Raw genomic sequence first — 56,673 nt, forward strand, 5'->3', positions numbered from 1 at the left:
GACGGGCATCCATGCCCGTCACCTCCCTTCGCAAGCCCTGCGCTCGGCCTCCTGAAGTCGCAATCTGCGTCGCCTGAACTACCGCGCGCTTAAAAGCAAAAGCAAAAACAACGGCAACGGCAACGGCAACGGCAACGGCAACGGCAACGGCACGAACCGAGTCTGATCAGCGATTCTTGAACTGCGCCTCGCGCTTGGCGATGAATGCGGCCATGCCTTCTTTCTGGTCTTCGGTAGAGAACGCCGCATGGAACACCCGCCGCTCAAAGCGCACGCCCTCGCTAAGGGTAACTTCGAACGCGCGATTGACGCTCTCCTTGACCATCATGCTCACCGGAATCGACTTGCTGGCAATGGTCGCCGCTACTTTCAGCGCCTCTTCCACCAACTCTGCCTGCGGCACGATGCGCGCCACCAGGCCAGCACGCTCGGCCTCTTCGGCCCCCATCAGGCGACCGGTCAGGCACAGTTCCATGGCCTTGGCCTTGCCCACCGCACGGGTGAGCCGCTGGGTGCCGCCCATGCCCGGCAGCACGCCAAGGTTGATTTCAGGTTGACCGAACTTGGCGTTGTCCGCAGCAAGGATAAAGTCACACATCATCGCCAGCTCGCAGCCGCCGCCCAAGGCGAAGCCGGATACCGCAGCAATGATCGGCTTGCGCCGGTTGGCAATGCGGTCAGCATCGCTGAACAGGTCATCGACGTAGATCTGCGGGTATTGCAGGTCGGCCATTTCCTTGATGTCGGCGCCAGCGGCAAAGGCCTTGGCCGAACCCGTAAGCACCACGCAGCCGATGTTCGGGTCACGCTCGAGCTGGTCCAGAGCCTGGTTGATCTCGCCAACAATCTGCGCGTTCAGCGCATTCAGTGCCTGCGGGCGGTTGAGGGTAATCAGCCCGACCTTGCCGTGAATGTCCAACAGGATGGTTTCGAATGCCATGCAGTCTGCTCCTTCAAAGATTGCGCGCAATGACCATGCGCTGAATGTCGCTGGTGCCTTCGTAGATCTGGCAAACCCGAACGTCGCGGTAGATCCGCTCCAGCGGGAAGTCACTCAGATAGCCATAACCGCCCAGGGTCTGCAAGGCATCCGAACAGACCTTTTCGGCCATTTCCGAGGCAAACAGCTTGGCCATGGACGCTTCCACCAGCGCCGGGCGCCCGGCGTCACGTAGTGCGGCGGCGTGCAGCACCATCTGCCGGGCCACGGCAATTTTCGTCGCCATGTCGGCCAGGCGGAAGGCCACGGCCTGGTGTTCGATCAGCGCCTTGCCAAAGCTTTGCCGCTCATTGGCATAGTCCCGCGCCACTTCGAACGCCGCACGGGCCATGCCCACAGCCTGCGAGGCGATGCCGATGCGCCCGCCTTCAAGGTTGGCCAGGGCAATCTTGTAGCCCTCGCCTTCTGCGCCCAGGCGGTTGGCCACCGGCACACGCACATTGTCGAAGACGATCTGGCAGGTGTCCGACGCGTGCTGGCCGAGCTTGTCCTCCACCCGCGCTACCTGGTAGCCCGGCGAATCAGTGGGCACGATAAAGGCGCTGATCCCGCGCTTGCCGGCCTCGGGATCAGTCACGGCAAACACGATCACTACCCCGGCGTTCTGCCCGGAGGTGATGAACTGCTTGCTGCCATTGAGCACATAGTGGTCACCGTCCAGGCGCGCTCGGGCCTTCAGGCTGCTGGCATCGGAGCCAGCCTGCGGTTCGGTGAGTGCAAAGGCACCCAGCATCGCGCCATTTGCCAGGGGGGTAAGGAACTGCGCCTTCTGCTGCTCGGTCCCAAAACGCAGGATGGGTACACAGCCTACCGAGTTGTGCACGCTCATGATGGTCGAGCAGGCACCATCGCCAGCGGCGATTTCTTCCAGGGCCATGGCGTAAGCCACGTAACCGGTGTCGCTGCCGCCCCACTGTTCCGGGACCAGCATGCCGAACAGTCCCAGCCCCGCCATCTCCTCGATGGCCTCCTTGGGGAAGCGGTGTTCCTTGTCCCACTGCTCGGCAAATGGTTTCAGGCGTTCCTGGGCAAAGGCGCGTACCGCATCGGCTATCTGTTGTTGCTCGTCAGTTACCAGCATGGTTCACCTCAGTACAGGCATTCGACGGCCATGGCCGTGGCCTCGCCGCCGCCAATGCAGATGGCCGCCACGCCGCGGCGCAGGTTGTTCTGGCGAAGGGCCGAGAGCAGGGTCACCAGGATGCGTGCGCCCGAAGCGCCGATCGGGTGGCCAAGGGCGCAGGCGCCGCCGTGGATGTTGACCTTGTCGTGGGGCAGGTCAAGGTGTTTCATGGCCGCCAGGGTGACCACGGCAAAGGCCTCGTTGATCTCGAACAGGTCGACGTCGGCCAGGCTCCAGCCGGTGCGTTTCATCAGCTTGTCGATGGCGCCGATCGGCGCGGTCGGGAACAGCGCCGGGGTGTCGGCGAAGGCCGCGTGACCGTGGATGACTGCCAGTGCATCAAGGCCCCGCTTGTCGGCTTCGGAGCGACGCATCAGTACCAGCGCCGCAGCGCCGTCGGAAATCGAGCTGGAGTTGGCTGCGGTCACCGTGCCACCTTCACGGAAGGCGGGCTTGAGCTGCGGAATCTTGTCCAGGCGCGCCTTGGGCGGCTGCTCGTCATCTTTGATAACGCGCTTTTCCTTGCCCTCGGTGACTTCCACCGGCACGATCTCGGCGGCAAAACGGCCGCTGCTGATCGCGTCCTGGGCACGGGTAAGCGAGGTGATAGCGAACTGGTCCTGCGCTTCGCGGCTGAAAGCATTGGCCTGGGCGCAGTCTTCGGCAAAGGTGCCCATCAGGCGGCCTTTGTCATAGGCGTCTTCCAGGCCGTCCATGAACATGTGGTCGATGATCTTGCCGTGGCCCATGCGGTAGCCGCCACGGGCCTTGTCCAGCAAGTACGGGGCGTTGGTCATGCTTTCCATGCCCCCCGCCACCACCACGTCTGCGGTGCCGGCCAGCAGCAGGTCATGGGCCATGATCGCGGCCTGCATGCCCGAGCCACACATCTTGTTCAGGGTGGTGCAGGTGGTGTGCTTGTCCAGCCCAGCCCCCAGTGCCGCCTGGCGTGCCGGCGCCTGGCCCAGGCCAGCCGGCAGCACGCAGCCGAACAGCACTTGCTCGACACTGGCAGCATCGATGCCGGCACGTTCCACCGCACCACGAATGGCCGCACTGCCCAGTTGTGGCGCGGTCAGGCTTTTCAGGTCGCCCTGCAGGCCGCCCATGGGCGTGCGCACGGCGCTGACGATAACAATCGGATCATTGGCGAGGGTCATGTTCGCTCTCCTTACTTGGCAGCCATGCGCAGTGCACCGTCGAGGCGGATCACCTCGCCGTTGAGCATGCTGTTCTCGATGATGTGACGGGCCAGCGCAGCGTATTCCTGCGGGCGCCCCAGGCGTGGCGGGAACGGCACGCCGGCAGCCAGCGAAGCACGCACTTCCTCGGTCATGCCAGCCATCATCGGCGTTTCGAAGATGCCCGGGGCGATGGTCATCACGCGGATGCCGAAGCGTGCCAGTTCGCGCGCGGCCGGCAAGGTAAGGCTGGCAATCGCGCCCTTGGAGGCAGCGTAGGCAGCCTGGCCGATCTGGCCGTCATAGGCAGCGATGGAGGCGGTGTTGATGATCACGCCACGCTCGCCGGCCTCATCGGCAGCCCCTTCAGCCATGGCTGCAGCGGCCAGGCGCAGCAAATTGAAGCTGCCGACCAGGTTGACGTTGATAACCTTGGCGAAGCTGGCCAGGCCATGCGGACCTTGCTTGCCCAGCACTTTCTCGGCACCCACGATGCCGGCGCAATTGACCAGCCCTTGCAAGCTGCCAAAGGCGCTGACGGCTGCATCAACGGCCGCCTGGGCGGCCAGCTCGTCGCTGATGTCAGCCACGGCGAAGCGGGCGTTGTCACCCAGCTCACGGGCCTTGGCCTCGACGGCCTGGGCATTGAGGTCGACCAGCATTACCTTGGCGCCGGCCTCGACCAGCATCTGCGCAGTGGCAGCACCCAACCCGGAGGCGGCGCCGCTGACGATGAAGTGTTTATTGGCTATGTGCATGATCGGTTTCCTTTCAGACGCTGGCAGGGGTGGCCTGTTGCGCTTGTTGTTTGGCGACTTCCTGGTTGCGCAGGATGAAGCGTTGCAGCTTGCCGCTCGGGGTCTTGGGCAGCTCGCTGACGAATTCGATTTCCCTGGGGTAGGCGTGCGCGTAGAGGCGCTGGCGCACGTGCTGGCGCAAGGTTTCTTCCAGCTCGACGCTGCCCACATGGCCGTTGGCCAAAACCACGAAGGCCTTGATCAGCTCAGTACGCTCGGGGTCCGGTTTGCCAACCACCGCTGCCTCGATCACCGCCGGGTGCTCGATCAATGCACTTTCCACATCGAACGGGCCGACTCGGTAACCGGAGGTAGTGATAACGTCGTCGCTGCGGCCAACGAAACTGATGCTGCCGTCCTGGTTCAGCTCCACCGTGTCGCCGCTTAGGTAATACTTACCGACGAAGGCCTTGGTCGCCTGGCCGTGGTAGCCGGCAAACCAGCACAAGGGCGACTGCTCGCGGTCAACCGCGAGGATGCCTGGCTGGCCAGCTGGCAGTTCGTTACCTTGGGCATCCAGCACCACGATGCGATGGCCGGGGATGGCGAAGCCTGCCGAGCCCAGGTGCACCGGATGCAACAGGCCATGATGATTGCACAGCACCATGCCCAACTCGGTCTGGCCGTAGTGGTCGTGAATGGTCACGTCCAGTTCCTCGGCGAACCAGCGGATCACCTCCGGGTTGAGCGGTTCTCCGGCACTGCTGACCACGCGCAGGCGACCTTTGATCGGTGCCGAAAACGCTTTGCCCGCGGCAATCAACAAGCGATACGCCGTGGGCGAGCCAGCCAGGTTCGTGATACCCAGCTTGTCGATTACCTGGGCACAGCTTTCAACGCTGAACGGGCCATCGTAGAAGGTGGTGGCATGGCCCAGCGACAATGGGCCGGTGACGGCGTAATACAGGCCGTAGGCCCAGCCCGGGTCGGCCAGGTTCCAAAAGTTGTCCTCGGGGCGCAGGTCGATGGCATCACGCATGTAACCCTGGAACGCGACAATGGCACGCAATGGCACTTCCAGGGGTTTCGCCGGGCCGGTGGTGCCGGAGGTGAACATCAGCAGAAACGGGTCGTTGCCCGAGCGCATGACCGGTTCACATACCGGTGAGGCAGCATCCAGGCATTGCTGAAAATCCAGCTCGCCACTGCGGGCCTTGACCGTGATGATCGATGGGCAGGCCTGCACCTCGTCCAGCTTGGCACGGTTGTGGCTGTCGGTGACGATAACGCGGGCGTGGGACTGTTCAAGGCGGTGTTCGATGGCCTTGGGGCCGAACGCGGTGAACAGCGGCTGGTACACCGCACCGAGACGCCAGGTGGCGAGAATGGTGACCAGCAACTCGGGAGTACGCGGCATCAGGCCCGCCACCCGGTCCCCTGCACCCACGCCCTGCGCCTTGAGCACATTGGCAAAGCGGGCCGCCTGTGCCTTGAGCTGATCAAAACTGTAGCGTGCGCTGTTGCCATCGCGGTCTTCGTGGATCAGCGCCAGCTTGCCGTCACCGGCATGGCGGTCACAGCATTCGACACAGGCATTGAGGGCTTCGAGGTGGCCATGCAGCGCCGCGCTAGCGGCCTGGGCAGGGTCGAACGCTCGAGCGGCCTCGGCGTAATCACGCATCGTCGGACTCCTGGTTTATTGTTTTTGGAGTTGAACCATAAGTCCGATGATGTTCGCGCCGCTCAACCGCGGCGGCAATGGCCAAAGTTGTCAATCTGGATGACCGGTTTGGCCGCTGTCGGCCTCAGGCCTGGCCGCGCTCCTTGCTATATAACAGTTGGTGAGTCAGGCGCACCAACAGGGCTCGCTCGTCCTGGTCGCGTTCGATGACCAGGTCGTCAAGGCGCTGGGTGACTTCAGCGGGAGTAAGTTCAGCACGTTGCTGCTCTAAAAGCTGTACGCGGTCCCAATAGACACGCTCCAGGTTGGTGAAGTACTCGCTGCTCCGTTCGCGCAGGTAACGCTGCCAGAACTCCCGCTGTGCAAGACTACGCGAGACGTTGAGCAATGTTTCAGCATCCTTGACTTGACGCAACGCCTGCGCAATCGCTGCATCGCTAACCCCCGCCGTTTCGCTGGCATCCATGGTCTGCGGCTGGAAGGGCAACTGCAGTACCTCGTGCAGCTTGACTCGGAAATACAGGTTGATCGTGTCGATGGTATCGTCGTCAACAAACTGCCCCTGGGCTGCGCGTCGGGCTGTTTCGGCAGTGGCACGTCGTTCGACTTGCTCCAGGCGGAACAACCCCCGCCCAAGATTGAGCAATTGATTACCGCGATCAGGTGAGGTGTTGTTTTCAGCCTGGGCAATCGCTGCCTGCTTTAGCAAATCGCTGAAGCGGCGAACGACGCGGTTGATCGAGCCGAACGGGGGGCGCAACTCGGCGAACACTTCCAAACGCAAAGCCGTATTGCTGCACAAGGCATCCAACAGCGTCCACAGGTTGCCCCGCAAGTTCTCGCTGGCGTTGACATAGTCGGTAGTGCGTTCCAACTGCTCAACCAGCGCAAACAAACCGACGCTGTCAGGCATGCCTGCCAATTCATCCCACTGCCGCCCTCGCGCCTCCAAAGTGCTGGCCTCGCTACCACCCACCCAAAGCGAACGTGCCCGTTGCAGCCCTTTCAACGACGGCGAAGGCATTACACCCTCTTCCAGAATGACATCGAAGGCATACAGGCGCTGCACGTCATACGTGCTCAGGGGGTTGCCCATCACCACGAATATGTGCCGAAAGTACTGCGGCATCCTCAGGACAACTTCCGGTATTACCTTCAGGTGATTACCACTCAGGTTCACTTTTTCAAGCGAGCTGCAGTGTTCGAGGCCACTCGGCCAGACGCCCAGCCGGCAATGCTGCAAATCCAGCTCACGCAAATGAGACAGCTGGTTGTAGGGCACAGGATATTGCCCCAATGGGTTGTAACTCAGGTCTACCGCTTCCAGCCGTGGGAGGCGGTTGATGGCGCTGATGGAGCTGATGTTCAAATGAATGTTGTTACGCGCCAGGCGTAAGGTGCGCAGTTCGATAAGGTAGGCGATACCTATCGGTACTGCAGATAGCTGGTTACCGACGAGGTTCACCTCGGTCAGGGCCGTAAGGCCGTGGAGGAAGTCCACCGGTACAACGGTGACCGCGGTGTCGTTGATGACTAATGAAACGAGGCGTGGGAAGTCCACCGACAACGGCAATGACGGGAGTGTCGTGATGCTTGGCCCCTCCAGCCTGAGGCGCTGCCCAATGGTGTTTCCTTCGCTGTCGTAAACCTGTTCGCCCTGGAAACGCCAAGCCCTGCGAATGCTGTCAGCGACAACCTTTCGGCACGTTTGGCGGGCCTCGTTCAATTCGCTGCCATACCATTGGTTGAGTGCCCGATCCAATCGGTTGTAGCTATCCTCCAGATCAAGCAGGTGCTGGAATGCCTGATCACCGAAGCCTTGCAGCCGTACAGCCTCTTGCTCGAGCTCGACGTCACCGAGCCCTCGGTACAGTACCCCCAGGCGGGCGCGCAACAGCTGCAGCAGGCCGGTACCGGCTTCGCCGCGGCCGCTCAGCAGATAGCCGACCCTGCCATTGGTCAAACGCTGGCCCGGGTTGAACCACGGGGCTTGCTCACGCCATCCGAGCAGGTGCAGGCGGGCGGTGCGCGTGTCGGGCACCAAGGCCTGGAGCTTGGCACGCAATAGCGCGGCAGGCTGCTCAGCGGGCAACCCCATTCGGCCAAGCTGTTCGGGCGTCAACAGAGCGGCAAGGGCCTGAAAGATCGTGCCTGGTTCGGCGACTTCCGCGGAATGTTCGTAGCCCTGCCCATCGAACAAGCGAAAACGCCCGTGGACATGGACCATTGACACGGTTTCACCTTCGGTCGACATGGCCGACAACCGGGTCAGCAAACGACCGTAGGGCGAGCCGTCGCGTAACTCCACTCCGAGCTGCGAAGGCCAGTTGGGCAGCCTCGACAGCAGGTTGATCACCAGTTCCCCGGCCTCGTCTGTGTAAGCACTGCTTAGAAACACGCCCTGCACTGCCCGGTCCAGCCGCGCCACCTGCGACAAGAAGCGCGCCTTGGTCGCCATCTTCACAGACAGCCTGCCGAGCCTGGAAAGCTTGGCCTGGGCGTTATCGGCTTCGGCCACGACCTCTGCGACATAGGCGTCAGGCAAGTGGGGGAAGTCACGCTTGACCAACCTGGCTACGGGGTCATCCGGCAGCCTGACCCGGGTCAGATGCTGCAGCAGAGGCCCCTCCAGCTGGGGTTGCTGCTGCAGTAAAGCGGCTTTGAGGGCGGCCGGATCCAAGCCCGTCATTCCAGGCCGGGCCAGGCACCACGCCTGGATCTCGGCATCCCCCCCCACCACCGATGCATCGCCAAGCGATGTGAAGAACGCCTCGATACGGGTGTTGGCATCGAAACGCCGCAAGGTCTCGCGCAGGGTAACCGGCAGCGGGCGGTTCTCAATTATCAGGCCGCGGAGTATGTCCTTGTTCATGCCCGCCATGTGTACGATCTGCTGTGCATGTTCGGTGCTCAGCAGTGCCTGGAACGGCCACAACGTATCGAGCATGCGGGCGCTGTCATCCCAAGTCTGCGGGCGCGCCGACCGTACATGCCAACTGCGCTCTCCATTGAACTCCACGACCGGTCCAAAGGTTTCATCACCGCGTGGATGACGCAGCCGCCACGGCCCCTCCGCCTGCGGGCGATGAACCTCATGGTAGCGATCACCACTGCGCATCCAGCGGCGTGTACCGCTGCTATACAAGCCATCATCTGCCAGGGTGCGTTCATCGGGCGTCGACTCGTAGACCGTGAGGTCGCTGGACCATAACCTTTGCTGGCCGTTGTCCAGCCTCACCGGCTCAAGGCCATCGACAAAGCGGCTGCGTACGAAATGGCCGGTGGCGCCGATCACCGCACCCGTCACCGCAACCTGGGCCAAGGTCTCAGCCACACCAAGCAGGTGCTCCAGCGCTTCATGCTGGTGGCCGTACGCCCAGTCCGTCACACCCTCGTAGACCTCGGAAACGGTTTGTACCAGCATTCGCCCCAGCAACAACTCACCCACCACAGGGACAAACATGCCGGCCAGATTGGCCACGTCCCAGCCCAGCGACTTCCAGCTTGCCTGGCGCTGTTTGGCCGCCCGCGCATCAGCTTGTGCCAGCGGCACCAATAGCAAGCTGGCGTCGCTTTTTATCCGTTTTACTTGCTGCTCGACCAGCCGTACGAACACGTCACCCTGGCCAGTCGTGCCATCCATCTGCAGGTCAGGCTCTGGGTCTTTGAGACGTGTCTGAAGCAGCTGGACGAAGTCCTGACGGTCCTCAAGCGCAATCAACTGGATAAAGTAACTCTGGTATTCAGGTGCATTCAGCCGCTTGACCATGGCCTGATGCATCTGACCCAGCGTGAGGAAGTGATGCAGGGCCTGCGACGGGTCGCTGGGAAGATAGAGGACCCAGCCACTTGCCTCGCCAGCGGCGTCACGCAACGGGATCACCAGGGCATCTGCCACAGGCTTGCCGAGCATGGTCAACAACCCTGGGTAACCTTGCAGGTGCAGGCCCTCACTTTGCTTGGCATCCGCCACCTCGGCCAGCGCCTCACACACCTGCTCGTTCAGTTCACCCTGGATCACTGCCAGCTCAGCAGCCAGCCGGAGCCCCGCCCGCTTCTCCGCGACAAGCAGCTTGCACGTTTGAGCGTTGAAGGTTTGATCAATCAGGGTTTGATACAACCTGCCAGTGTCCAGGTCCCTGCACGCTTTGACAAAGGCATCGTCGACGCGATAGAGCACCTTGCGCCCGCCGTTGACGACAAACTCACCGCGTAGCGGCGTGGCGCCGCTGGGAAAGTTCTGCATGAGACGCAGCAGCGCGGATTGGCGCACCTCGATCGTCCCCAGGGAAAAACCGAGAAAGCCGTCGCTAACCACCCCGCCCTCAGGTTCAAGCCATTCAAGCTCGTTCAGTTTGCTGCCCGCGGGCAGCCGGCCCTTGAGCAACGTGCCAAGCTTGTCCAGGGCGAAGGTTTGCAGCGGGACAAGCCCCCGAGTGGCTGCGCGTACGTTGTCCTGCCCGGCCTTGTGTTCCTTGAACAGGTTGCGCAGGCGTTTGATTTGTTGCGGGGTCGCTGCACGTAACCATTCGGGCAGCAGCTTGCCGATGAAGGCATCGGTTGCGCTGGCGCGCGTTGGGGTCTGGGCAGTAGGGGTTTCGGGGGGGTTGGCCATGATTGGGGGCGATCTTTGTTGACATGGGGAACACCCACTCTGTCAGCTGATACGCGCCGTCATCAGGGGGAACCTCAGCCACCGGCCCCAGGGTCTGCATGAACCGCCTCGAGAGGAAGGGCTGGCGAGGCGTTTTTCAGCGCAGCTTCATCCCGTATCAAGGCTTTTCCTGTGCGGGCGCTTGTCGCCCCAGTACCAGGCTTCGGTAATGCCCCGGATTGCAACCGAACCACTTGCGAAAAGCCTTGTAGAACGAACTGCTGTCGGCAAAGCCCAACCGCTCGGCGATCTCGCCAAGGCCCACGGCGGGGTCGGACAACCAGGCAATGGCCTGCTCGCGGCGTACGCTGTCCTTGAGCCCTTGGTAGGTTTGCCCCTCCTCCACCAGGCGCCGGCGCAAGGTTGAAAGAGAGATGCACAACCCGCCAGCCACGGCTTCGGCATCCGGCAAGCCGGCCGGGTCCATGCGCCGCAACTGATCACGGATGCGCCGCGCCAGGCTGGCGGGGTCACGGTATTTCACCAGGATATTATCCGGCGCACCGGCGAGAAACCGCTGCAACTCCTCTTCGCTGCGCTTTAGCGGCAGTTCCAGGCAATCAGCCGCGATGATCATGCGCGTACGCGGGCGCTCAAAGCAGAGGTTTTCCGAAAACATCACCCGATAGTCGTCACAGAACGGCGGCTCGGCACAGCGCAGGTCAATGGCCAGGATAGGGATGCGCCGCCCGGCCAGCCAGCAGGCCACCCCATGCACGATCATCCAGAACGTGAAATAGGTGAATGCGCGGCGCGGTTCGTCACGCGGTTCGTTGATGACAATCTCAGCCAGGCCTTCCTGGCGCACCAGGCTGGGTTGCATGTCTTCGAGCATCAGCGACAGGAACGCCAGCGCGGTTTCCAGGCCGGCGCCCAAGGTCGGCTGACCCATGCTGGCACGGCACATGAACGCCAGGCTGCCGCTGCGCAGGCCGCGCGGATCCATCGCGAAGAACTCGTCGTTGCAGCGCCGTGCCAGCAAGCGCCACAGTCGAGCATAGGCCTCGGCACTGACCCGCGCCTCTGGCAGGTGCAATTGTTCAACGGCAATGCCTGCCCGGGCCAGCAAGCCGCTATCGGGCTCACCGGCGGGGCAGGTCTGCAACAGCGCTTCGCGCACCAGTTGCATCGAAATGGTATCTTTGTCGCTCATCGACGGTCCTGTCGGCTGGTTGCCGGCCATCTTAGGCTGCCACGCTGAAAACAGCCATCACAGCCCCGCCGCCAGCCCCAGGAATGCCTGGATAAGGCGCAATTCTCGACGACGCTCCAGACAACCAATCAAGTGTTGGTTGATCAGGCCCTCGCCAGATAATGGTCGTGCGACCACCCGTGGGTCATGGGCCACTTCAGTGGATGAAACAACGCCAATACCCAACTCCGAGGCCACCGCCTCGGTCACCGCCTCACGGCTGTCCAGCTCCAGTAATACACGCGGTTGCACACCCGCTTTGATACAGGCCTTGTCGAAGGTACGCCGGGTGGTGGAGCTGGGTTCGCGCAGCACCATGATCTGCTGGTGCAACTCGGCCAACGGCAAGTCTTCCCCATCGTTCGCCCAGGCATGCCCCGCCGGCAACAAGGCACACAGGCGAGACTCACAAAGACTTTGCAAATGCAGCCCCTTGCGCGGCTCGATCTCGGTCAGCACAGCCACGTCGGCATGCTCGCTAAGCAACGCAGCCAGGGTTTCCTGGGCATTGCCCAGGCGCAGGTTGACGGTGATGCCCGGGTAGCGCTCGCGCAACAGCGCCAGCATCGGCATCACCCGGTGCGGGCCATCGGCTGCCACCTCCAGGCGCCCGGTCAGCAACTGGCGATTGGCTTCAAGCATGGCCTGCGCTTCTTCGGCCAGGCCAAACATGGCGCGGGTGATGGCCGCCAGGCGGATGCCTTCTTCGGTCAACTCCACACGCCGTGCGGTGCGCCGCAGCAAGGTGATCTGGTAGTGCTCCTCCAGTGCCTTGACGTGCCCGGTCACCGCCGGCTGGCTGATGAACAGGCGCTCGGCAGCACGCGTAAAACTGCCCTCTCGGGCCACCGCGTCGAAGGCACGTAGCTGGAACAGGTTCATATTTATCGGCCTGACTTATAGCTGGGATAACAACAAACAATTTGATTGATGACAGCCCGAATTGCAACCTAGGCCCCGTAGTTTCACTCCACCGCTTGTGAGGAAAAACGGAATGAGCAACGCCCCTATCTTGCTGACCCCCGGTCCCCTGACCACATCAATCCGCACCCGCCAAGCCATGCTGGTGGACTGGGGCTCCTGGGACCGTGACTTCAACCAGCTGACTGCCAGCGTCTGCGAGCAACTGCTGGCGATCATCGACGGCAGCGCCAGCCACCACTGCGTGCCCCTGCAAGGCAGCGGCACCTTTGCCGTGGAAGCGGCCATCGGCACCCTGGTGCCACGCGACGGCAAGGTCCTGGTGCTGATCAATGGCGCTTATGGCCAGCGCCTGGCAAAGATCTGCAAAGTGCTGGGCCGCACCTACAGCACCTTCGAAACCGCCGAAGACCAGCCCACCACTGCCGCTGATGTCGACAGGCTGCTGGCTGCCGACCCGGCCGTGACCCACGTGGCACTGATCCACTGCGAAACCAGCACCGGCATCCTCAACCCGCTGCCCGAAATCGCCCAGGTGATCAAACGCCACGGCAAGCGCCTGATCATCGATGCCATGAGCTCGTTCGGCGCGCTGCCGATCGATGCCCGCGAAATTCCCTTCGAAGCGCTGATCGCCGCCTCCGGCAAGTGCCTGGAAGGCGTACCCGGCATGGGCTTCGTCTTCGCCGAAAAAACCGCCCTGGCTGCCGCCGAGGGCAATGCCCACTCGCTGGCCATGGACCTGTACGACCAGCACACCTACATGGCCAAGACCGGCCAGTGGCGCTTCACCCCGCCCACCCATGTGGTCGCGGCCCTGCACGAAGCACTGCAGCAATACAACGAAGAAGGCGGCCTGCCTGCACGCCACCAACGCTATGCCGACAACTGCAAGACCCTGCTCGACGGCATGGCCGCCATCGGGCTGCGCAGCTTCCTGCCAGCTGACATCCAGGCGCCGATCATCGTCACCTTCCACGCACCAGACGACCCTCGCTACCAGTTCAAGGACTTTTACGAGCGGGTCAAGGCCAAGGGCTTCATCCTCTACCCGGGCAAGCTGACCCAGGTCGAAACCTTCCGCGTCGGCTGCATTGGCGTGGTCGGTGCCGATGGCATGCAGGCCGCCGTGAATGCCGTGGCCGAAGTGCTGCGGGAAATGGAAGTGCTGGACATCTGACCCTTTGCCCACCCGAATTCAGGAATTAGCGCACATGAACTACAGCAACCCCACCCAGCTGCAAGCCGCCATCCTCGACTGGGCCGGCACCGTGGTCGACTTCGGCTCTTTCGCCCCCACCCAGATCTTTGTCGAGGCCTTTGCCGAGTTCGACGTGCAAGTGTCCATCGAGGAAGCCCGTGGCCCGATGGGCATGGGCAAATGGGACCACATCCGCACCCTGTGCGACGTGCCGGAAATTGCCGAACGCTACCGCAAGGTGTTCGGCCGCACGCCGACCGACGACGACGTCACCGCCATCTACAACCGCTTCATGCCGCTGCAGATAGAGAAGATCGCCGTGCACTCGGCACTGATCCCCGGTGCGCTGGACACCCTTACCGGGCTGCGCCAGGACGGCCTGAAAATCGGCTCGTGCTCGGGCTATCCGAAGGTAGTGATGGACAAGGTGGTGGAACTGGCGGCGCAGAACGGCTACGTGGCCGACCACGTGGTGGCCACCGACGAAACCCCTAACGGCCGACCATGGCCAGCCCAGGCCCTGGCCAACGTGATTGCACTGGGTATTGACGATGTGGCGGCCTGCGTGAAGGTCGACGACACCGTGCCTGGCATTCTCGAAGGCCGCCGTGCCGGCATGTGGACCGTGGCACTGGTGTGCTCGGGCAACGCGCTGGGGCTGACCTGGGAAGGCTTCCGGGCGCTGAGCGCCGAGCAGCTGGAAAGCGAGCGTCAGCGCATCCATGCGCTGTTCGCCGGCTCGCGCCCGCACTACCTGATCGACACCATCAACGAACTGCCCGAAGTGATTGCCGACATCAACCGACGCCTGGCCAAAGGCGAGATGCCACAAGCCTTCTGAAGCCGTGCACCTTCTCTGTGGGAGCGGCCTTGTGTCGCGATCGGGCTGCGCAGCAGCCCCAGCGATCCAGACCTTTTTTGGCTGAATCCGAGGGGCCGCTCCCACAAAAGGCTGCTAAGCCGGCCGAATCGAGAAGGTAACCTGGGTCGCTTTTCAGCCTGGATCTGTACATTGAGTTGCCGCTGCAAGTTCCCAAAAATGGGCCATCCCTGTCCTGAGATGCCCAGCCCCCATGAGCACACACACCCGCACCAGCCGCCTTACCGTCCCGCAACTGGTAGCCATGAAAGGCCGGCAAAAGATCGTTTCGCTCACCGCCTACTCAAGCTCCATTGCCCGGGTGATCGACCCGCTGGTCGACTTCATCCTGGTCGGCGATTCCACGGCCATGGTCGGCTACGGCCGCCCGTCCACCCTGGGCATGCGCCTGGACGAGACCATCGCCCACACCCGCGCCGTGGTCGACAGCACCCGTCTGGCCTGCGTGGTCGCCGACATGCCGTTTGGCAGCTACCAGGAATCCCACGAACAAGCCTTTCGCAACTGCGCCCAGGTATTGGCCCGCACCGGCTGCGATGCGCTCAAGCTGGAGGCCAACCAGGCGTTGGCGAGCACCGTCGAATTCCTGGTCGCACGGGGTATTCCGATCATGGCGCACATCGGCTTGATGCCGCAGTTCGTCAATGCCATGGGCGGCTACAAGGCTCAGGGGCTGAACCCTGACAGCGCTGCAGCCCTGCGCGCCGATGCGCAGGCGAACCTGCACGCGGGTGCTTTCAGCCTGCTGCTCGAAGGCGTGGCGGAGCCCGTGGCCCACGCCATCACCCAGGCCAGCGATAAACCGACCATTGGCATTGGCGCCTCACCCGCCTGCGATGGCCAGGTGCTGGTCACCGAAGACCTGCTGGGGCTGGGGGGTGACCGCGTGCCACGCTTCGTCAAGCAGTATGCCGACGTCGGCCAGGTGATCCGCGAGGCCTGCACGCGCTATGCAGACGAAGTGCGCGACGGGGCGTTCCCTGGCTTGCACCACTGCTACGGGGTTTGAGCTTCGGCCTGAATCGCCTCGACAAGGCATTGCAGCGCGGAGGCAATATTCTTGCTCCAGTCCACTGTGCAGCACAGCCGCAGGTGGCTGCGCCATAGGCCACACTGGCTGAAGAGCTCCCCGGGGGCGATGACGATGCGCTGCGCCAGCAACCGCTCGAAGACCCGGCCCATATCCACTGGCCGGGTCGCCTGCAACCACAGGCTGGCCCCGCCTTGGGGCTCGGTGATGCGCAGGCAGCCCTGGCCGTAGACGTCCAGTAGCGCCTTCATCTGCTGCAGGCGTTGGCGCAGCATGGGCCGCAAGCGCTTGACATGCAGCTCGACCCGGCGCGAGGTGAACAGCTTGGCGATGGCCTTTTGGCGAATCGGTGACAAGCGAAAAGCACGTTCGAGAAACAGCTGCTGCAACCGCTCGTTATGCTGCCGGCAAAGCAGGTAGCCAAAGGGCGCCTCTGCGCCGATCAGCTTGTCCAAGGTCGAAAACACCAGCAGCCGTTCAGGGTCGGCGAAGTCCCGGTAGCGCGGCGCTGACGCGTGGAAACACAACTCGCCGTAGCCATCGTTCTCGAACAACCACACAGCGTGCTCAGCCAGCCAGTGACAAATCTGCTGCTTGTCCGCTGCGGGCATCAAACCGCCTTGCGGCACGTTGGCCGCTGACGACAGCACTGCCAGGCGCACAGGCTGATCGCACATCAGTCGGTGGAACTGCTGCAGATCGAAACGCCCGTCATCACCCAATGGCACTTCGATGATGGTCATGCGTGCACCCTGCAACTGCCTTAGCACCGCCCAGTTGCAGGGCGACTCCACCAGCGCCACCTGGCCCTCCAGGTCGAGGGCGCGTAACGACAATTCGAGGATGCTGCGCAGGTCCGCGCCGATAAACACCTGATCGGCGCTCCAGTAATTCTGCGCCGAGCGGGTGTAGCGGTCGGCCAGCACGCTGCGCAACTCAGGCTCACCGAACGGCTGGAACAACGGTGCCAACGAGTGCGGGTATTGGCGCGCCAGTTCGCGCTCGATCATCATCAGCGGCTGTTGCAGCGACAGCAACATGGCCGGCGCATCACTGCCCAGGGCCAGCATACCCGGCTGACGGGCACTGGCGAACACCGTGTCGAGAAGGCTCGGTGAGTGATGGCCACGCATGGCGGGCGCGCGGGTTCGGCTGAAGTAGCCCTGCTTGGGGCGCGCATACACCCGCCCTTCGTCTTCCAGCAGCGCATAGGCGTACTTGGTACTGGATACCGAAACACTCAGGCGCTGGGCCAGCTCGCGCAGCGACGGCAAGCGCTGCTCCACATCGCAGGGCGCTGCCTCGATCCTGTCGAGCAAGTAGCGGTAGACCGCCTGGTAGGTGTAGCTGGGCTTGTCGATCTGGCTGTTGTCCATGGCGGCGACTGTGACGGCATTGAACCCAACCCTGGCGCGTTGGTAAACCCCTACTGTGGCAATTGCACCTGCGGCTTGGTCGCGGCAAAGATCGCCCAGCTGGACACGAACAGCGCCGCGATCAATGGTCCGATCACGAAGCCGTTGAGCCCGAATACTGCCAGCCCACCCAGCGTCGACACCAGAATCAGGTAGTCCGGCATGCGCGTATCCTTGCCCACCAGAATCGGCCGCAGCACGTTATCCACCAGGCCAATCACCAGCACCCCGAACGCGGTCAGGATAATCCCCGGCAGTATTGCCCCGGTCAGCAGGAAATACGCGGCCACCGGCGCCCAGACGATGCCCGCACCCACCGCCGGCAGCAGCGACAGGAACGCCATCAGCACCGCCCACACCAGTGCGCTGGGAATATCCAGCACCCAGAAAATGAACCCGCCCAGCGCCCCTTGGGTAATGGCCACCAATACGTTGCCTTTTACCGTGGCCCGCACCACACGGTTGAACTTCAGCTGCAAACGGCGTTTCTGGTGCTCGGGCAGCGGCACGGCCTGCCTCACCCGGCGGGCCACTTCCGGGCCATCGCGCAGAAAGAAGAACAGCAGGTACATCATGATGCCAAAGCTGACCACGAACTCGAACGTGCCTTGGCCAAAGCTGAATGCCTGGCTGGCCAATACCTGGCTACCTTGGGTTGCCCACTTGGTGATCTTGTCACGCAACCCGTCGAGGTTGCCCATGCCCATGTTGTCCAGGCCATGCTGGGCGAATGCCGGGAGCAGGTCCTTGCCGTGCTCGACGTAACCAGCAATGTCCAGTTGCCCGCTTTCGATGCGCTGGTACAGCGTGGCGCCCTCCTGGACCAACAGCGCGCTGGTGATGATCACCGGCAGGATCGCCACCAGCAGGCACACCAGCGTGGTCGTGGCCGCAGCCAGGTTGCGTCGCCGCCCGAAGCGGATCAGCAGGTGGCGCTGCAGCGGGGCGAACAGGATGCCGAGGATCACCGCCCAGAAGATTGCGCCATAGTACGGCAACAGGATCCAGAAGAAGGCAATGGTCACCAGCGCCAGGAGTACTGCCAGGGCTTTGTTCTGTAGCGCGGTTTCGTTCATTGCAGTTCCTCTCATGGCTTGTGAGAGATTAGTGCATGGCACTCGGGCAAAAGTGCCGCGCTCACTTGACGCAAATCAATACGCGCCTTGTCCATCGCCCCTAGCATCCCGGCCTTTTTGCCCCGGTGCGCACATGAACCCTACCGCCAAGCCCGAACTGCTCGCTCCTGCCGGCACCCTCAAGACCATGCGCTACGCCTTTGCCTACGGCGCCGACGCAGTCTACGCCGGCCAGCCGCGCTACAGCTTGCGGGTGCGCAACAACGAATTCGACCACGCCAACCTGGCGCTGGGTATCCAGGAGGCGCATGCCCTGGGCAAGCGCTTCTACGTAGTGGTCAACATCGCCCCGCACAACGCCAAGCTCAAGACCTTTCTCAAGGACCTGGCACCGGTCATCGACATGGCGCCGGACGCGCTGATCATGTCCGACCCCGGCCTGATCATGCTGGTGCGCCAGCACTTCCCGCAGATGCCGGTGCACTTGTCGGTGCAGGCCAACACAGTCAACTGGGCGAGCGTGCAGTTCTGGCAGCAAATGGGCTTGAACCGGGTGATCCTGTCACGCGAGCTGTCCCTGGAAGAGATCGAGGAAATCCGCCAGCAGGTGCCGGGCATGGAGCTGGAGGTGTTCGTCCACGGCGCGCTGTGCATGGCCTATTCCGGCCGTTGCCTGCTGTCGGGCTACCTCAACAAGCGTGACGCCAATCAGGGCACCTGCACCAACGCCTGCCGCTGGAAGTACGACGCCACGCCGGCCACCGAGAACGCCACCGGCGACATCGTGCGCGAAGTGCAGCCCACCCTTGGCCTGGGCGCCCCTACCGAGCAGGTTTTCCTGCTGCAGGAAAGCAACCGCCCCGGCACCGAAATGCCGGCGTTCGAAGATGAACACGGTACCTACATCATGAACGCCAAGGACCTGCGCGCCATCCAGCACGTCGAGCGCCTGGCCGGCATGGGCGTGCATTCGCTGAAGATCGAAGGCCGCACCAAGTCGCACTTCTACTGTGCCCGTGCCGTACAGTCGTACCGCCAGGCGATCGACGACGCCGTGGCCGGGCGGCCGTTCGACCGCGCCTTGATGGGCAACCTCGAATCCCTCGCGCAACGCGGCTACACCGAAGGCTTCCTGCGCCGCCACGTGCACGATGAATACCAGAACTACCAACGCGGCAACTCGGTCTCGGAGCGCCAGCAGTTCGTCGGTGAACTGACCGGCGTGCGTGTCGAAGGCCTGGCCGAGGTCAAGGTGAAGAACCGCTTTGCCGTAGGTGACCACCTGGAGCTGATGACCCCGCGTGGCAATTACCACTTCGACCTGCACCGCCTGTGCAACCGCCAGCAGCAGGCCATCGACGTGGCACCAGGCGACGGCCATGTGGTGTACCTGCCCATTCCGGAGCAGGTCGCACTTGACTACGCCCTGCTGATGCGCGACCTGCGCGCCGACGAGGTGGCAAGCTGACAATGCTGTAATGTGCGCCTCAGCTGCCTGACAGGCGCCTGCAGCGAACATCGTGGCTCCCCCGCATGAGGCCACGCCATGTTGCGCACCCCCACCCGCCGTACCTTCGTCAAAGGCCTGAGCGCCGCCACCACACTGGCGGGCCTGGGGCTGTGGCGCCCGCTGGCCCAGGCCGCCGAAGGCCAGGACCTCGCCGGCCAGCACTTCGAGCTGTTCATCGGCCAGACCCCGGTCAACATCACCGGCCGCCCGCGCACCGCACTGACCATCAACAACAGCCTGCCCGGCCCGGTGCTGCGGTGGCGCGAAGGCGACACCGTGACCCTGCGCGTGCGTAACCGGCTGGCACAGGACACCTCGATCCACTGGCACGGCATCATCCTGCCCGCCAACATGGACGGCGTACCTGGCCTGAGCTTCGCCGGCATTGAACCCGGCGGGGTCTACCTGTACCGGTTCACCTTGCGCCAAAGTGGAACTTACTGGTACCACAGCCATTCGGGGCTGCAGGAACAGGCCGGAGTATACGGGGCCATCGTGATCGAGCCGCGCGAACCCGAACCGCACCACTACCAGCGCGACCACGTGCTGCTGTTCAGCGACTGGTCGGACCAGGCGCCGGAACAGCTGATGTCCACCCTGAAGAAACAGTCCGACGCGTACAACTACCACAAGCGCACGGTCGGCGATTTCATCGATGACGTGGCCGACAACGGCTGGAGCCCCACCGTCGCCGAGCGCACGGCATGGGCGCGCATGCGCATGAGCCCTACCGACCTCGCCGATATCAGCGCCGCCACCTATACCTACCTGCTCAATGGCCAGCCGCCGGAGGGCAACTTCACCTGCCTGTGCCAACCGGGCGAAACCGTGCGCCTGCGGCTGATCAACGCCTCGGCCATGACCTATTTCGATTTCCGTATCCCCGGGCTGAAGCTGACGGTGATCGCCGCCGACGGCTTGCCGGTGACGCCGGTGAGCGTGGATGAGCTGCGCATTGCCGTGGCCGAAACCTATGACGTGCTGGTGACCGTGGGCGACCAACCTGCCTACACCCTGTTCGCCCAGAGCATGGACCGTACCGGCTTCGCCCGCGGCACCCTGGCCCGCGCCACCGGGCTGCAGGCCCCGGTGCCTGCCCCCGACCCGCGCCCGGTGCTGAGCATGGACGACATGGGCCACGGCCGCATGGGCGCCATGGCGGGCATGGATCACAACAACATGGCCGGCATGGACCACACGGCCATGTCAGCGATGCAACAACACCCGGCCAGTGAAACCGGCAACCCGTTGGTGGACATGCAGACCATGGCCCCGCGCGCCAACCTGGCCGACCCTGGCATAGGCCTGCGCAACAATGGCCGCCGCGTGCTGACCTACGCCGACCTGCGCAGCCCCTACCCCGACCCGGACGGCCGCACGCCATCCCGCGCCATCGAGCTGCACCTGACCGGCCACATGGAGCGTTTCGCCTGGTCGTTCGACGGCATCAAGTTCAGCGATGCCGAGCCGTTGCGCCTGGCCTACGGCGAGCGGGTGCGCATCACCCTGGTCAACGACACCATGATGACCCACCCTATCCACCTGCACGGCATGTGGAGCGACCTGGAAGACGAACACGGCCAGTTTCTGGTGCGCAAGCACACCGTCGACATCCCGCCCGGCAGCCGACGTTCCTACCGGGTGACTGCCGACGCCCTTGGCCGCTGGGCCTACCATTGCCACCTGCTCTACCACATGGAGACCGGCATGTTCCGCGAGGTACGCGTCGATGAATGACACACGCAACCGCAGTGTCGTGGCCGGCGTGGCCCTGCTGACCCTGTTCGCCAGCGAACGTGCGCTGCCCGCTGGCATGGCGCACATGAACCATGGCCAGATGAACCATGAAAGCATGAGCCATGGCCCGGCTACGCCCAGCCCGCCGCGCACGCCCCTGCCTGCAATCACCGACGCCGACCGCCGCGCCGCCTTCCCGCCACTGCCTGGGCACGAGGTACACGACCGGGCGCTGAACTGGGCCGTGATCGTCGACAAGCTCGAATACCAGAACTTCGAGGGCAACAGTGCGCTGAACTGGAACGCCACGGCCTGGGTCGGCGGCGATATCGACCGCCTGTGGCTGCGCACGGAAGGCGAACGCGAGCAAGGCAAGACGCACAAGGCCGAAGTGCAGGCGCTGTGGGGCCATGCCGTGAGCCCGTGGTGGGAGCTGGTGGCCGGCGTGCGCCAGGACTTCAAGCCCGCCAGCGGCCAGACCTGGGCCGGCTTCGGCATTCAAGGCACGCCGCTGTATGGCCTGGAGCTGCAAGCCACCGCCTACGCCGGCGAGCGGCAACAGACCGCGCTGCGCCTGGAAGCCGCTTACGCTATGCTGCTGACCAACCGCTGGATACTGGAACCGAACCTGGAAGCCAACCTCTACGGCCGCAACGACGCCAGGCGCGAGCAAGGCGCTGGGCTGGCCGACAGCGAGGTGGGCCTGCGGCTGCGCTACGAGATCACGCGCGGTTTCGCGCCCTACATCGGGGTCAGCTTCAATCGCCTGCACGGCACGCGTGCCGACCAGGCCCGCGAAGACGGCGAAGACCTGGGCCAGACCCGCCTGGTTGCCGGTATCCGCCTGCGTTTCTAAAGGAGTGCCTCACCATGCTGCGCAAACACCTGCTGGCCCTGGGCCTGCTGGCCATCACCGGCCTGGCCCAGGCCGCCGAGACCATCGACGTCTACCGCGACCCCAACTGCGGCTGCTGCAAGGCCTGGATCAGCCACCTGCGTGACAATGGTTTCACCGTCAACGACCACGTCGAGCCGAACATGAGCGCGGTCAAGCAGCGCCTGGGCGTGGCGCCGCGCCTGGCGTCGTGCCACACCGGGGTGATCGACGGCAAGTTCGTCGAAGGCCATGTGCCGGCCGAGCAGGTGCGCCTGCTGGCAAAGCGTAGCGACCTCAAGGGCCTGGCCGTACCGGGCATGCCCATGGGCTCGCCCGGCATGGAAATGGGTGACCACAAGGATGCCTACCAGGTCATCGGCGTCACCCTGGATGGCCAGGACACCGTTGTAGCCGACTACTGATGCTCAGCTTGTGGGCGCTGTTTCTCAGCGCCTTCGGCGCCGCCACCCTGCTGCCGCTGCAATCGGAGGCCGTGCTGGTCGGCCTGTTGCTGCGCCAGCCCGAGGCCTGGGCAACCCTGCTGCTGGTGGCCACTCTGGGCAATGTGCTGGGTTCGGTCGTCAATTGGCTGCTGGGCCGCGCCGTCGAGCACCTGCGCGACAAACGCTGGTTCCCGTTCACCGCTGCCCAACTGCAGCGCGCGCAGCAGCGTTACCAGCGCTGGGGGCAATGGTCGTTGCTGCTCAGCTGGATGCCGGTGATCGGCGACCCGCTGACATTGATCGCCGGGATCATGCGGGAGCCGTTCTGGCGCTTCCTGCTGCTGGTGACCCTGGCCAAGGCTGGCCGTTATGCGGTGCTGGCGATGATTACCCTGGGCTGGTTTCACGCCTGGTAACACCTTTCACGTTCCCGGCGCGCGCCTGGCTGCTAAAGTCGCCTTCTCCTATATGGCCCTACACGGAGTGCCCCCATGCTGCGCGCAACCGCCCTGGCCCTGGCCTGCCTTGCCGGCAGCCCGGCCATCGCCGCCGAAACGCCTACCTACGGCCCCCAGCTCGAAGGCTTCAGCTATCCCCACCCGCTCAAGCACTTTGACTTCAAGTCCCAGGGCCAGTCCCTGCAGATGGGCTACATGGACGTCCCCGCACAAGGCCAAGCCAACGGCCACAGCGTGGTGCTGATGCACGGCAAGAACTTCTGCGCCGCCACCTGGGAAACCACCATCGACGCCCTGAGCAAGGCCGGTTACCGGGTCATCGCCCCCGACCAGGTCGGCTTCTGCACTTCCAGCAAGCCCGCGCATTACCAGTACAGCTTCCAGCAGTTGGCCGACAACACCCATGCCTTGCTCGAACAGCTGGGTATCAGGCAAACCATCGTGCTCGGGCATTCCACGGGCGGCATGCTCGCCACCCGCTATGCGCTGATGTACCCGCAGCAGGTGGAACGCCTGGCCATGGTCAACCCGATTGGCCTGGAGGACTGGAAAGCGCTGGGCGTGCCCTACCGTACGGTGGACCAGTGGTATGCGCGCGAGCTCAAGCTGGATGCCGAGGGCGTGCGCGAGTATGAGCGCAAGACCTACTACGCCGGGCGCTGGAAGCCGGAGTACGAGCGCTGGGTACAGATGCTGGCGGGCCTGAACAAGGGGCCGGGGCATGAAGCGGTGGCGTGGAACTCGGCGCTGATCTACGACATGATTTTCACCCAACCGGTGTACCACGAGTTCAAGGACCTGCAAATGCCGACCTTGCTGCTGATCGGCGACAAGGACACCACGGCCATTGGCAGCGATATCGCACCGCCGGAGGTAAAGGCGAAGCTGGGCAAGTATGAAGTGCTTGGCCCGCAGGTGGCCAAGCTGATCCCCAAAGGTGAACTGATCACCTTCGAAGGCATGGGGCATGCGCCGCAGATCGAAGAACCCGTGCGGTTCAACCGCACGCTGGTCGAGTGGCTGGCCAAGTAAAACGGCGGCTCGAGACCAGCACGGTATCTGTGGGAGCGGCCTTGCGTCGCGATGGGCCGCACAGCGGCCCCCTGCACCGTTCAGCCAAACCGTTGCAGTTGCATCTCCCGCAACCGGCTCAAGGTCCGCTGGTACGGGAATGCCAGATACCCCTGCGTATACAGCTCTTCCAGCCGCACCTCGGCCTCGAGGTACAGTGCCACACGGCGGTCGTAGCACTCATCGACCAGGGCGATGAAGCGGCGTACCGCATCGTCCTTGGGCGACAGCGCCGGCAGCTCACGGTCGCCTGCCACCACCCGCGCCGCACCATCTTCAGTGCCACGCGCAATGCGACCGGCCTGCTGCTTACCGCCCAGCGCCGGAATACCCGACACCAGGATGGCCGGAAAACGGTCGCAAAGTGCCATGAATTCCATGGCCGCCAGCGGTTGTTCGCACAGGTCGGTGAAGCGGCACCAGATAGCCTGCTCGCTGCGCCGCACGACCTGTACCTGCCTGGAGCCGATAACCAAGGGCTGATCAGTACCCGTGTGATCCGGGCTGAGCTGGCAGAACACCTCGCCCAGCGGGCTGGCCTGCCCTGTCGCTGCAACCCAGTAGCGCTGCCGTTCTGCACCGGGGTGCAGGCGGTGGTCCTGCTCGCCCGTCACCGGCAGTACCTGCATGTGCCGCTCAATGGCGGCGATGGCCGGCAGGAACCGCTCGCGGTTGAAACCGTCGCGGTAGAGATGGTCGGGTGGCTGGTTGGAGGTGGCGACGATCACCACGCCCTGGTCGAACAGTACCTGGAACAAGCGGCCGAGGATGATCGCGTCGCCAATGTCGTTGACGAACAGTTCGTCGAAGCACAACACGCGGATCTGCCCGGCCAGCTCCCGGGCCAACGCCAGCAGCGGGTCGGCGGTGCCATTGAGCTGGAACAGGCGCTGGTGGACCCAGGCCATGAAGTGATGAAAGTGCTGGCGCCGGCTGGATACGCACAAGCAGCGGTGGAACTGGTCCATCAGCCAAGTCTTGCCCCGGCCGACCGGGCCCCAGAGGTAGATGCCCTGGGTGGGGCGGCCCTGCTCGACAGCCAGGAAGCAGGCCTGCAAGGCATTGACGGCGCGGGCCTGGGCAGGGTCGTCAGCGTAGCCCTGAGTGCTCAGGGCTTGCTGGTAAAGGGATTGGGGAGTGATGGCCATGGCCGCATTCTACACAGGTCCCTGTAGGAGCGGCCTTGTGCCGCGATGGGCCGCGCAGCGGCCCCAGGACTTCGGCATTGCAGCATAGATTGTTGGGGCCGCTCTGCGGCCCATCGCGGCACAAGGCCGCTCCTACAGGGACCGCGTCAGTCGGCCAGGCCTACCTTCAGCAATGCGCCGTCCTTGTCATCGGTCAGCACATAGATGTAGCCATCCGGCCCAACCCGCACATCGCGGATACGCGCCTTCAAGTCACCGAGCAAACGCTCCTCATGCACCACCTTGTCGCCCTTCAACTGCAAACGGATCAGCTCCTGTGTCGCCAGTGCACCAATGAACAGGTTGTGGTCCCAAGCCTTGAATGTCGGGCTGTCGTAGAACGCCATGCCGCTGATACCCGGTGACTTCTCCCACACATGGTGTGGGTCGACCATGCCGTCCACATGCTTGCCCTTGGCCTCGGGAATCGGCAGCAGCGAGTAGTTGATGCCATGGGTCGCAATCGGCCAGCCATAGTTCTTGCCGGGCTCGGGGATGTTGATTTCGTCGCCACCGCGCGGGCCGTGCTCGTGGGTCCACAGCTTGCCGGTCCAGGGGTTGAGCGCGGCGCCCTGCTGGTTGCGGTGGCCGAACGACCAGATCTCCGGCCGCACGTTGTCCTTGCCGACGAAGGGGTTGTCCTTGGGCACTTCGCCATCCGGCAAGATGCGCACGATCTTGCCTTGCAGCTTGTCCAGGTCCTGGGCAGTGGGGCGCTGGTTGTTCTCGCCCAACGCGATGAACAGATAGCCGTCGCGGTCGAACACCAGGCGCGAGCCGAAGTGGTTGCCCACCGACAGCTTGGGCTGCTGGCGGAAGATCACGCTGAAGTTATCCAGCCGCGCGCGGTCTTCGGACAGCTGGCCACGACCGACGGCGGTACCGGCCTTGCCGTCACTGCCCTCCTCGGCGTAGGACAGGTACACGGTACGGTCCTTGTCGAACTGCGGTGACAGCACCACGTCCAGCAAGCCACCCTGGCCCTCGCCCCAGACCTTGGGCACGCCGCTGATCGGCGGGCCGACTTTGCCTTCAGCGTTGACCACCCGCAGGTTGCCGGCGCGCTCGGTTACCAACATGTCCTTGCCGCCCGGCAGAAATGCCAGCGCCCAAGGATTGCGCAGGCCGTCGGCCAGGGTGCTGACGGTCAACGTGCCTTCTTCGCTGCGAAACTGTTGCTCTGCCGCCGCCTGTGCCAGCAGGGGCATGAGTGCGGCGGCAGTCAGGGTAGCTAGCCAGGTTGCTCTGGGCATGCAGGATTCCTTCCGTATGGGCTCACGGCGCCCGCGTGCTGTCGCGGGGCGGCCGGCTCGGTTCCAGGTTTGGGGTTTGTTGCTGCCGACGCAGGTTGTCGCCGTTGCCGATGCCGCGGTTGTCCAGGCTGGGCGTGCGCTGGTACGGGTCGGTGGACGGGCCGCGCACTGGGGGCGTGGCCGGCATACTGCCCTGGCGGCTGTTGGGGTTGGCGCGCTGGATCGGGCTGTTGTAGGGGTTGTTGTTGCCAGCGGCAAGCTGCAAAGGCTGTTGCGGGGCAGCGTGCGCAGGCAGGCACAAGGCCAGGCCCAGGGCCAGGATGGGCAATGTCGGGTTCATGCTTCAACTCCTGTACGAAAATGCCGCGCCTGGTGGGTTTGATAGCCTAAGGCGCGAGGGGTTCGAGACAAAAGTGTGAATTTGGGCGGAGATGATTCCTGATGTTTCAGTATGTGCTCGTGGGGCTGCTTTGCAGACCATTGCGACGCAAGGCCCTGCAGGAGCAGCCTTGTGCTGCGAATGGGCCGCAAAGCGGCCCCGGATCACTGGCTCTTGTCTACCCTGTGCCGCGCCGCATACAGGCACAGCATTTCCATCGCCAGGGTCGCCCCCGCCAGCGCAGTGATATCAGCATGGTCATAAGCCGGCGCCACCTCCACCAGGTCCATGCCCACCAGGTTAATCCCCCGCAGCCCGCCCAGAATCTCCAGCGCCTGCACCGTGCTCAACCCACCACACACCGGCGTACCTGTGCCAGGCGCATAGGCCGGGTCGAGGCAGTCGATGTCGAAGGTCAGGTACACCGGCCGCTCACCTACACGCTGGCGAATTGCCGCAATCACCGCCTCGGTGCCCTGACGGTGCACCTGGCGGGCGTCGAGGATGGCAAAGCCCTGGCTGTCGTCATTGGTGGTGCGCAGGCCGATCTGCACCGAACAGGCAGGATCAACCAGGCCCTCACGGGCGGCATGCCAGAACATGGTGCCATGGTCGATACGCTTGCCCTCCTCGTCCGGCCAGGTGTCGCTGTGGGCATCGAAGTGGATCAGCGCCAGCGGGCCATGGCGGCGGGCGTGGGCCTTGAGCAGCGGGTAGCTGATGAAGTGGTCGCCACCGAGGGTAAGCATGGCGCAGCCCGCTTCCAGAATATGGGTGGCATGGGCCTCGATGCTGTCCGGCACCGACTGCGGTGTGCCACTGTCGAAGGCGCAGTCGCCATAGTCGATCACTGCCAAGTGGTCGAACGGGTCGAACGCCCACGGCCAGTGCCGGGCCCAGGCCTGCTGCACCGAGGCGGCGCGGATCGCCCGCGGGCCGAAACGCGCACCTGGGCGGTTGCTGGTGGCAGTGTCGAACGGCACTCCGCTGACCACCACATCCACACCACGCAAATCGCGGCTGTAGCGGCGGCGGGAGAAACTGGTAATGCCGGCGTAGGTACTTTCAGCGGCAGTGCCATACAGGCTGTCGCGAGTCATCGCCTGGTCGTTGCTTGCGGCTTGCTCCACGGTCGGGCTCCTTGGTTGTTATCAGTCACTGGCGGCTGCGAAAGGCCGTCCATAGGCGGTTGCGCTGGCGCAGGTCGGCCAGGGCCATGCTGCGGTCGGCGAACAGGCGCTGGCGCACTTCGGCAGGCGGGTAGATGTCCGGGTCATTGCGCACCGCCTCGTCCACCAACGGCGTGGCAGCCTGGTTGGCGTTGGCAAAGAACAGTGTGTTGGTCAGCGCAGCCACCGACTCGGGCTTGAGCATGAATGCGATGAACGCCCGCGCGGCCTCGGGGTGCGGCGCGTCCTTGGGGATGACCAGGTTGTCCTGCCACACCAGCGTGCCTTCACGCGGGATGCGGTAGATCAGCTCGAACGGCTTGCCGGCGCGGCGGGCCTGGTCGGCCGCCATCGCGGCATCGCCATTGTAGGTCAGCGCCAGGCACACGCTACCGTTGGCCAGGTCGCTGATCTGCCGGCCATTGGCGACGTAGCTGATCGAGGGTTGCAGCTGGCTCAGCAGCTGCTGCGCGGCGGCCAGGTCATCCTTGTCCTGGCTGTAAGGGTCCTTGCCGAGGTAGTTCAGGGCCACGCCAATCACTTCCTGCGGCGAATCGGGCATGGCGATGCCACAGTCCTTCAACCGGCTGGCGTATTCGGGCTTGAACAGCAGGTCGAGGCTGTCCAGCGGCACGTCGCCCAGGCGCTGGCGCACCGCCTCCACATTCACCCCAAGGCCCAGCGTACCCCAGGTGTACGGCACGGCATGGCGGTTGCCGGGGTCGGCCTCGGCGAGCTTGGCCAGCAGGTCCTTGTCGAGGTTGCTGTAGCCGGGCATGGCCTGGGGGTCGAGCGCTTGCAGGGCATTGGCCTTCAGCGCCCGGGCCAGCACGGTCGACGATGGCACCACCACATCGTAACCACTGCCACCGGTGAGTAACTTGGTCTCCAGCACTTCGGTGGTGTCGAAGGTGTCATACCGCACCTTGTAGCCGGTTTCCTGTTCGAAACGCTGAAGGGTTTGCGGGGCGACGTAGTCGGCCCAGCTGTAGAGGTTGACGACCTTTTCTTCGGCCTGCAGCGGCAGGGCCAGAACCAGGGACAACAGGCACAACGATCGACGCATGACGGACACCTCGGCAAATGGGTGGATGCCGCGAGCATGCCAGCCGGGTTACATTGCAGAAATGGCAAGTTTGCAAAGCTGACATTCATCAGGAGCAATGTAATGCTCGGACAAGTGCACGATCCCGACCTGCACCTGCTGCGGCTGTTCGTCACTGTAGTCGAGGCCGGGGGCTTCAGCGCCGCGCAAGGCGTGCTGGGCCTGAGCCAGCCCACCATCAGCCAGCGCATGGCGCAGCTGGAAACACGCCTTGGCTACCGCCTGTGCAGCCGAGGCAAAGGTGACTTTCACCTGACGGAGAAAGGCGCGTTGCTGTTGGATGCAGCGCGCGGGCTGCTGCTGAACATCGAGCAGTTTCGCCAGCAGGCCACCGGCGTTGCCGGGCGGTTGCTAGGGACCGTGCGCATCGGCATGGCGGAAAACCAGGACAAGGCAGTGAGCCTGAAACTGGCGGCGGCCATTGCCGCGTTCCGCACACGAGAGGAATCAGTGCAGCTGGAGCTGATCAGTGCACCACCGGCGGAGCTGGAGCGGTTGTTGCTGGAGCAGCGGCTGGATTACGCCATCAGCTACTTCTCCGGCAACCAGGCGGCCTTTGATTACCAGCCATTGTTCGAGGAACCGCAACGGCTGTATTGCGGCAAGGGGCATGTGCTGTTCGGCGAATCGGGTGTTGAGCTTGAGCGGTTGCTGGAGATGGACCAGGTGCGCCATCCATACCGGTTTCTCAAAGGCGGTGAGCCGTTCCAGAGCCGGCACAGCATGGCTGTGGCGGAGCAGATCGAGAGCGTGCTGACGTTCATTCTGTCGGGGCGGCATATTGGTTACCTGCCCTGCCACTGCGCGCACGCCTGGGAGGCGGAGGGGTTGTTGTGGGCGTTAAACCCAGGGCTGGATTTTGTGGTGCCGTTTACCCTGGCCAGGCATCGGGCACAGGTGACGGGTGAAGCGCAGCAGGCGATTGCCGAGGATTTACTCGCGGCGTTTGCCTGATGCGCTCCTACAAGGGCCGGGCACGCCTTGGAGAAGGGTTAGTAAGCCATGCTCCAGGTCAGGGTGTAGGTGCGCCCGCGCCCTTGGTAGTCATACAGGTACGCCGGGCCGTAGGTCGGCGAATAGAACAGCGTCGCGCGTTGGCCCCAGACCGTGCTGTACTGCTTGTCCAGCAGGTTCTGGATGCCGGCACTGAAGGTGCCGAAGCCGGTGTCCTGGCTGCCCAGCAAATCGAAGGTGGTGTAACCGTCGATCTCGTGGTCGGCATCGTCCTTCAGGCTGAACGCATGGTTGGCTTGCAGCCGCGCACTGCGGCCATCGCCCTTCCAGCCAACAAACGCAGTGGCCTTGGACAAGGATGCATAGCGGGCATCACGCTTGTTCCACCCGCCGTCGACAGCCTCTTCCTCGGAGCGGGTCAGGTGCAGGGTACCGCCCGCTTCCCAGCCCGTCTGGAAGTGCCGGGTTAGCGCACCTTCAAAGCCGAAGTCGCGGCTCTTCTGCTCTTCCACGTTGATCGTCAGCGTTTGCGAATCGACGTTGATGATCTTGTCCGACCAGATGTAGTACAGCGCCGCCTGGGCATCCCAGTCCAGGTCGGCATAGCGCCAGCCCAGTTCCACCTGGCGGCTCTTGATGCCGGCCAGCGGGTTGTCGGCCACGCTCAGGCCCGGCTTGCCGTAATACTTGGCAGGGTCTGGCAGGTCGAAACCTTCGCCATAGTTGCTCCATACCTGGTGGCCGTTCTTGAAGTCGTAGATGGCGCCTATGTTGAACAGGTTGACCTGGTAATCGTTGCTGCCGCCCGGCACGCCCTTGAAGTCGCTGACGTCGACGTCCATCTGCTGGCGACGGGCACCGCCGGAGAGCGTCAGGTTGTCGGTGGCATGCCAGTCCAGCTGGGCGTACACCGACACACCATCGACCCGGTAGCTGGGATAGCGCGCGGCCTTGCTGTCCTTTTCCATCTCCAGGCCGCCCGATTCGGACGAGGTCAGGGCGTTGAAGGTGGTCTGCTCGGCATTGAAGCGCTCGCGATCCAGGTCGAGGCCATAGGTCAGCTTCAACGTATCCCACTGTTTGGCGAACAAGCCCTTGAGGCTGGTGACCTCGAAGTTCTGCTGCGAGGCAGCAAAGTACACCCCGCGCGAGCCGGTGGGCGTGGCGCGGTTGTAGTACGGGAACGGGTAGAAGTTGTCGTCTTCCTTGCGGTACGAGGCCTGCAGGTAGAAATCCTGGCCCAGCACATCGCTGTGGTGGTAATTAGCGTTCAGCAACAAACGCCGGGTACGCGGCTCCAGGTCGGACGAATAGCCGCTGCGCAGCTCGGCGTCTTCCAGGTCGGATGGCGCGTTGTAGTTGAGGTTGGGAAAGTAAATCCCCGTGCTGCCGTGGTTGCCCGAGTCGTAGTACTGGGCCAGCAGGTCGAGGCTCTGCTGGTCGTTCAACTGCAAGCCCAGGGTGCCGAGCACGTCGATGGTGCGATTGTATTGCAGGTCGGTCTGGGTGTTGTCGATGAAGATCTGGTCGCCGGCACCGTCGTAGAAGGCTTCGTTCTGCTCGCCGGAAATACCCAGCCGGGCATTGACCCGCTCGTTGCCGCCACTGATCGACTGGGCGAAGCGGGTGGCCAGGTCATCGCTGTTGTTGAACCCGCTGCTGGCGCCAAGCTGGGTCTCGAAGCGCGCCGGGCCGGGTTCGCCCTTCTTGGTGACGATGTTGATGATGCCGCCAGTGGCACCACCGCCGTAGATGGCGCTGGCGCCAGACAGCACTTCGACACGCTCGACGTTGAACGGCGAAATGCTGTCGAACTGACGCGACAGGCCGCGCGAGCTGTTCTGGCTGACCCCGTCGATCATCACCAGCACGTTGCGCCCGCGCATGTTCTGGCCATAGTTGGTACGCCCTTCCGGCGCCAGGTCGAGGCCAGGTACCAGCTTGCCGATGGCTTCTTTCAGGCTGACGCCGCTGTCGATCTGCTCGCGCAGCTGCTGCTGGTCGACTACCCACACAGTGCCGGGGATTTCGCTGATTGCGGTGCTGGTGCGCGAGGCCACGCTGACTTCGATCGGCTTGAGGTTGACCGCCTGTGGCGCTGCCTGGGCCTTGCGCAGGGTCACGGTGCCCGCGTCACTGAAGTGCCAGCTCATGCCGCTGCCGGCCAGCAACTGCTGCAGGGCCTGCTCGACGCTGTAGCTGCCGTGCATGGCCGGGCTGGCAACGCCTGCTGCATCTCCCGTGGTGTACAGCAAGTGCAGCCCGGCCTGGTCGGCAAAGGTGGTCAGGGCCTGGTCCAGCGGCTGCGCTGGCAGGTCGAGCTGAACCTGGCGAGCCTGCATCTGGGTTTGTTCGGCGGTGGTCGCGGCCGACGCATGCAGCGGGCCGACCAGCATGGCCAGGGCGCTGCAGGACATCAGGGCATGGTGAAGAGGACCGCGACTGCGGTGCAAGGGCTTGAGCATCAGAGGCACGAATGAGCTTCCTGACAAGTCGTAAATGAGAATGGGTTGCTGATCAGTCCCACTACGACGATCTGGCTTGCAGGAACTTGCAGTGCCAAATGGAAAATATTTTTATTTCTGTGCCGGCCTCTTCGCAGCACAAGGCTGCTCCTACAGGAACCGCACATGCCTGTAGGAGCAGCCTTGTGCTGCGAAGAGGCCGGCACAGGCTGATCAATGAACCACAGCCAACCACGGCAGGTAGGTAACCTTCAGCCCATACCGCTGCTCAAGCGTGCGCAGCAGTGCTTCAGGCTCGTCAAGGTCAAACACCCCGCTCACCTCCATCGCCGCCAGCTTGCTATCAGACAGCACGATGCGCCCATGCCGGTAACGCTCAAGCTCCGTCAACACCTGCCCCAGCGGTTTGCCGTTGAAGATCAGCTTGCCGCGCTGCCAGGCCATCTGCGCACCGGCATCAGCCGCCACCGCCAGTTCATGTTCGCCGACCTTGGCTTCACCGCGTGCCAACACCACGCGGCCATCGCGACGCACGCTGAAGGTGGCGGCACCACCCTGCACCCGCTCGCCTGCCGTATCGACCACAAACGGCCGCGGATCATCCGTGGCCTCGAACAAGGCCTCACCGGCAGCCAGCACCACACGGCGTTCGTGCTCACTGAACACCACACTCAGCGCACTGGCGCTGTTCAGCGTCACCCGCGTGCCGTCCGCCAGGGTAATCACCTGCCGCTCACCCACAGCGGTGTGGTAGTCCGCCAACAACACCGGTGCCTGCTGCCAACCCGCCACAGCGGCAACCAGCAACACCACGGAGGCAGCCACACCGGCCTGCTTGAGCCAGTCGCGACAATGACGCAGGGCCTGGCCGATATATTTGGCCACCATGCTCTCGGAAACCCCCAGCCGCTGTGCAATCTGCGCCTGGGTCAGGCCTTCGACGCGGTTCAGCAACAACGCCTGGCGGGCATTGTCGGGCAGTTTCAGCAGCGCATCGTCAAGGATTTGCAGGCGCTCACGGGCCAGCAACATCGCCTCGGGCGCTGGCGCCGGGCAGGCCAGCTCACCCGCTGCGTCACAGTCGTCATGGCTGGCAGCCAGGCGCTGCTCACGGCGCAAGGCATCAATTGCCAGGTTACCGGCCACGCGGAAGATGAAGCTACGGGCGTGCAGCACCGGCACCGCCTGTTCATCGACTTTCACCAGCTTCAGATAGGTTTCCTGCGCCACGTCGGCTGCGCGCTGGCGGTCGCTCATGCGCCGCGTCAGGAACTGCAGCAGGTCGTCGTAGTGCTCCTGGAAAGTCGCCAGCAGGCCCGACACGGGTGACGTCAGCATGGGTTTGGGCACTGCCAGCAGGATGAGTTATCGGGCGTTAATGAGAAACAGTATCTTTCATCTGCAAGGAGACTTTCAACGCCGACGCGCATTTGCCACACTGGCGGTTCGCTCACTCTTGCAAGGTCGCCCGCAATGACTGCCCGCCTGCACCGCTGTAGCCGCCTGCTTCTCGTCCTGCTGATGGCCTATGGCCTGGGTGCCTGCGCACTGTTCCAGCCACGCGACCCGGTCAACATCAGCGTGATCGGCATCGAGCCGCTGCCCGGCCAAGAACTGGAACTGCGCATGGCGGTGAAAATGCGCGTGCAAAACCCTAACGAGTCGCCGATCGACTACAACGGCATTGCCCTGAACCTGGAAGTGAACGGCCAGCCGCTGGCCGCCGGGGTCAGCGACCAGCAGGGGCATATTGGCCGCTATGACGAAGCGGTGATCGTGGTGCCGGTGAGCATCACGGCGTTTTCCTTCCTGCGCCAGGCCTATGGGCTGGGCACGGTGGACTCACTGAAGGGTTTGCCCTACAAGCTGCGCGGCAAGCTGGCGGGCGGGTTGCTGGGGACCGTGCGCTTTACTGACGAGGGCAAGCTGGACCTGCCGAAAGGCGCGACCTGGTAAGCGCCCGCCAGGGGTATTCAGCGGCTGGCGCTGGCGGCGGCCATCAGCTTGTTGACTTCGCTGCGCACCATGCTGGCGTATTCGGGCGGCGACATGCCCTCCAGTTCGGCGCGCACCCACTCGGCCCATTTACCCTTGCGCCGGGGCTTTTCGGCGATCAGCCGGGCCGCATCGCCCTTGGCCTTGCCCAGGCTGCTCTGCCACATCTCGAACAGCCGCGCCTTCTCTGCCTCGATCTGCGCCCGTTCCTCGAAGCTCATGTTGGCCAGATTGAAACTCATGAAGGTACCTGCAGGTTTGAAAATGGCCGCTATCTTACACCCAGGCAACCCAACATCGGAAAGCCACCGCAACTTTCCCGACGCAGCGGCATCCATTGTTCACACCACCCCATCAACGAGGACGAGTTCATGGCCCGTAAAAACGCCACACTGGCGGACAGCGACCAGATCAAGGACCAGGTATTCAGCGAACTGCAATCGCTGATCGAAGAATCGGAAAAGCTGCTGAACGACAGCGCCGCCCTGGTCGGCGAAGAAGCAGAAACCCTGCGAGCGCAGGTCAGCCTGAAACTGAAACAGGCGCGCCAGGCCGCTGGCACTATGCGCGACAAAGCGCAACCGGTGGTGCACGCCACCCAGGACTACATCGGCGGCCACCCTTGGCAGACCGTCGCCATTTCCGCCGGCCTGGGGCTGGTGGTGGGCCTGCTGCTGGGGCGGCGCAACTGAAGCCTGGGCCGCCTGGTGCGAATCAGGCGGCCAGCGCTTGCGGGATACCGCTGTGGAAGCGCAGTTCCTGGTCCGGAGACTGGATCAGCTCCATTTCTGCAGCGCGCACCAGTTCAATCCGGCGGGCGATGTCCGCCTCATCACCGTAGTTGTGCGCCAGTTTCAGGTAGCCCTGGTAATGGCGGGCTTCGCTTTTCAGCAGGCCGTGGTAGAAGCGGCCCAATTCTTCGTCCAGGTGCGGCACCAGCGCAGCAAAGCGCTCGCAACTGCGTGCCTCGATGAACGCCCCTACCACCAGCGTGTCCACCAGCTTGACCGGCTCGTGGGCGCGCACCAGGCGGCGCAGCCCCGAGGCATAGCGGCCCGCCGACACCGGCCGCAGTGGCACCCCACGGCGCTTCATCAGGCGCAGCACCTGTTCGTGGTGCACCAGCTCCTCGCGGGCAAGGCGCGACATCATGTTGATCAGGTCGAGGTGGGTGTTGTACTTGGCCATCAGGCTCAAGGCAGTGCTCGCGGCCTTGAATTCGCAGTTCTTGTGGTCGATCAGCAGGGTTTCCTGGTCGGCCAGCGCCGCTTCGATCCAGGCGTCTGGCGTCGGGCAGCCAAGAAAGGCATCGATTTCGGGGATCAGGGACATAAGCATGCAACCACACAGAACAGGCAGGGCCGGCGATTATACCGGCGGCGGCGGGCGGCGCCAGTGACTATGCTTGTTGATGTACATCAAGCGCCAGCGGGGGGCGCGCCGTCTATAGTCAGGCATTGGTCGCCACCTTTGAAGGGAGCTAACGCCCATGCAAGCCGTCCGCAGCATCCTCGTCGTCCTCGACCCCGAGCACGCCCACAGCCGGGCGCTGACCCGGGCCAAGCTGATTGCCGGCGTCACTGGCGCACGCCTGCACCTGCTGATGTGTGACAAAAAGCATGACCACACTGCACTGCTTAGCCTGCTGAGTAGCCAGTTGCACGATGACGGGTACGACAACGTCACCCACGAGGAGGCCTGGCGCGACAACCTGCACGACACCATCATCTATGTGCAGCAGGCCGAGGGCTGCGAGCTGGTGATCAAGGAACACCGCCCGGACAACCCGCTGAAAAAAGCCTTGCTCACCCCCAGTGACTGGAAGCTGCTGCGCCAGTGCCCGTGTGCCGTGCTGATGGTCAAGAGCGAACGGCCGTGGACCGGTGGCAAGATTCTGGCTGCGGTAGACGTGGGCAACCAGGACGACGACCACCGCCGCCTGCATGCGAGCATCATCGACCATGGCTACGCCATCGCCGGGCTGGCCAAGGGCGAACTGCATGTCATCAGCGCGCACCCGTCGCCAATGCTGTCGGCCTCGGACCCGACGTACCAGTTGAGCGAGACCATCGAGCAGCGCTACCGCGATGCGTGCAAGGCGTTCCAGGCAGAGTACGGCATCAGCGAGGAGTGCCTGCATGTGGCTGAAGGGCCGGCAGATGTACTGATTCCGCATACCGAGAAACTGCTGAACGCGGTGGTGACGGTGATTGGTACGGTGTGCCGCACGGGGATTTCCGGGGCGTTGATTGGCAATACTTCGGAGGTGGTACTGGATGCGCTTGAGGGGGATGTGCTGGTGCTCAAGAGCGAAGAAGCCATCGCCCACCAGGCCGAACTAGCCCGCGGCTGACGCAATTTCCACAATTGGCGCGGTCCCTGTAGGACCGCGCCGACCCGTTACGGCATCGCCTCCAGCACCTTCGGGTCCAGCCCCTCTCCTGCATTGGCCTCGATCCATTCTGCCAGCTGCCGGCGCATGGCCGGCGTCCAGAAGCTTTGCAAATGCTGGCGCACCCCTTGCACCGCCAGCGCCCGGTTTGGCTCGCTGTCGAAGTAATGGGCAATCTGGTTGGCCATCTTGACCAGGTTATCGCTGCTCATCGGCGCACCTCGGCTTTCTCCGCTGTACGGCGTTCCTTCAGCAAGCGCCGCTGTTCGTCACTGAAGTCCTGATAGCGCTTTTGCCACTCCGATGGCTGGAACACTTTCACCACTTCCACTGCCGTCACCTTGTATTCGGGGCAGTTGGTGGCCCAGTCGGAGTTGTCCGTTGTGATCACGTTGGCCCCCGACTCGGGGAAGTGGAACGTGGTGTACACCACCCCCGGCGCTACCCGCGCACTGACCTTGGCGCGCAGCACGGTCTGCCCCGCGCGGCTGCCGATGCCCACCCAGTCACCGTCCTGGATGCCGCGGCTTTCGGCGTCGGTCGGGTGGATTTCCAGACGGTCGGCGTCATGCCAGGCAACGTTGCCGGTACGCCGGGTCTGGGCGCCGACGTTGTACTGGCTGAGGATGCGCCCGGTGGTGAGCAGCAACGGGTAACGGTTGTTGACCTTTTCGTCGGTGGGCACATAGCCGGTGAGCATGAAGCGGCCCTTGCCACGCACGAACTGGTCGATATGCATGGTCGGCGTGCCATCCGGCGCCGCGTCGTTGCACGGCCACTGCAGGCTGCCATGGCGGTCGATTTCGGCGTAGCTGACGCGGCGGAAGGTCGGCGTCAGGCGGGCAATCTCGTCCATGATCTCGGACGGGTGACGGTAGTTCATCGGGTAGCCCAAGGCGTTGGCCAGGGCCACGGTCGCTTCCCAGTCGGCCTTGCCGGCCAGCGGTTCCATGACCTTGCGCACCCGCGAAATGCGCCGCTCGGCATTGGTGAAGGTGCCGTCCTTTTCCAGGAACGAGCAGCCCGGCAGGAACACATGGGCGAATTTGGCCGTTTCGTTGAGGAAGATGTCCTGCACCACCACACATTCCATGGCGTGCAAGGCCGCCGTGACGTGCTGAGTGTTGGGGTCGCTCTGGGCGATATCCTCGCCCTGGCAGTAAAGGGCCTTGAAGCTGCCGTCCAGCGCTGCCTCGAACATGTTGGGGATGCGCAGGCCCGGGTCGGGCTGCAAGGTCACGCCCCAGGCGCGCTCGAACTCGGCGCGCACGCCCTCGTTGGAAATATGCCGATAGCCGGGCAGCTCGTGGGGGAACGAGCCCATGTCGCACGAACCCTGCACGTTATTCTGCCCACGCAGCGGGTTCACCCCTACCCCTTCACGGCCGATATTGCCGGTGGCCATGGCCAGGTTGGCGATGCCCATCACCGCAGTGCTGCCCTGGCTGTGCTCGGTCACGCCCAGCCCGTAGTAGATGGCCGCGTTGCCACCGGTGGCATACAGGCGCGCCGCGGCGCGGATCTGCTCGGCGGGCACGCCACACACCGGGCCCAGCACCTCGGGGGCGTTGTCTGCCTGGCTGACGAAGTCGCGCCAGCGGGCAAAGTCTTCGGTTTCGCAGCGGGCATCGATGAAACGCTGGGCCAGCAGGCCCTCGGTGACGATCACGTGGGCCAGGGCGTTGAGCATGGCCACGTTGGTGCCCGGGCGCAGTTGCAGGTGCAGCTCGGCGCGGGCGTGCGGCGAGTCGACCAGGTCGATGCGCCGTGGGTCGATCACGATCAGCCGCGCACCCTGGCGCAGGCGGCGCTTGAGCTGCGAGCCGAACACCGGGTGAGCGTCGGTGGGGTTGGCGCCAATCACCAGCACCACGTCTGCCTGCATCACCGAATCGAAGCTTTGCGTGCCGGCCGACTCACCCAGGGTCTGCTTGAGACCATAGCCGGTGGGCGAGTGGCACACCCGCGCGCAGGTATCGACGTTGTTGTTGCCGAACGCCGTGCGCACCAGTTTTTGCACCAGATAGGCTTCTTCGTTGGTGCAGCGGCTGGAGGTAATGCCACCGATGGAATCGCGCCCGTACTTGAGCTGGATGCGGCGGAACTCGCTAGCAGCGTAGGTGACCGCTTCGTCCCAGCTCACTTCCTGCCACGGGTCTTCCAGGCGCTTGCGGATCATCGGCTTGGTGATGCGATCCGGGTGGGTGGCGTAGCCCCAGGCAAAGCGGCCCTTGACGCAGGCGTGGCCGTGGTTGGCGCCACCGTTCTTGTCCGGGACCATGCGCACCAGCTGGTCGCCTTTCATTTCGGCGCGGAACGAACAACCGACGCCGCAGTAGGCGCAGGTGGTAATCACCGAACGCTCAGGCTGACCAAGCTGCACCAGGCTCTTTTCCGTCAGCGTCGCGGTTGGGCAGGCCTGGACGCAGGCGCCGCACGACACGCATTCGGAGGCGAGGAAGTTATCGCCACCCGCTGCCGCCACCCGCGACTCGAAACCGCGGCCGGTGATGGTCAGGGCGAAGGTGCCCTGGATGTCTTCGCAGGCGCGCACGCAGCGGCTGCAGACGATGCACTTGCTGGGCTCGTAATCGAAATACGGGTTGGATACGTCCTTTTTCTCAGCCAGGTGGTTGGCGCCGTCGTAGCCGTAGCGCACCTCGCGCAGGCCCACCTGGCCGGCCACGGTCTGCAGCTCGCAGTTGCCGTTGGCCGAGCACGTCAGACAGTCCAGCGGGTGGTCGGAAATGTACAACTCCATCACGTTGCGGCGCAGGCCGGCCAGGCGTGGCGTTTCGGTACGCACTACCATGCCTTCGCTGACCGGCGTGGTGCAGGATGCCGGGTAACCGCGCATGCCGTCGATTTCCACCATGCACATGCGGCATGAGCCGAAGGCTTCGAGGCTGTCGGTGGCACACAGTTTGGGGATGCTGGTGCCGAGCATGGCCGCAGCGCGCATCACCGAGGTGCCGGCAGGTACGCTGATGGCGCGGCCATCGATGCTCAGGCTGACCTGCACTTCGCTGTCACGGGCCGGGGTGCCGAGGTCGCTGCTTTTATCAGAAGCGGGGTCGAAGAAATTGATCACTGCGCGGCCTCCGTGGTGGTCAGCCCAAAATCGGCGGGGAAGTACTTGAGGGCGCTGGCCACCGGGTAGGCAGTCATGCCGCCCATGGCGCACAGCGAGCCGTACTGCATGGTGTCGCACAAGTCGCGCAGCAACAGGGCCTGGTCGTGGCGCTCGGTGAAATCAGTCGTGGCGATCAACCGGTCGACCACTTCCATGCCACGGGTGGAGCCGATGCGGCATGGGGTGCACTTGCCGCAGGATTCTTCGGCGCAGAACTGCAGGGCGAAGCGCGCCATGCTGGCCATGTTCAGGGTGTCGTCGGCCACCACCACACCGCCGTGGCCGAGCATCGCGCCCATGGCGGCGAAGGCTTCATAATCCAGCGGGGTGTCGAAGTGGCTGGGGGGTACCCAGGCGCCGAGCGGGCCGCCGACCTGCGCAGCCTTCAGCGGCCGGCCACTGGCCGTACCGCCGCCGTAGCCCTCCACCAGCTCGCGCAGGGTCAGGCCGAACGCACGCTCCACCAGGCCGCCCTGGCGGATATTGCCGGCCAGCTGGAACGGCATGGTGCCCAGCGAGCGGCCCATGCCGAAATCGCGATAGAACGCTGCCCCCTTGGCGAGAATGATGGGCACTGAAGCCAGGGTGAGCACGTTGTGCACCAGTGTGGGCAGCCCGAACAGGCCTTGTAGCGCGGGCAGTGGCGGCTTGGCACGGACAATGCCACGCTTGCCCTCGATGGATTCGAGCAGCGCAGTTTCTTCGCCGCAGATGTAAGCACCGGCACCCACCCGCACTTCAAGGTCGAACGCCTGGCCGCTGCCGGCTACGTCGGTGCCGAGGTAGCCGGCATCACGGGCGATGGCGATGGCCTGGTCGAGCACGCGGATGGCATCCGGGTATTCCGAGCGCACATAGATGTAGCCCTTGTCGGCCCCCACGGCGAGGCCGGCAATGATCATGCCCTCGATCAGCAGGAAGGGGTCGCCTTCCATCAGCATACGGTCGGCGAAGGTGCCGGAATCGCCCTCGTCGGCGTTGCACACCACGTACTTCTGCCCAGCCCCGGCGTCGCGCACGGTGCGCCACTTGATGCCGGCCGGGAACGCCGCACCGCCACGGCCACGCAGGCCGGAGTCGAGCACGGCCGCGACCACTTCGGCACCGTTCAGGGCCACGGCCGCTTCAAGGCCGGCGAAACCACCATGGGCGCGATAGTCGTCCAGCGAAAACGGGCGGGAGATGCCGGCGCGGGCGAACAGCAACCGCTGCTGGGTTTTCAGGTAAGGGATTTCTTCGACCAGCCCCAACGCCAGCGAGTGGCCACCTGGCTCACCGGCCAGGGCGTCGAGCAATGCCGGCACGTCTTGTGGGGTAACCGGGCCGAAGCCCAAGCGCCCTTGCGCACTGTCGCACTCGATCAGCGGCTCCAGCCAGTACAGCCCGCGAGAGCTGGTGCGCTGGATATCCAGCGGCAACTGGCGGCGCTCGGCCTCGCGCTGCAAGGCATCGGCAACCTGGTCGGCCCCCACGGCACGGGCCACCGAATCGCACGGGATGTAGAGCTTCAGCATGCTGCGTCCTCCCGGCAAGCGTTTACCAATGCACGCAGGCGCTCAGGGGTAAGCCGCGCATGCACCTGGCCGTCCAGCTCCAGGGCCGGCGAGCAGGCGCAGGCACCCAGGCAGTACACCGGCCGCAGGCTGATGGCACCGTCGGCGCTGGTGCCATGGTCGTCCAGTGCCAGCTGATCGCGCAGTTGCGCGGCCAGGGCCTCGGCGCCACGGCTCTGGCACGATTCGGCGCGGCACAGGCGCAGGGTGTGGCGCGCCGGTGGCGATGTACGAAAGTCGTGGTAGAAGCTGATCACCCCGCGCACTTCAGCCAGGCTGAGGTTCAGGGCATGGGCAATTTCGGGTACAGCAGCATCGGGGATGAAACCGATGTCGTGCTGGATGGCATGCAGGATAGGCAACAAGGCACCAGGGGCGTCCTTGTCGCGAGCCAGAATGCGCTGGATCACGGGCAGGTGGAGCAGTTCATCAGGCATACAGCGGACCTCGGCATCACGGACCCCGCCTGAATTATTGTGAGGGCAGGTATCCAGCGTGTTCTGCTGCGGCACGTCGGCCACGTCACGGTTGCGCGGCGCCGACGGCCTCCTTGCCCACGGCCGCGCATCTGCGCACGCTGGTCCGAAGGCATCCTGCAAGCATGGCACTTGTGGCGCCAGGGGGTTGCGTGCGAACGACCAGGCGCATCCTGAAACCGACGCCAAGTGCACGCCCCCTGCACGGTAGGCGAGGTTTCAGGGCAGTGGCCAGCCCGCCATCCTTGTAACAGTTGCACAGGTCGCAGCCATCGGCACCCAGCAAACGCGACTCACCTTCACAGACCGCCCGGTCCTCGCCATCGATCAAGGCGCGCCCTTGCCCTCCACCGCCTTGGCCGTCTCGATCAACTTGTCGAACTTGCGGTTCAACTGGGCAAACTTCTCGTCGCTTTTGGCCCGCGCCTTGATGTTGTCTTCCGAACTGGCCTTGTCGGCAATGGTCACCACCGTCCTGTCCCAGTTCCTGGACACCCAGTAAACCAGTTCGCCATCTGCGGAAAACGCTTCCAGCCGGCCACCGGTATCCGGCACAGGCTTCGCATCCCTGGTCATTGGCAGCAGTTGCTGCACCCGCGCTTCATCGGTGGTGTCCAAACGTACCTCAACCTGGCGCAGCTGGTCTGCCTCGTTGAACGCCGCCTGCACCTGCGAGATGGGAATGCCGCCCAGGTTGAGGTCCCCCTTCGGGCCGGCGCCCTTGTAGAACTCGGTCGGTACCTGATAGTGATACCCCGTGAAATGCTCAACCTCGCCAAACTGCTGCTGCAGGATGGCCAACACCTGGGGCTTGGGCATGCCGAGGGTGAACTGGCCGATTTCAAGCGCTGACCAGGCTTGCAGGGGGAACATCGCGCAGGCGAACAGGAGCGGTAAGGTCCGTTTCATGGGGTTATCTTCCTTGAAGTAAGCCCGGCAACCTAACCCCTGCACGACAATCCGACAATACTGGCAGGGTGCCAAGCCACCCTGCCTCCAGGCCTCAGGCCACTGCCTTGTCTACGCTGCGCCCGGCTTCCAGCTCACGCACCAGCGGTAATACGTGCTCGCCGAAGTACGCCACTTCCTCCTGGAAATGCAGGAAGCCGGACAGAATCAGGTCCACCCCGACTGCCTTCAGCGCAACGATGCGCTCGGCAATTTGCTCAGGCGTGCCGATCAGGTTGGTCTTGAAGCCATCGTTGTACTGCACCAGGTCCTCGAAGCTGGATTTGGCCCAGTTGCCCTCGCCCTCCGGGCTGGCTGCCCCGGCATGCTTTACCTCGTGGCCGAACGCCCGCACCGCCTCGGGGTTGGCCTTGTCGATGATTTCCTGCAACACCGCCCGCGCCTCTTCCTCTGTGTCGCGGGCAATGATGAAGGCGTTTACCCCAACCTTGACCGAGTGGCCGTTGGCTGCGGCCTTGGCGCGGATGTCATCGACCTGGGCCTTGATCCCTTCCACGCTGTTGCCGTTGGTGAAGTACCAGTCCGACACCCGCGCGGCCATGTCCCGCGCCGCACGCGAACTGCCGCCCTGGAAGATCTCGGGGTGCGGCTGCTGCAGCGGCTTGGGTTTGAGGTTGTAGTTACGGAAGCGATAGAAGTCGCCGTTGAAGGTGAAGTTGTCCTGCGTCCAGATGCCCTTGAGCGCGCGGATGAACTCCTCGGAACGGCGATAGCGTTCGTCGTGGTCCAGCCACGGCTCACCAATGGCGTGGAACTCGCCCTTGAACCAGCCCGAGACCACGTTGATGGCGATGCGGCCATTGGTGAACTGGTCGATGCTGGCCAACTGCTTGGCCGCCAGCGCCGGGTTCCACGGCCCTGGCAGGATGGCGGCGATGACCTTGAGCTTTTCCGTGGCAGCCAGCAGCGCATGGCTGATGGTGACCGACTCATGCTGGTTGTCGGCACCATAGCCGGCGGTGAAGCGGATTTGCGACAGGGCGTAGTCGAAGCCGGCTTTTTCAGCGATTTGCGCAAGCTTGCGGTTGTAGTCGATGTCCCAGCTGGTGCGTTGCTCGATGGTGCTGACCACCAGGCCACCGCTGACGTTGGGGACCCAGTAGGCGAACTTGAGTGGGGTGTGGCTCATGGGGAAGCTCCTTGAGAATCCTTGGGGTTCAAGGAGGCATGAGCAGCAAGCGTGCCAACGGCTGGAGTGCTTTACTTTCAACGGGTTAGTGGAATTAGTCGACGATGTTGACTGCATGTGGTCAAACACGCTGTCGGATCACTGTTGCCTGCGCAACATCGCCGCTTGTTGCTGGCTCACCGGTTCTTGCGCATGCCCATGTGAGCGTCATCCATCAAGGCTTTGGCCATGTCGCAGAGGAAGTGCGAGGCCCAGACCAGCACCGGTTCGTTGTCCATTACCCCGATAAATGCCAGCCAGTGGTACTGCCCTCCACTATCCTGTGGGAGCGGGTTCACCCGCGAACACGGGCGCAGCCCGTGCCATCCACCGCTGGCAAAACTTGATTTCAGCCCATCAATGCAAGGTATGCATTTGCGGCTTGCCTTTGAACTGCACCTGCGCAATCGCCGTCTCCAGCAACGATCGCACAGCCTCCACTTCATGCATCACTGCCAAGGTCATGACGGTGGCGGGAGCCTTGGGCAGCGTGGAGATGGCGTGATGGCCTACGGACAAGGCGCAGAGGACGTATTCGGTGGCCTGGATCAGGGTGTCTTCCAGGTGGTGCGAAGGGTCAGCGGAGAAAGGTGGATCGGGAACAATTTTGAGCATGGCGAATCTCTCTAGTTGCACTACCAAGATCGCCACCTGCTCACTTGCAGATGATTGGGTGGCGGCTACGTAAGGGCCTGCAAGACCGAGGCAACTAGAAAGCCCGGTTGGTCCGAAGACCACCCGTACGCAGCCACCATAAAACGCAGCTGAGCGCAAAAAAAATCTGGCGGGCCAACGAAGAGCCCTGTGCGTGGTTGCCCCACGCACAAGCGACAATGTTCAGTGCTGACTATACCGCCAACCGCGCCAGCCGCTGCAGCGCCACAATCACTTCCTCGTCCCGCTCTTCGAGCACATCCGCCTGGATAAGGGCGATCACTGCCTTCAGCAGTTCAGTCTGGTTCATCTCTGTTTGCTGTTGCAGCGCAAGCAGGTCCTCCGCCATGTGCGGATTAACCTTCATCGACAACCGTCGGGTTGCATTGGACCTTGCAAGCCCGCGCTGCTTCCGCTGCTCATCCAGCGCCTGGATGAACGCCAGGTGCGCAGCCCGCAATCGCCCCCCCTGCTGAACCTGCGCCAACCTCTGAACATAGTGGGCCAGAAACAACTTGCGTAAATTGGCCCCGGCGTCGCTGCTGACTGCATGCATGGCCGCATCCAGCACGTCCACGTAGACGGCCGGCAAGCGCGCCTCGATAGACTTGAGCTGCTGCTTGCGCGCCTCATGAATGGCTGGTGTGGATTGCGGTGGAAGCGCGACCACGCCATCGCAACGGGTACACACGCCCACCAATATGTCCCTGGCCACACCCTTGCCATCGCTGAACGGTACATCCCGGCGGGCATAGCGAGTGGTCACCACTGCCTGGCACTGCTCGCACAGTGCTTTTCCGCTATCCCCTTCGAACAGAATCTTCATGATCTGGATACTCACTGGTGAACGCTTATGAACCAGGTGTCTGGTTCGATAAAAAAGAACTTGATGTACCAGCCATCCCGTTTGAGCACATGCACCTCTACGGCAGCGACAGCGTGGTGAGGGCTGCTTGCGTGGTGAATGCCCCGGCATGAGCGCACGACTTCCACAACCTCTCGGGCTGATACTTCCCCTGTAGCCAGCAGGTTCTTTATATCGATATCCCCGCGTGAAACGTGTTGGTACTCCCCTGATTCAAGCGCCGCTATCACTGCGCGCTGGGCCTCCCTGAAACCGGTTTTCATAGCTCATCCCTGCCATTACGAAAATCATCGTACAAAATCCGGATCAAATCTAGCGCTTGCGAAGCTAAAGCGACCAGCGGTTCCCCCCCATTCGAGCGATGACCCGGAACACGCATGAACTATGGCCCTGCCAGCCGCAAGACGGCGCAGGGCAATGTAACCAACGCTTTCAAGGCTGCTCGCGGCAGCCGCTTGAAACCTGCGTGAGCACCGGCTAGCTGCTGCCATCCACCCAGGCCTTGTTTCGCGAGATGTGAAGAAGCATGAAACATTATTTATCAATATAAATTCCCATTTGATGTAGCTTCTCATTCGCACGAAATCTGTAACCCTTTTATCAGTCCCCCGCCTCAGGAATTCCCCGTGAAACGTCATCTCCCTGCCCGCCTCTTGCTGGTCGGCGCATGCGGCGCCATGCCTGTCGTTCATGCCGCCGACAACCTCACCCTGCCCGCGACCCAGATCGACAGCACGAGCGAAGTGGTGGATGGCGTGAGCCAGGGCTACGAAGGCAGGGCTTCATCCAGTACCACCAAACTGGGCCTGACCGACAAGCAGACCCCGCAGGGCGTGACAACCATCACCCGCCAGGCGCTGGACGATTTCAAGATCACCGGTATCAAGGACGCACTGCGCGCAGCACCGTCGGTAACCGTCGAGCAAACCGAAACCGACCGTACCGAATTCACCTCGCGTGGCTTCGACATCAATACCTTCGAATACGATGGTACGGGCATGCCCTTCGTAAGCAGCACGCTGGTAGGTGATCAGGACCTGGCCGAGTACGAGCAGATCGACGTGTTGCACGGCGCCAATGGCTTGATGAGTGGTGCCGGCAACCCGTCGGCCACGGTCAACTTCGTGCGTAAACGCCCGACAGATACCTTCCAGGCGCAGGTCGACACCAGCGTCGGCTCGTGGGACAGCCGCCGTATCGACGTCGATGTTGCAGGCCCGCTGACCGACAGCGGCAATGTGCGCGGCCGGTTCATCTACTCCCACGACAAGGGCAACTCATGGATGGACCGCTACAGCCACGAGCGCAACGTTGCTGCCGGCCTGCTGGCGTTCGATGTGTCCGACGCCGACACCGTGACTGTGGGCTTCTCCCAGCACAACAGTGATTCCAACGGCAGCACCTGGGGAAACCTGCCACTGGTGGACAATGACGGCAATGCCATCCACTACAGCGGGCGCAGCAACAGCATCGGCCAGCCGTGGACCTACTGGAACCTGCACACCCAGCGGGCCTTCGTCGAGCTTAAGCATGATTTCGGCAATGACTGGAACGCCACGCTCACGGCCACCGGGCAGCAGGAAAAGCAGAACACCAACATGCTCTATGTCGGTGGCGTCTCCGGTGATGTTGCCGACGCGTATGCCAACCACACCCGCAGCGAGGCCCACCAGTTGCTGGGCGAGGCCAAGGTGCAAGGCCCGTTCAGCCTGTTCGGTCGCGAGCACCAGCTGACCTTCGGTGCCGCGTACGGGCGCACGCATCAAAAAGGCCAGGAGTATGACGAAGACCTGGAGCATGGCAGTTTCTTCAACACGTCGTTCTCGGGCATCCTGGCGGGCAATACGCCTATGCCCTCGTTTGGCGTCACCAGTGACGACCTGGCGCAGAACTTCCAGGACACGCAAAAAAGCGTATTCGCCGGTGCGCGCTTCAGGCTGGTCGATAACCTGCACTGGATAGCCGGTGCACGCATGCTCAGCGCCGACGGCAAGGGCGAGAGCTACGGTTCAGAACACTCCACGCGCGCCCACGGCAAGGTCACGCCCTACACCGGCCTGGTCTACGACCTGAACGAGGTATGGAGCATCTACGGCAGCTGGACCAAGATCTACAACCCGCAATACAACGTGGTCGGTACCGACGGCAAGCTGCTCGACCCACTGGAAGGCAAGAGCATGGAAGTGGGCGTAAAAGGCAGCGTGATGGACCAGCGCCTGCACCTGACCGCTGCGCTGTTCAAGACCGAGCAGCGCAACGTGGCCGTGGATGCCGGATTCGACGGGGTTCAGGAGGTTTACACTCCGGGCGACTTCAAGAGCCACGGCGTAGAGCTGCAGGCGTCCGGCGAAGTGGCGCCAGGGCTCGACCTGCTCGCCGGCTACACCTATGTACGTATTGACGATGACAACGGCGAGCGTGCGCGCAAATATGTGCCGGCCCACAGCTTGCGCGGCATGGTCACTTACCGCTTGCCGACCCTGCCACAGATGAAGGTTGGTGCCCGTGTCAGCTGGCAGACCGGCGTCGAGAACGACACCAACAGCGCCATCCACCAGAACGCCTACGGTCTGGTTGACCTGATGACCAGCTACGACATTGACAGCAACTGGAGCACGTCGCTGAACCTGAACAACGTCACCGACCGCAAATACCTCCTGTCGCTGTACAACAACGCGACAACCGCCAGCTATGGTGCGCCCCGCAACCTGACGGCTTCGGTGACCTGGAAGTATTGACCCCGCCCGTGTGTAGCGGCGCACTGTACGGCATCCAGTGATGGGCCTGGCGCCATTCAGGTAAGCTCAGCCCCTGCAATGCAACCATCAAGGACGGTACCCATGCATTCACTGACTGACGAGCAGGTACTGGCGATCATCCGCGAGAACCCGGTAAACCGAGCACTTCTGGCGCTGCTGGCAACGCTGGAGATCCCCCACTGCATGCTGGTGGCAGGCGCCCTGTTCCAGACCTTCTGGAACCACCGCGCAGGGCTGCCTGCCGGCTGGGGTATCAAGGACTATGACATCGCCTATTTCGACGCCGACGTGTCCTGGGAGGCAGAGGACCGGGTTATCACAAGGGTGCAGCAGGCCTGCGCGCACTTGGGCGTCAACGTGGAAGTGCGCAACCAGGCCCGCGTCCACCTGTGGTACCAGGGGAAATTCGGCGGTGCTTACTCGCCATTGCTCAAGGTCACGGATGGCATCGACCGCTACCTGATCCGCTCGACCTGCCTTGGGGTTGATGTGTGCACGGGCACGTTGTACAGCACCCATGGCCTGGATGACCTGCAGCACGATCTGCTGAACATGAACGAGCTGAACCCACGGCCAGGCTTGTTCAGGGAAAAAGCCGCCAGCTACCGGGAGCGTTGGCCATGGCTTGTCTTGGTCGAGTGACCAGAATGCTCAAGCTACTGTCCGGTTTTCGACCCGCCGAACCACTCACTGCGGGTCATCTCCCATACCTCGACCTGCATTGGCCCAGAAACAAAATATCCATCACGGGTACTCACCCTACGCATGCCCTCATGCTCTGAAACCTTGCGCGAGGCATGGTTGGCAACGGCTTTGGGAACCTGCATGAGCGGGCGTGACAACGCCTCGAACCAATAGGCGTTGATAACCCTGCAGGCTTCGCGCATGTAGCCCATGCCCCACCACTGCGGCGCAAGCCAGAAGCCTCTGTTGTTTCCAGGCTGCTCATACAAACTGATGCTGCCAATGGTGCAGTCAGCCTCGTTGCGCAGGCGGATCATCCAGTGCCATTCACGGCCCGCAGCCATGGCAGGCAGGGCGATATCCCGCACATAGACCAGCGCACCGTCTTCCGGATATGGCCATGGGACGCGACGATCGAGGTAGCGGACAACTTCCCATTGCGGGAACAATTTCTGGATTGCAGGTGCATCCTCCAGTCGCAGGGGCGTGAGTACAAGGCGATCGGTATACAGCGTCGGCAAGCAATCCATGGCATTCGTTCCTGGGCATCCTTGTGGAAGCTTCTGATAGTCTGCGCTGGGTCGTTTCTTGTCGAGCGGGACAACAGCTTACCTATGTGACCTGCATCCAGACACCTCTCAGCTGAACACCCAAAGCACGCGGGTAGGCTTGTCGGTGAGGTTGGCGTAGCGAAAACTGGCGTGGGGTTGCAGTTGAAAACTGTCACTGGCGCGCAGCGTTACCGGCTCGCCGCCACCCAGCCACACAGTCAACTCGCCTTCGAGCACAAAGCAGCCCTGCTCCGAGCTGTCGTCCAGGTACTCCTCGCCACTGCTCGCCCCTGGCTCCAGGTGGCTATCGAGCATGGAGAACGCGCCCGTTATCGTAGGGGATGCCAGCACATCGGTGATGCCACCGGCCAGGTGAAGCGTGCGCCGCTCGTGAGGGCGGGTGACCCAGTCGAGCTCGCGGGGCTTGTCCAGTTTGTAGAAGTAGGCGGTCGAGACGCCGAGCTCTTCGCTAATAGCCGTAAGGTCGGCCACGGTCGGGCGCGATACGCCCCGTTCGACCTGGGACAGAAAGCCCACCGAACGGCCGATACGCTGCGCCAGCTCACCCAGCGTCAGGCCTTTGAACTTGCGCAGGTCGCGAATCAGTACTGCCAGGCCTTCGATTTCTTCGTGCACTTTCATAGTTGAATCGCGACTTTCGGACGGGAAAATAATGCCCTGAAAAGTACATGATTCATCTCACAAAGCAAATTGCTTGAAGGATTTGCTCCCTGTGAGGCAAGCAATCCGGGGCCGCCTTGCGGCCCCGGTGTCTTCAGCAAACAGCCTCATAGGTCAGGTCCAGGCACTTGCGGGCTTTTTCCACCAGCTCGTCGATCTCTTCGATGCTGATCACCAGCGGCGGCGCGATGATCATGGTGTCGCCCACGGCGCGCATGATCAGGCCGTTGTCGAAGCAGTGCTGGCGGCAGATCATGCCGACACCTTTGCCTTCGTACCGGGCGCGGGTGGCCTTGTCTTTCACCAGCTCGATTGCGCCGAGCATGCCCAGGCCGCGCACTTCGCCTACCAGCGGGTGGTCAGCCAGTTCGCGCAGGCGTTGTTGCAGATAAGGCGCGGTTTTATCGTGCACCTGCTGGATGATCTGCTCATCACGCAGGATGCGCAGGTTCTCCAGGCCCACCGCAGCCGCCACCGGGTGGCCGGAATAGGTGAAGCCGTGGTTGAAGTCGCCGCCTTCGCTGATGACCTTGGCCACTTCGTCACGCACGATCACCCCGCCCATGGGGATGTAACCAGAGGTCAGGCCCTTGGCAATGGTCATCAGGTCGGGCTTGAGGTCGTAGTAGTCGGTACCGAACCACTTACCGGTACGGCCAAAACCGCAAATCACTTCGTCGGCAACAAACAGGATGTCGTACCTGGCCAGGATTTCCTTCACCTTCGGCCAGTAGGTTTGCGGTGGAATGATCACACCACCGGCGCCCTGGATCGGCTCGGCGATGAAGGCGGCAACGTTGTCCACGCCAACTTCGAGGATTTTCTTCTCCAACTGCTCGGCCGCCCACACGCCGAAGTCGGCCTCGGTCATGTCGCCGCCTTCGCCGAACCAATATGGCTGCGGGATGTGCACGATATCCGGAATCACCCCGCCCTGCTGGTGCATGCCGCTCATGCCACCCAATGCTGCCCCCGCCACAGTCGAGCCGTGGTAGCCGTTGATGCGGCCAATGAGGACCTGCTTGTTCTTCTTGCCCTTCAGCGCCCAGTAATGGCGAACCATGCGCAGCACGGTGTCGTTACCTTCGGAACCGGAGCCGGTGAAGAACACATGGTTCATGCCTTGCGGCGCCACATCGGCGATTGCCTTGGCCAGCTCCAGCGCAGGCGGGTGCGCGGTCTGGAAGAACAGGTTGTAGTAAGGCAGCTGCTTCATCTGCTGGCTGGCGACCTCGGCCAGCTCATCGCGACCGTAGCCGACCGCCACGCACCACAGGCCCGCCATGCCATCAAGAATCTTGTTGCCCTCGCTGTCCCACAGGTACACGCCCTTGGCCGAGGTGATGATGCGCGGGCCTTTCTCGGCCAGTTGTTTGACATCGCTGAACGGAGCCAGGTGGTGGTCGCGGCTCATCGATTGCCAGGCAAGGGTCTGCGAATTCTTTTCACTCATTGACTTCTACTCCATCAAGTTGCGCAGCCAGGCTGCGCGGGTACTTTTTATAGTTGGTAACGGTCGGCGTTCAGGCCGACAGCAACAGCCTCTGGCGCAGTACCGAGCGATGCCGGCAGGCCTTGCCAAACGACTGGAAGATGGTCAGGTAATGCGGGTTGTCCATGACCTGGAACTCGGGGTGCCATTGCACGGCCAGGGCAAACCCCTTGCCGTTCTCGACCGAAATCGCTTCCACCAGGCCATCGGGTGCCAGCGCTTCCACCCGTAGCCCCGGGGCCAGTACATCGATGCCCTGGCCATGGATGGAGTTGACGTCGAAGACCGCCGGCAAGCCCATGCGGTCGAGCAGGCCGCCGGGCTCTACATGCATGGTGTGGCGCGGCCCATACTGCTTGTCGATGGGCTCACCCTTGCCTTCGCGGTGGTCCATGAAAACACCGGTCTCGTGGACCTTCTGGTGCAGGGTGCCGCCAAGTGCCACGTTCATTTCCTGGAAGCCACGGCAAATGCCGAGCACCGGCACGCCGGCGGCGATGGCCGCACGCATCAGCGGTAACGTGGTGGCATCACGCAGCGGGTCGTGATGGGTGCCCGCTGCACTGGCCGCGCCGTTGTAATGGAACGGCTCGATGTTGGACGGCGAACCGGTGAAGATCAGCCCATCCACCACGTCGAGAATATCGGCGCTGTCCATCAGTTCACCGAGGCTGGGAATCACGATGGGCAGCCCACACGCTGCCTTGGCTGCCGCGCGTGCGTACTTCTCGCTGATGGTCTGGGTTGCATGCAGCTCGATCATGCTGGTGCATGCGGTAATGCCGATAACGGGCACACGTGGCATATCTTCCTCCGGCAAATCCATATTGCGCGTTGTGTTGAAAGGGAGGGTGCAGCGTCGCTGTTCGACCTTCGGCACCTACAGGAACCAGCGGTATTCGCGGGCATCGATGTGGCGCATGAAGTCCAGTTGCTCCTGGTATTTGTTTTCGCAATAGACCATCACGAACTCACTGCCCAGGCCTTCGTTGACCACCGGGTGGTGACGCATGGCGGCCAGGGCGCTGAGGGCATCCTTGGGGAAGTCGATGCCGCTCTGACGGTTTTCGTTCAGCGGGGCGATGGGCTCGACGCCGCGGTCCAGGCCATGCTCCATGCCGGTCAGGATGGCCGCCAACACCAGGTACGGGTTGGCATCGGCACCGGCGATGCGGTGTTCGATGCGCAGGTTGCGCGGGTCGGACTCGGGGATGCGAATGCACGCATCACGGTCTTCGAAGCCCCAGCTGGCCTTGCTCGCCGCGTTCACCATGGCGCCGTAGCGGCGGTAAGCATTGTGGTTGGGGGCGAAGATCGGCATGCAGTGCGGCAGCAGCTCCAGGCACCCCGCCACTGCATGGCGCAGCTTGCGCTGTTCAGCGCCGGCCAGGATGTTGTTGCCGGCAGCGTCATACAGGCTGACGTGCACATGCATGCCGCTGCCCGGCGCGTCCAGGTATGGCTTGCTCATGAAGCTGGCACGGTAGCCGTGTTTCATCGCGATACCACGGGTGCTGCGGCAGAACAGCGCCGACCAGTCCGCCGCGCTCAGGGCATCGTCGCTGTGGGAGAAGTTGATCTCGAACTGGCCGGGGCCCAGCTCTGCGGTAATGACGTTTGCCGGCACGCCCTGCTCGTTGGCGCCATCGACCATCTCGTGCAGCACCGACGAGAAGCGTGAAAGCCGCTCGATGTGCATGTTCGGCTGGTCGTCCTCGTCCCCGGTCGCCGTGTCCCGCGGGTACTGTGGCAGGCCGTTGTCGAGCTTGCGGTCGAACAGGTAGAACTCCAGCTCGAAAGCCACCACCGGGCGTATGCCGCGTTTGGCCAGGCGCTGAATCACGCGGGCCAGCACTTCACGGGGCTCGAACTCGATCGGCTTGTCGGTGCCGTCGGAGGTGATGAGCATCTGGGCAATCACTTCCTTTTCCCAGCGCACCGGCTTCAGGGTACCCGGCACCAGGCGCCGGGCAGCATCCGGGTCGCCGTCGGCAAAGCAGTAATCGCCAATCGGGTAAAGGCCACCCTGGGTACCCAACAACACGCAGTTCTGCGGCAGCTTCAGCGGCGCGCCGGCTGCGACTTTCTCCAGCATGTCCATGGGGTAGCGCTTGCCGTAGAAGTGCCCGGGGATATCCAGCGCAATCAGGTCGACATAACGAATTTCTGGGTGCTCCGCTCGGAACGAGCGCACTTCAGCCAGCAGATCCGCAAAGATGACACTCATCTTCTTATCCTTGTGAGGTGAACGAATTCAATTGAAGACCCAGAGCACGCGGGTGAGTTTTGCCGTCAGGTTGGCGTAACGGAACTGCGCGTGGGGTTGCACCTGGAAGCAGTCGTTGGCCTGCAGGGTCACGGCCTCGCCGTCGTCCAGCCATACCGTGAGTTCGCCCTCAAGCACGAAACAACCCTGCTCGGAACGGTCACTCAGGTATGCCTCGCCACTGGTGGCGCCTGGCTCCAGATGGCTGTCGAGCATGGCGAAGGCACCGGCGATGGTGGGCGAAGCCAGCACATCGGTAATGCCCGACTCCAGGTACAGCGTGCGCCGCTCGTGGGGGCGCGTGACCCAACCAATGCTGCGGGGCTTGCTCAGGTTGTAGAAGTACGCGGTCGATACGCCGAGCGCTTCGCTGATGGCAGTGAGGTCCGCCACGGTAGGGCGCGAAACACCGCGTTCGACCTGAGAGAGGAAGCCGACCGAGCGGTTGATGCGCTCGGCCAGCTCGCCCAGGGTCAGGTTCTTGAATTTGCGCAGGTCGTGAATAAGGATCGCGAGGGCTTCTACCTCTTCGTGCATCTTCATCGATTGGGCTGCCGTGAAATTTTTAGAGTTATTTTTCATGAAAAATTACATGAAAATTTTCACGAGTCAAGCCGAACCCTGAATTTGTGCAGCAGCGAACAGAGGGTTTGGGGTGCAAGGATCCGGATTGGCAGCGGTGCCGCGGGTTTCTTTAGAGGTGCTCAGGGAGTAGCCTCGGCGGTGAATCTTCCCAGCCCGGCCATTGCCCTCGTCATGCCAAACGGTTTCCCTGAATTGCCGCCGCTTAACGCGCTACGCGTGTTTGAAGTGGTTGCCCGCCACCTGAACTTCCGCCTGGCTGCCGAGGAACTGGGTGTGACCCAGGCGGCAGTCGCGCAACAGATACGCGGGCTGGAAGCGAACCTGAACCTTCGCCTGTTCGAGCGCCTGCCCCGGGGCCTGGCGCTGACCGATGCGGGCCTGGGTTACAGCACCAGCATTCGCAGCGCCTTGGCGATGATCGATGAAGCCACCCGCCTGCTCCGGCCGCAGCCGTCGCACCTTACGGTCAGCGTTACACCTACCTTTGCCTCCAAATGGCTTATTCCGAGGCTGGGCAGCTTTGCGCAAAGCTACCCAGACATCGACCTGCGTGTGCTGGCCACAGATCGGCTGTCGCACTTCAGCACCGATGGCGTGGATATCGCAGTGCGCTATGGCAAGCCCGAAATCGGCGCGGGTTTGAACAGCGAACTGCTGATGGAGCAGCGCATCGTTGCCGTGGCCAGCCCAAAGCTGTTTGAAGGCACTCATGCCCCCGCCAGCTTTGCCCAGCTTCAAGAATTCATCATGCTGCACGATGCCCATAATTTCTGGCCTCAGTACCTTGCTGCAGTGTTCCCGCAACACACCCAACCGACTGCGAAAAACCTGCGGTTCAATCAGACTTCATTGGCCATCGACGCGGCCATCAGTGGTCAAGGCATTGCTTTGGCCAGCCTGGCGTTCGTCAGCGATGAAATCGTTGCGGGCAGGCTGGTGCAGGTCTTCGGTCAGCAGCTCAGGCTCGATAAGTCGTTCTATCTGGTGTGGCCACGCAAGCTGCAGCAGCCTGAGTCGCTAAGCGTTGTGCAGCGCTGGCTCAAGCAACAGGCTGACAATAGTTAATCTACTGCCACGGTAAAGTTTGGCTGCCTCCCTCACCGCTGGGGCTGCTGCTAAGGTGGTTGCACCTAAGCAATCAACCGTTCACGTTGGAGGCAGCATGTCAGTAGAAAAAGTTGCGATTATCACGGCCGGTGGCAGCGGTATGGGCGCGGCAGCAGCACGGCGCCTGGCCGCTGACGGCTTCAAGGTTGGCATCCTTTCCTCTTCGGGCAAGGGCGAAGCACTGGCTGCCGAGCTTGGCGGCATTGGCGTAACCGGCAGCAACCAGTCAGTTGATGACCTGAAACGCCTGGTCGACGCCGTGGTGGAAAAGTGGGGCCGCGTCGACGTGCTGGTCAACAGCGCCGGCCATGGTCCGCGCGCACCGATCCTGGAGATCAGCGACGAGGACTGGCACAAGGGCATGGACACCTACCTGCTGAATGTCATTCGCCCTACTCGCCTGGTAACGCCTTACATGCAACGCCAGAAGGGGGGCGTGATCATCAACATTTCCACCGCCTGGGCGTTCGAGCCGAATGAGCTGTTCCCGACATCCGCTGTTTTCCGCTCGGGCCTGGCCGCATTCACCAAGATCTTCGCCGACAATTTTGCCGGGGATAACGTGCGCATCAACAACGTGCTCCCCGGCTGGATCGACAGCCTGCCGGCCACCGAACAACGCCGCGACAGCGTGCCGCTCAAAC

51 protein-coding genes and 1 pseudogene (1 of these 52 only partly in view) are annotated in these 56,673 nt (G+C 63.2%); 18 read left to right on the forward strand and 34 right to left on the reverse strand.

The window, feature by feature from the left end; genetic code table 11:
• Positions 1–166: 166 nt before the first annotated feature.
• The 8 genes from SB756_RS23620 to SB756_RS23655 all read right to left on the reverse strand — a co-directional run bounded on the left by SB756_RS23620 (position 167) and on the right by SB756_RS23655 (position 12,450).
• Positions 167–940 (reverse strand): enoyl-CoA hydratase, encoded by a 774-nt coding sequence (locus SB756_RS23620; RefSeq protein WP_341798111.1) that lies wholly within the window; start codon positions 938–940, stop codon positions 167–169.
• Between the two features lie 13 nt (positions 941–953).
• Positions 954–2,081: an acyl-CoA dehydrogenase gene (locus SB756_RS23625; protein WP_410912077.1), complete on the reverse strand. Its 1,128-nt coding sequence runs from the start codon at positions 2,079–2,081 to the stop codon at positions 954–956.
• A gap of 8 nt (positions 2,082–2,089) precedes the next feature.
• Positions 2,090–3,283, reverse strand: a complete 1,194-nt coding sequence (locus SB756_RS23630) for an acetyl-CoA C-acyltransferase (protein ID WP_341798109.1) — start codon at positions 3,281–3,283, stop codon at positions 2,090–2,092.
• Positions 3,284–3,294: 11 nt separating this feature from the next.
• The gene (locus SB756_RS23635) at positions 3,295–4,062 is read right to left on the reverse strand and encodes an SDR family NAD(P)-dependent oxidoreductase (protein WP_341798108.1); all 768 of its coding nucleotides are present in this window, start codon (positions 4,060–4,062) and stop codon (positions 3,295–3,297) included.
• A gap of 13 nt (positions 4,063–4,075) precedes the next feature.
• The gene (locus SB756_RS23640) at positions 4,076–5,722 is read right to left on the reverse strand and encodes an AMP-binding protein (RefSeq protein ID WP_341798107.1); all 1,647 of its coding nucleotides are present in this window, start codon (positions 5,720–5,722) and stop codon (positions 4,076–4,078) included.
• 124 nt (positions 5,723–5,846) lie between these two features.
• Positions 5,847–10,337 carry an NEL-type E3 ubiquitin ligase domain-containing protein gene (locus tag SB756_RS23645; protein ID WP_410912079.1) on the reverse strand — a complete coding sequence of 1,497 codons (4,491 nt, stop codon included), beginning with the start codon at positions 10,335–10,337 and terminating at the stop codon, positions 5,847–5,849.
• A gap of 157 nt (positions 10,338–10,494) precedes the next feature.
• Positions 10,495–11,529, reverse strand: coding sequence for an AraC family transcriptional regulator (locus SB756_RS23650; protein ID WP_341798105.1), 1,035 nt, complete (start codon positions 11,527–11,529; stop codon positions 10,495–10,497).
• A gap of 57 nt (positions 11,530–11,586) precedes the next feature.
• Complete coding sequence (locus SB756_RS23655) at positions 11,587–12,450, reverse strand: LysR substrate-binding domain-containing protein (protein WP_410912081.1); 864 nt, start codon at positions 12,448–12,450, stop codon at positions 11,587–11,589.
• A 112-nt stretch (positions 12,451–12,562) separates the two neighbouring features.
• On the opposite strand from SB756_RS23655, the gene SB756_RS23660 reads away from it, so the two are divergent.
• From SB756_RS23660 to panB, 3 genes are all read left to right on the forward strand, one after another.
• Positions 12,563–13,669 (forward strand): 2-aminoethylphosphonate--pyruvate transaminase, encoded by a 1,107-nt coding sequence (locus SB756_RS23660; RefSeq protein ID WP_410912083.1) that lies wholly within the window; start codon positions 12,563–12,565, stop codon positions 13,667–13,669.
• Between the two features lie 34 nt (positions 13,670–13,703).
• The gene (gene phnX, locus SB756_RS23665; protein WP_132846253.1) at positions 13,704–14,531 is read left to right on the forward strand and encodes a phosphonoacetaldehyde hydrolase; all 828 of its coding nucleotides are present in this window, start codon (positions 13,704–13,706) and stop codon (positions 14,529–14,531) included.
• Between the two features lie 232 nt (positions 14,532–14,763).
• Entirely contained in the window at positions 14,764–15,579 is an 816-nt protein-coding gene (gene panB / locus SB756_RS23670; protein ID WP_410912085.1) for a 3-methyl-2-oxobutanoate hydroxymethyltransferase, read from the forward strand.
• On the opposite strand, the gene SB756_RS23675 is transcribed toward panB, so the two are convergent.
• Together SB756_RS23675 and SB756_RS23680 are read right to left on the reverse strand one after the other, a co-directional pair.
• Entirely contained in the window at positions 15,567–16,976 is a 1,410-nt protein-coding gene (locus SB756_RS23675) for a PLP-dependent aminotransferase family protein (RefSeq protein ID WP_410912087.1), read from the reverse strand. The genes panB and SB756_RS23675 overlap by 13 nt on opposite strands.
• A 50-nt stretch (positions 16,977–17,026) precedes the next feature.
• Positions 17,027–18,091: an AI-2E family transporter gene (locus SB756_RS23680; RefSeq protein ID WP_016500644.1), complete on the reverse strand. Its 1,065-nt coding sequence runs from the start codon at positions 18,089–18,091 to the stop codon at positions 17,027–17,029.
• A gap of 133 nt (positions 18,092–18,224) precedes the next feature.
• Between SB756_RS23680 and yegQ the strand changes: the two genes are divergently transcribed.
• From yegQ to SB756_RS23710, 6 genes are all read left to right on the forward strand, one after another.
• Positions 18,225–19,559: a tRNA 5-hydroxyuridine modification protein YegQ gene (gene yegQ, locus SB756_RS23685; RefSeq protein WP_341798099.1), complete on the forward strand. Its 1,335-nt coding sequence runs from the start codon at positions 18,225–18,227 to the stop codon at positions 19,557–19,559.
• A gap of 81 nt (positions 19,560–19,640) precedes the next feature.
• Positions 19,641–21,338 carry a copper resistance system multicopper oxidase gene (locus SB756_RS23690; RefSeq protein ID WP_410912257.1) on the forward strand — a complete coding sequence of 566 codons (1,698 nt, stop codon included), beginning with the start codon at positions 19,641–19,643 and terminating at the stop codon, positions 21,336–21,338.
• Positions 21,331–22,194, forward strand: a complete 864-nt coding sequence (locus SB756_RS23695; protein WP_410912089.1) for a copper resistance protein B — start codon at positions 21,331–21,333, stop codon at positions 22,192–22,194. The genes SB756_RS23690 and SB756_RS23695 overlap by 8 nt, the downstream gene beginning before the upstream one ends.
• A gap of 14 nt (positions 22,195–22,208) precedes the next feature.
• Positions 22,209–22,637 carry a DUF411 domain-containing protein gene (locus SB756_RS23700; RefSeq protein ID WP_410912091.1) on the forward strand — a complete coding sequence of 143 codons (429 nt, stop codon included), beginning with the start codon at positions 22,209–22,211 and terminating at the stop codon, positions 22,635–22,637.
• The gene (locus SB756_RS23705) at positions 22,637–23,074 is read left to right on the forward strand and encodes a YqaA family protein (protein ID WP_410912093.1); all 438 of its coding nucleotides are present in this window, start codon (positions 22,637–22,639) and stop codon (positions 23,072–23,074) included. The genes SB756_RS23700 and SB756_RS23705 overlap by 1 nt, the downstream gene beginning before the upstream one ends.
• A gap of 75 nt (positions 23,075–23,149) precedes the next feature.
• Positions 23,150–24,148 carry an alpha/beta fold hydrolase gene (locus tag SB756_RS23710; RefSeq protein WP_341798094.1) on the forward strand — a complete coding sequence of 333 codons (999 nt, stop codon included), beginning with the start codon at positions 23,150–23,152 and terminating at the stop codon, positions 24,146–24,148.
• 80 nt (positions 24,149–24,228) lie between these two features.
• Here SB756_RS23710 and zapE read toward each other — a convergent pair whose 3' ends face one another.
• From zapE to SB756_RS23735, 5 genes are all read right to left on the reverse strand, one after another.
• Positions 24,229–25,335, reverse strand: coding sequence for a cell division protein ZapE (gene zapE / locus SB756_RS23715; RefSeq protein ID WP_341798093.1), 1,107 nt, complete (start codon positions 25,333–25,335; stop codon positions 24,229–24,231).
• A gap of 146 nt (positions 25,336–25,481) precedes the next feature.
• The gene (locus SB756_RS23720; protein WP_410912095.1) at positions 25,482–26,627 is read right to left on the reverse strand and encodes a PQQ-dependent sugar dehydrogenase; all 1,146 of its coding nucleotides are present in this window, start codon (positions 26,625–26,627) and stop codon (positions 25,482–25,484) included.
• A 22-nt stretch (positions 26,628–26,649) separates the two neighbouring features.
• Entirely contained in the window at positions 26,650–26,967 is a 318-nt protein-coding gene (locus SB756_RS23725) for a hypothetical protein (protein ID WP_063425292.1), read from the reverse strand.
• A gap of 203 nt (positions 26,968–27,170) precedes the next feature.
• Complete coding sequence (gene speB, locus SB756_RS23730) at positions 27,171–28,136, reverse strand: agmatinase (protein WP_341798091.1); 966 nt, start codon at positions 28,134–28,136, stop codon at positions 27,171–27,173.
• 25 nt (positions 28,137–28,161) lie between these two features.
• Positions 28,162–29,241 (reverse strand): polyamine ABC transporter substrate-binding protein, encoded by a 1,080-nt coding sequence (locus SB756_RS23735; protein WP_016500655.1) that lies wholly within the window; start codon positions 29,239–29,241, stop codon positions 28,162–28,164.
• A 102-nt stretch (positions 29,242–29,343) separates the two neighbouring features.
• Between SB756_RS23735 and SB756_RS23740 the strand changes: the two genes are divergently transcribed.
• Positions 29,344–30,234, forward strand: a complete 891-nt coding sequence (locus tag SB756_RS23740) for a LysR family transcriptional regulator (RefSeq protein ID WP_410912098.1) — start codon at positions 29,344–29,346, stop codon at positions 30,232–30,234.
• 38 nt (positions 30,235–30,272) lie between these two features.
• Here SB756_RS23740 and SB756_RS23745 read toward each other — a convergent pair whose 3' ends face one another.
• Positions 30,273–32,699 (reverse strand): TonB-dependent receptor, encoded by a 2,427-nt coding sequence (locus SB756_RS23745; RefSeq protein ID WP_410912259.1) that lies wholly within the window; start codon positions 32,697–32,699, stop codon positions 30,273–30,275.
• 213 nt (positions 32,700–32,912) lie between these two features.
• Positions 32,913–34,037, reverse strand: a complete 1,125-nt coding sequence (locus SB756_RS23750; RefSeq protein ID WP_341798088.1) for a sigma-70 family RNA polymerase sigma factor — start codon at positions 34,035–34,037, stop codon at positions 32,913–32,915.
• A gap of 135 nt (positions 34,038–34,172) precedes the next feature.
• Here SB756_RS23750 and SB756_RS23755 point away from each other — a divergent pair, with 135 nt between their 5' ends.
• The gene (locus SB756_RS23755; protein ID WP_341798087.1) at positions 34,173–34,655 is read left to right on the forward strand and encodes an LEA type 2 family protein; all 483 of its coding nucleotides are present in this window, start codon (positions 34,173–34,175) and stop codon (positions 34,653–34,655) included.
• Between the two features lie 17 nt (positions 34,656–34,672).
• Here SB756_RS23755 and SB756_RS23760 read toward each other — a convergent pair whose 3' ends face one another.
• Positions 34,673–34,936: a hypothetical protein gene (locus SB756_RS23760; protein WP_049273556.1), complete on the reverse strand. Its 264-nt coding sequence runs from the start codon at positions 34,934–34,936 to the stop codon at positions 34,673–34,675.
• A gap of 129 nt (positions 34,937–35,065) precedes the next feature.
• On the opposite strand from SB756_RS23760, the gene SB756_RS23765 reads away from it, so the two are divergent.
• On the forward strand, positions 35,066–35,386 hold the full coding sequence (locus tag SB756_RS23765) for a YqjD family protein (RefSeq protein ID WP_341798086.1): 321 nt from the start codon (positions 35,066–35,068) through the stop codon (positions 35,384–35,386).
• Positions 35,387–35,408: 22 nt separating this feature from the next.
• Here SB756_RS23765 and SB756_RS23770 read toward each other — a convergent pair whose 3' ends face one another.
• Positions 35,409–36,026, reverse strand: coding sequence for a tRNA-(ms[2]io[6]A)-hydroxylase (locus SB756_RS23770; protein ID WP_016500662.1), 618 nt, complete (start codon positions 36,024–36,026; stop codon positions 35,409–35,411).
• A gap of 157 nt (positions 36,027–36,183) precedes the next feature.
• Here SB756_RS23770 and SB756_RS23775 point away from each other — a divergent pair, with 157 nt between their 5' ends.
• The gene (locus SB756_RS23775; protein WP_341798085.1) at positions 36,184–37,047 is read left to right on the forward strand and encodes a universal stress protein; all 864 of its coding nucleotides are present in this window, start codon (positions 36,184–36,186) and stop codon (positions 37,045–37,047) included.
• 47 nt (positions 37,048–37,094) lie between these two features.
• Here the strand turns inward: SB756_RS23775 and SB756_RS23780 are convergent, their stop codons facing one another.
• From SB756_RS23780 to SB756_RS23820, 9 genes and pseudogenes are all read right to left on the reverse strand, one after another.
• Positions 37,095–37,298, reverse strand: coding sequence for a formate dehydrogenase subunit delta (locus tag SB756_RS23780; protein ID WP_174369982.1), 204 nt, complete (start codon positions 37,296–37,298; stop codon positions 37,095–37,097).
• Positions 37,295–40,177 carry a formate dehydrogenase subunit alpha gene (fdhF, locus tag SB756_RS23785; RefSeq protein WP_410912102.1) on the reverse strand — a complete coding sequence of 961 codons (2,883 nt, stop codon included), beginning with the start codon at positions 40,175–40,177 and terminating at the stop codon, positions 37,295–37,297. Before fdhF ends, SB756_RS23780 begins: the two co-directional genes overlap by 4 nt.
• Entirely contained in the window at positions 40,174–41,733 is a 1,560-nt protein-coding gene (locus SB756_RS23790; RefSeq protein WP_410912104.1) for a formate dehydrogenase beta subunit, read from the reverse strand. Before SB756_RS23790 ends, fdhF begins: the two co-directional genes overlap by 4 nt.
• Positions 41,727–42,209, reverse strand: a complete 483-nt coding sequence (locus SB756_RS23795) for a formate dehydrogenase subunit gamma (protein ID WP_016500667.1) — start codon at positions 42,207–42,209, stop codon at positions 41,727–41,729. The genes SB756_RS23790 and SB756_RS23795 overlap by 7 nt, the downstream gene beginning before the upstream one ends.
• A gap of 366 nt (positions 42,210–42,575) precedes the next feature.
• Entirely contained in the window at positions 42,576–43,157 is a 582-nt protein-coding gene (locus tag SB756_RS23800) for a hypothetical protein (protein ID WP_341798082.1), read from the reverse strand.
• A gap of 94 nt (positions 43,158–43,251) precedes the next feature.
• Positions 43,252–44,346 (reverse strand): dimethylsulfone monooxygenase SfnG, encoded by a 1,095-nt coding sequence (gene sfnG, locus SB756_RS23805; RefSeq protein WP_341798081.1) that lies wholly within the window; start codon positions 44,344–44,346, stop codon positions 43,252–43,254.
• Positions 44,347–44,522: 176 nt separating this feature from the next.
• A pseudogene (locus tag SB756_RS23810) lies at positions 44,523–44,639 on the reverse strand (DUF3077 domain-containing protein); the annotation flags it as partial.
• A gap of 103 nt (positions 44,640–44,742) precedes the next feature.
• Complete coding sequence (locus tag SB756_RS23815; protein WP_410912107.1) at positions 44,743–45,000, reverse strand: hypothetical protein; 258 nt, start codon at positions 44,998–45,000, stop codon at positions 44,743–44,745.
• A 232-nt stretch (positions 45,001–45,232) separates the two neighbouring features.
• A complete protein-coding gene (locus tag SB756_RS23820) occupies positions 45,233–45,865 on the reverse strand; it encodes a hypothetical protein (protein WP_410912109.1) in 633 nt (210 codons plus the stop codon).
• Positions 45,866–45,882: 17 nt separating this feature from the next.
• Between SB756_RS23820 and SB756_RS23825 the strand changes: the two genes are divergently transcribed.
• The 3 genes from SB756_RS23825 to SB756_RS23835 all read left to right on the forward strand — a co-directional run bounded on the left by SB756_RS23825 (position 45,883) and on the right by SB756_RS23835 (position 49,305).
• Positions 45,883–46,017 carry a hypothetical protein gene (locus SB756_RS23825; RefSeq protein ID WP_341798078.1) on the forward strand — a complete coding sequence of 45 codons (135 nt, stop codon included), beginning with the start codon at positions 45,883–45,885 and terminating at the stop codon, positions 46,015–46,017.
• 564 nt (positions 46,018–46,581) lie between these two features.
• Positions 46,582–48,642 carry a TonB-dependent siderophore receptor gene (locus SB756_RS23830; RefSeq protein ID WP_410912261.1) on the forward strand — a complete coding sequence of 687 codons (2,061 nt, stop codon included), beginning with the start codon at positions 46,582–46,584 and terminating at the stop codon, positions 48,640–48,642.
• 102 nt (positions 48,643–48,744) lie between these two features.
• Positions 48,745–49,305 carry a nucleotidyltransferase family protein gene (locus SB756_RS23835; protein ID WP_016500673.1) on the forward strand — a complete coding sequence of 187 codons (561 nt, stop codon included), beginning with the start codon at positions 48,745–48,747 and terminating at the stop codon, positions 49,303–49,305.
• 14 nt (positions 49,306–49,319) lie between these two features.
• On the opposite strand, the gene SB756_RS23840 is transcribed toward SB756_RS23835, so the two are convergent.
• The 6 genes from SB756_RS23840 to SB756_RS23865 form a co-directional block, all read right to left on the reverse strand.
• Positions 49,320–49,877: a GNAT family N-acetyltransferase gene (locus SB756_RS23840; protein ID WP_410912111.1), complete on the reverse strand. Its 558-nt coding sequence runs from the start codon at positions 49,875–49,877 to the stop codon at positions 49,320–49,322.
• Positions 49,878–49,985: 108 nt separating this feature from the next.
• Positions 49,986–50,540: a helix-turn-helix domain-containing protein gene (locus SB756_RS23845; RefSeq protein ID WP_016485777.1), complete on the reverse strand. Its 555-nt coding sequence runs from the start codon at positions 50,538–50,540 to the stop codon at positions 49,986–49,988.
• 133 nt (positions 50,541–50,673) lie between these two features.
• The gene (locus SB756_RS23850) at positions 50,674–52,032 is read right to left on the reverse strand and encodes an aspartate aminotransferase family protein (RefSeq protein WP_410912113.1); all 1,359 of its coding nucleotides are present in this window, start codon (positions 52,030–52,032) and stop codon (positions 50,674–50,676) included.
• 70 nt (positions 52,033–52,102) lie between these two features.
• The gene (locus SB756_RS23855; RefSeq protein WP_016500676.1) at positions 52,103–52,876 is read right to left on the reverse strand and encodes a gamma-glutamyl-gamma-aminobutyrate hydrolase family protein; all 774 of its coding nucleotides are present in this window, start codon (positions 52,874–52,876) and stop codon (positions 52,103–52,105) included.
• Between the two features lie 75 nt (positions 52,877–52,951).
• On the reverse strand, positions 52,952–54,298 hold the full coding sequence (locus SB756_RS23860; protein ID WP_233692861.1) for a glutamine synthetase family protein: 1,347 nt from the start codon (positions 54,296–54,298) through the stop codon (positions 52,952–52,954).
• A 27-nt stretch (positions 54,299–54,325) separates the two neighbouring features.
• Complete coding sequence (locus SB756_RS23865) at positions 54,326–54,880, reverse strand: helix-turn-helix domain-containing protein (RefSeq protein WP_410912115.1); 555 nt, start codon at positions 54,878–54,880, stop codon at positions 54,326–54,328.
• A 213-nt stretch (positions 54,881–55,093) separates the two neighbouring features.
• Between SB756_RS23865 and SB756_RS23870 the strand changes: the two genes are divergently transcribed.
• Both SB756_RS23870 and SB756_RS23875 read left to right on the forward strand, forming a co-directional pair.
• Entirely contained in the window at positions 55,094–55,987 is an 894-nt protein-coding gene (locus SB756_RS23870; protein ID WP_341798865.1) for a LysR substrate-binding domain-containing protein, read from the forward strand.
• A gap of 97 nt (positions 55,988–56,084) precedes the next feature.
• A protein-coding gene (locus SB756_RS23875; protein ID WP_338746672.1) for an SDR family oxidoreductase crosses the window boundary here: on the forward strand, positions 56,085–56,673 show its 5' portion. It continues 116 nt past the right edge of the window; the window shows 589 of its 705 coding nt (coding positions 1–589); the start codon lies at positions 56,085–56,087; its stop codon lies off the right edge, out of view.

This window comes from Pseudomonas sp. SIMBA_068 (assembly GCF_046534705.1).
GTDB classification, from domain to species: domain Bacteria; phylum Pseudomonadota; class Gammaproteobacteria; order Pseudomonadales; family Pseudomonadaceae; genus Aquipseudomonas; species Aquipseudomonas putida.

Excerpts from the sequence above, each read along its gene's own strand:
- SB756_RS23620 (WP_341798111.1), bottom strand. The coding sequence starts at position 940 with ATGGCATTCGAAACCATCCTGTTGGACATTCACGGCAAGGTCGGGCTG.
- SB756_RS23625 (WP_410912077.1), bottom strand. The coding sequence starts at position 2,081 with ATGCTGGTAACTGACGAGCAACAACAGATAGCCGATGCGGTACGCGCC.
- SB756_RS23630 (WP_341798109.1), bottom strand. The coding sequence starts at position 3,283 with ATGACCCTCGCCAATGATCCGATTGTTATCGTCAGCGCCGTGCGCACG.
- SB756_RS23635 (WP_341798108.1), bottom strand. The coding sequence starts at position 4,062 with ATGCACATAGCCAATAAACACTTCATCGTCAGCGGCGCCGCCTCCGGG.
- SB756_RS23640 (WP_341798107.1), bottom strand. The coding sequence starts at position 5,722 with ATGCGTGATTACGCCGAGGCCGCTCGAGCGTTCGACCCTGCCCAGGCC.
- SB756_RS23645 (WP_410912079.1), bottom strand. The coding sequence starts at position 10,337 with ATGGCCAACCCCCCCGAAACCCCTACTGCCCAGACCCCAACGCGCGCC.
- SB756_RS23650 (WP_341798105.1), bottom strand. The coding sequence starts at position 11,529 with ATGAGCGACAAAGATACCATTTCGATGCAACTGGTGCGCGAAGCGCTG.
- SB756_RS23655 (WP_410912081.1), bottom strand. The coding sequence starts at position 12,450 with ATGAACCTGTTCCAGCTACGTGCCTTCGACGCGGTGGCCCGAGAGGGC.
- SB756_RS23660 (WP_410912083.1), top strand. The coding sequence starts at position 12,563 with ATGAGCAACGCCCCTATCTTGCTGACCCCCGGTCCCCTGACCACATCA.
- phnX (WP_132846253.1), top strand. The coding sequence starts at position 13,704 with ATGAACTACAGCAACCCCACCCAGCTGCAAGCCGCCATCCTCGACTGG.
- panB (WP_410912085.1), top strand. The coding sequence starts at position 14,764 with ATGAGCACACACACCCGCACCAGCCGCCTTACCGTCCCGCAACTGGTA.
- SB756_RS23675 (WP_410912087.1), bottom strand. The coding sequence starts at position 16,976 with ATGGACAACAGCCAGATCGACAAGCCCAGCTACACCTACCAGGCGGTC.
- SB756_RS23680 (WP_016500644.1), bottom strand. The coding sequence starts at position 18,091 with ATGAACGAAACCGCGCTACAGAACAAAGCCCTGGCAGTACTCCTGGCG.
- yegQ (WP_341798099.1), top strand. The coding sequence starts at position 18,225 with ATGAACCCTACCGCCAAGCCCGAACTGCTCGCTCCTGCCGGCACCCTC.
- SB756_RS23695 (WP_410912089.1), top strand. The coding sequence starts at position 21,331 with ATGAATGACACACGCAACCGCAGTGTCGTGGCCGGCGTGGCCCTGCTG.
- SB756_RS23700 (WP_410912091.1), top strand. The coding sequence starts at position 22,209 with ATGCTGCGCAAACACCTGCTGGCCCTGGGCCTGCTGGCCATCACCGGC.
- SB756_RS23705 (WP_410912093.1), top strand. The coding sequence starts at position 22,637 with ATGCTCAGCTTGTGGGCGCTGTTTCTCAGCGCCTTCGGCGCCGCCACC.
- SB756_RS23710 (WP_341798094.1), top strand. The coding sequence starts at position 23,150 with ATGCTGCGCGCAACCGCCCTGGCCCTGGCCTGCCTTGCCGGCAGCCCG.
- zapE (WP_341798093.1), bottom strand. The coding sequence starts at position 25,335 with ATGGCCATCACTCCCCAATCCCTTTACCAGCAAGCCCTGAGCACTCAG.
- SB756_RS23720 (WP_410912095.1), bottom strand. The coding sequence starts at position 26,627 with ATGCCCAGAGCAACCTGGCTAGCTACCCTGACTGCCGCCGCACTCATG.
- SB756_RS23725 (WP_063425292.1), bottom strand. The coding sequence starts at position 26,967 with ATGAACCCGACATTGCCCATCCTGGCCCTGGGCCTGGCCTTGTGCCTG.
- SB756_RS23735 (WP_016500655.1), bottom strand. The coding sequence starts at position 29,241 with ATGCGTCGATCGTTGTGCCTGTTGTCCCTGGTTCTGGCCCTGCCGCTG.
- SB756_RS23740 (WP_410912098.1), top strand. The coding sequence starts at position 29,344 with ATGCTCGGACAAGTGCACGATCCCGACCTGCACCTGCTGCGGCTGTTC.
- SB756_RS23745 (WP_410912259.1), bottom strand. The coding sequence starts at position 32,699 with ATGCTCAAGCCCTTGCACCGCAGTCGCGGTCCTCTTCACCATGCCCTG.
- SB756_RS23750 (WP_341798088.1), bottom strand. The coding sequence starts at position 34,037 with ATGCTGACGTCACCCGTGTCGGGCCTGCTGGCGACTTTCCAGGAGCAC.
- SB756_RS23755 (WP_341798087.1), top strand. The coding sequence starts at position 34,173 with ATGACTGCCCGCCTGCACCGCTGTAGCCGCCTGCTTCTCGTCCTGCTG.
- SB756_RS23760 (WP_049273556.1), bottom strand. The coding sequence starts at position 34,936 with ATGAGTTTCAATCTGGCCAACATGAGCTTCGAGGAACGGGCGCAGATC.
- SB756_RS23765 (WP_341798086.1), top strand. The coding sequence starts at position 35,066 with ATGGCCCGTAAAAACGCCACACTGGCGGACAGCGACCAGATCAAGGAC.
- SB756_RS23770 (WP_016500662.1), bottom strand. The coding sequence starts at position 36,026 with ATGTCCCTGATCCCCGAAATCGATGCCTTTCTTGGCTGCCCGACGCCA.
- SB756_RS23775 (WP_341798085.1), top strand. The coding sequence starts at position 36,184 with ATGCAAGCCGTCCGCAGCATCCTCGTCGTCCTCGACCCCGAGCACGCC.
- SB756_RS23780 (WP_174369982.1), bottom strand. The coding sequence starts at position 37,298 with ATGAGCAGCGATAACCTGGTCAAGATGGCCAACCAGATTGCCCATTAC.
- SB756_RS23790 (WP_410912104.1), bottom strand. The coding sequence starts at position 41,733 with ATGCTGAAGCTCTACATCCCGTGCGATTCGGTGGCCCGTGCCGTGGGG.
- SB756_RS23795 (WP_016500667.1), bottom strand. The coding sequence starts at position 42,209 with ATGCCTGATGAACTGCTCCACCTGCCCGTGATCCAGCGCATTCTGGCT.
- SB756_RS23800 (WP_341798082.1), bottom strand. The coding sequence starts at position 43,157 with ATGAAACGGACCTTACCGCTCCTGTTCGCCTGCGCGATGTTCCCCCTG.
- sfnG (WP_341798081.1), bottom strand. The coding sequence starts at position 44,346 with ATGAGCCACACCCCACTCAAGTTCGCCTACTGGGTCCCCAACGTCAGC.
- SB756_RS23815 (WP_410912107.1), bottom strand. The coding sequence starts at position 45,000 with ATGCTCAAAATTGTTCCCGATCCACCTTTCTCCGCTGACCCTTCGCAC.
- SB756_RS23820 (WP_410912109.1), bottom strand. The coding sequence starts at position 45,865 with ATGAAGATTCTGTTCGAAGGGGATAGCGGAAAAGCACTGTGCGAGCAG.
- SB756_RS23830 (WP_410912261.1), top strand. The coding sequence starts at position 46,582 with ATGCCTGTCGTTCATGCCGCCGACAACCTCACCCTGCCCGCGACCCAG.
- SB756_RS23835 (WP_016500673.1), top strand. The coding sequence starts at position 48,745 with ATGCATTCACTGACTGACGAGCAGGTACTGGCGATCATCCGCGAGAAC.
- SB756_RS23840 (WP_410912111.1), bottom strand. The coding sequence starts at position 49,877 with ATGGATTGCTTGCCGACGCTGTATACCGATCGCCTTGTACTCACGCCC.
- SB756_RS23845 (WP_016485777.1), bottom strand. The coding sequence starts at position 50,540 with ATGAAAGTGCACGAAGAAATCGAAGGCCTGGCAGTACTGATTCGCGAC.
- SB756_RS23850 (WP_410912113.1), bottom strand. The coding sequence starts at position 52,032 with ATGAGTGAAAAGAATTCGCAGACCCTTGCCTGGCAATCGATGAGCCGC.
- SB756_RS23855 (WP_016500676.1), bottom strand. The coding sequence starts at position 52,876 with ATGCCACGTGTGCCCGTTATCGGCATTACCGCATGCACCAGCATGATC.
- SB756_RS23860 (WP_233692861.1), bottom strand. The coding sequence starts at position 54,298 with ATGAGTGTCATCTTTGCGGATCTGCTGGCTGAAGTGCGCTCGTTCCGA.
- SB756_RS23865 (WP_410912115.1), bottom strand. The coding sequence starts at position 54,880 with ATGAAGATGCACGAAGAGGTAGAAGCCCTCGCGATCCTTATTCACGAC.
- SB756_RS23870 (WP_341798865.1), top strand. The coding sequence starts at position 55,094 with ATGCCAAACGGTTTCCCTGAATTGCCGCCGCTTAACGCGCTACGCGTG.